General features: G+C 41.5%; 57 protein-coding genes and 1 pseudogene (1 of these 58 only partly in view). 27 read left to right on the top strand and 31 right to left on the bottom strand.

Going from position 1 to position 57,671, the window contains the following annotated elements; genetic code table 11:
• The 6 genes from cytR to rraA form a co-directional block, all read left to right on the top strand.
• On the top strand, positions 1 to 703 hold the 3' portion of the coding sequence (cytR, locus tag R7M72_RS07370; RefSeq protein WP_254901949.1) for a DNA-binding transcriptional regulator CytR. 326 nt of this gene lie to the left of the window's left edge; 703 of the gene's 1,029 nt are visible here — the last part of the coding sequence; its start codon lies off the left edge, out of view; the stop codon is at positions 701 to 703.
• A gap of 224 nt (positions 704 to 927) precedes the next feature.
• On the top strand, positions 928 to 1,476 hold the full coding sequence (gene ftsN / locus R7M72_RS07375) for a cell division protein FtsN (protein WP_172563399.1): 549 nt from the start codon (positions 928 to 930) through the stop codon (positions 1,474 to 1,476).
• Positions 1,477 to 1,591: 115 nt separating this feature from the next.
• Positions 1,592 to 2,143 (top strand): ATP-dependent protease subunit HslV, encoded by a 552-nt coding sequence (gene hslV, locus R7M72_RS07380; protein WP_005383176.1) that lies wholly within the window; start codon positions 1,592 to 1,594, stop codon positions 2,141 to 2,143.
• Between the two features lie 23 nt (positions 2,144 to 2,166).
• Complete coding sequence (hslU, locus tag R7M72_RS07385; protein WP_053303349.1) at positions 2,167 to 3,498, top strand: HslU--HslV peptidase ATPase subunit; 1,332 nt, start codon at positions 2,167 to 2,169, stop codon at positions 3,496 to 3,498.
• 959 nt (positions 3,499 to 4,457) lie between these two features.
• Positions 4,458 to 5,375 carry a 1,4-dihydroxy-2-naphthoate polyprenyltransferase gene (locus R7M72_RS07390; RefSeq protein WP_005383178.1) on the top strand — a complete coding sequence of 306 codons (918 nt, stop codon included), beginning with the start codon at positions 4,458 to 4,460 and terminating at the stop codon, positions 5,373 to 5,375.
• 76 nt (positions 5,376 to 5,451) lie between these two features.
• Complete coding sequence (gene rraA / locus R7M72_RS07395; protein ID WP_005379537.1) at positions 5,452 to 5,958, top strand: ribonuclease E activity regulator RraA; 507 nt, start codon at positions 5,452 to 5,454, stop codon at positions 5,956 to 5,958.
• A gap of 135 nt (positions 5,959 to 6,093) precedes the next feature.
• On the opposite strand, the gene zapB is transcribed toward rraA, so the two are convergent.
• Positions 6,094 to 6,336: a cell division protein ZapB gene (zapB, locus tag R7M72_RS07400; RefSeq protein ID WP_005379536.1), complete on the bottom strand. Its 243-nt coding sequence runs from the start codon at positions 6,334 to 6,336 to the stop codon at positions 6,094 to 6,096.
• A gap of 348 nt (positions 6,337 to 6,684) precedes the next feature.
• Between zapB and glpX the strand changes: the two genes are divergently transcribed.
• The 3 genes from glpX to R7M72_RS07415 all read left to right on the top strand — a co-directional run bounded on the left by glpX (position 6,685) and on the right by R7M72_RS07415 (position 9,373).
• The gene (gene glpX, locus R7M72_RS07405; RefSeq protein WP_053303350.1) at positions 6,685 to 7,692 is read left to right on the top strand and encodes a class II fructose-bisphosphatase; all 1,008 of its coding nucleotides are present in this window, start codon (positions 6,685 to 6,687) and stop codon (positions 7,690 to 7,692) included.
• A 549-nt stretch (positions 7,693 to 8,241) separates the two neighbouring features.
• Positions 8,242 to 8,862, top strand: coding sequence for a helix-turn-helix transcriptional regulator (locus R7M72_RS07410; RefSeq protein ID WP_005379532.1), 621 nt, complete (start codon positions 8,242 to 8,244; stop codon positions 8,860 to 8,862).
• Between the two features lie 160 nt (positions 8,863 to 9,022).
• The gene (locus R7M72_RS07415) at positions 9,023 to 9,373 is read left to right on the top strand and encodes a DUF3135 domain-containing protein (protein WP_053303351.1); all 351 of its coding nucleotides are present in this window, start codon (positions 9,023 to 9,025) and stop codon (positions 9,371 to 9,373) included.
• Here the strand turns inward: R7M72_RS07415 and R7M72_RS07420 are convergent.
• The 3 genes from R7M72_RS07420 to R7M72_RS07430 all read right to left on the bottom strand — a co-directional run bounded on the left by R7M72_RS07420 (position 9,367) and on the right by R7M72_RS07430 (position 11,319).
• The gene (locus R7M72_RS07420; protein WP_053303352.1) at positions 9,367 to 9,660 is read right to left on the bottom strand and encodes a GIY-YIG nuclease family protein; all 294 of its coding nucleotides are present in this window, start codon (positions 9,658 to 9,660) and stop codon (positions 9,367 to 9,369) included. The two genes, R7M72_RS07415 and R7M72_RS07420, sit on opposite strands and share 7 nt — an antisense overlap.
• A gap of 726 nt (positions 9,661 to 10,386) precedes the next feature.
• Complete coding sequence (locus R7M72_RS07425; protein WP_053303353.1) at positions 10,387 to 10,809, bottom strand: DUF805 domain-containing protein; 423 nt, start codon at positions 10,807 to 10,809, stop codon at positions 10,387 to 10,389.
• Between the two features lie 162 nt (positions 10,810 to 10,971).
• Complete coding sequence (locus R7M72_RS07430) at positions 10,972 to 11,319, bottom strand: 5-carboxymethyl-2-hydroxymuconate Delta-isomerase (RefSeq protein ID WP_053303354.1); 348 nt, start codon at positions 11,317 to 11,319, stop codon at positions 10,972 to 10,974.
• A 269-nt stretch (positions 11,320 to 11,588) separates the two neighbouring features.
• On the opposite strand from R7M72_RS07430, the gene tpiA reads away from it, so the two are divergent.
• Together tpiA and R7M72_RS07440 are read left to right on the top strand one after the other, a co-directional pair.
• Complete coding sequence (gene tpiA / locus R7M72_RS07435; protein WP_005428123.1) at positions 11,589 to 12,359, top strand: triose-phosphate isomerase; 771 nt, start codon at positions 11,589 to 11,591, stop codon at positions 12,357 to 12,359.
• Positions 12,360 to 12,650: 291 nt separating this feature from the next.
• Positions 12,651 to 13,989 (top strand): annotated as a pseudogene (locus tag R7M72_RS07440) (MBL fold metallo-hydrolase RNA specificity domain-containing protein).
• 153 nt (positions 13,990 to 14,142) lie between these two features.
• Here R7M72_RS07440 and galU read toward each other — a convergent pair.
• Entirely contained in the window at positions 14,143 to 15,021 is an 879-nt protein-coding gene (gene galU, locus R7M72_RS07445; protein ID WP_020839999.1) for a UTP--glucose-1-phosphate uridylyltransferase GalU, read from the bottom strand.
• Positions 15,022 to 15,089: 68 nt separating this feature from the next.
• Positions 15,090 to 16,256 carry a nucleotide sugar dehydrogenase gene (locus R7M72_RS07450; protein WP_053303355.1) on the bottom strand — a complete coding sequence of 389 codons (1,167 nt, stop codon included), beginning with the start codon at positions 16,254 to 16,256 and terminating at the stop codon, positions 15,090 to 15,092.
• A gap of 185 nt (positions 16,257 to 16,441) precedes the next feature.
• Here R7M72_RS07450 and wecA point away from each other — a divergent pair, with 185 nt between their 5' ends.
• On the top strand, positions 16,442 to 17,512 hold the full coding sequence (gene wecA / locus R7M72_RS07455) for a UDP-N-acetylglucosamine--undecaprenyl-phosphate N-acetylglucosaminephosphotransferase (protein ID WP_053303356.1): 1,071 nt from the start codon (positions 16,442 to 16,444) through the stop codon (positions 17,510 to 17,512).
• Between the two features lie 34 nt (positions 17,513 to 17,546).
• Here wecA and R7M72_RS07460 read toward each other — a convergent pair whose 3' ends face one another.
• The 14 genes from R7M72_RS07460 to R7M72_RS07525 all read right to left on the bottom strand — a co-directional run bounded on the left by R7M72_RS07460 (position 17,547) and on the right by R7M72_RS07525 (position 33,504).
• Positions 17,547 to 18,470, bottom strand: coding sequence for a KpsF/GutQ family sugar-phosphate isomerase (locus tag R7M72_RS07460; RefSeq protein ID WP_318056117.1), 924 nt, complete (start codon positions 18,468 to 18,470; stop codon positions 17,547 to 17,549).
• On the bottom strand, positions 18,470 to 19,219 hold the full coding sequence (gene kdsB / locus R7M72_RS07465) for a 3-deoxy-manno-octulosonate cytidylyltransferase (RefSeq protein ID WP_053303358.1): 750 nt from the start codon (positions 19,217 to 19,219) through the stop codon (positions 18,470 to 18,472). The genes R7M72_RS07460 and kdsB overlap by 1 nt, the downstream gene beginning before the upstream one ends.
• A gap of 51 nt (positions 19,220 to 19,270) precedes the next feature.
• Complete coding sequence (gene kdsA / locus R7M72_RS07470) at positions 19,271 to 20,065, bottom strand: 3-deoxy-8-phosphooctulonate synthase (RefSeq protein ID WP_053303359.1); 795 nt, start codon at positions 20,063 to 20,065, stop codon at positions 19,271 to 19,273.
• Positions 20,065 to 21,219, bottom strand: coding sequence for a glycosyltransferase family 4 protein (locus tag R7M72_RS07475; protein ID WP_053303360.1), 1,155 nt, complete (start codon positions 21,217 to 21,219; stop codon positions 20,065 to 20,067). Before R7M72_RS07475 ends, kdsA begins: the two co-directional genes overlap by 1 nt.
• 252 nt (positions 21,220 to 21,471) lie before the next feature.
• Positions 21,472 to 22,383 carry a glycosyltransferase gene (locus tag R7M72_RS07480; protein WP_053303361.1) on the bottom strand — a complete coding sequence of 304 codons (912 nt, stop codon included), beginning with the start codon at positions 22,381 to 22,383 and terminating at the stop codon, positions 21,472 to 21,474.
• Positions 22,334 to 23,197, bottom strand: coding sequence for a hypothetical protein (locus R7M72_RS07485; protein ID WP_196334446.1), 864 nt, complete (start codon positions 23,195 to 23,197; stop codon positions 22,334 to 22,336). Before R7M72_RS07485 ends, R7M72_RS07480 begins: the two co-directional genes overlap by 50 nt.
• A 236-nt stretch (positions 23,198 to 23,433) precedes the next feature.
• Positions 23,434 to 24,606, bottom strand: coding sequence for a hypothetical protein (locus tag R7M72_RS07490; protein ID WP_053303363.1), 1,173 nt, complete (start codon positions 24,604 to 24,606; stop codon positions 23,434 to 23,436).
• Entirely contained in the window at positions 24,607 to 25,743 is a 1,137-nt protein-coding gene (locus R7M72_RS07495) for a CDP-glycerol glycerophosphotransferase family protein (RefSeq protein ID WP_318056118.1), read from the bottom strand.
• Complete coding sequence (locus R7M72_RS07500; RefSeq protein WP_080996651.1) at positions 25,736 to 26,947, bottom strand: oligosaccharide flippase family protein; 1,212 nt, start codon at positions 26,945 to 26,947, stop codon at positions 25,736 to 25,738. Before R7M72_RS07500 ends, R7M72_RS07495 begins: the two co-directional genes overlap by 8 nt.
• A 317-nt stretch (positions 26,948 to 27,264) precedes the next feature.
• Positions 27,265 to 28,047, bottom strand: a complete 783-nt coding sequence (locus R7M72_RS07505) for an HAD-IIA family hydrolase (RefSeq protein ID WP_080996652.1) — start codon at positions 28,045 to 28,047, stop codon at positions 27,265 to 27,267.
• Complete coding sequence (locus R7M72_RS07510; protein WP_258509253.1) at positions 28,023 to 28,757, bottom strand: phosphocholine cytidylyltransferase family protein; 735 nt, start codon at positions 28,755 to 28,757, stop codon at positions 28,023 to 28,025. Before R7M72_RS07510 ends, R7M72_RS07505 begins: the two co-directional genes overlap by 25 nt.
• Before the next feature lie 206 nt (positions 28,758 to 28,963).
• Positions 28,964 to 29,935, bottom strand: a complete 972-nt coding sequence (locus R7M72_RS07515; protein WP_053303368.1) for a Wzz/FepE/Etk N-terminal domain-containing protein — start codon at positions 29,933 to 29,935, stop codon at positions 28,964 to 28,966.
• A gap of 293 nt (positions 29,936 to 30,228) precedes the next feature.
• Positions 30,229 to 32,922, bottom strand: coding sequence for an SLBB domain-containing protein (locus R7M72_RS07520; RefSeq protein WP_053303369.1), 2,694 nt, complete (start codon positions 32,920 to 32,922; stop codon positions 30,229 to 30,231).
• Between the two features lie 66 nt (positions 32,923 to 32,988).
• A complete protein-coding gene (locus R7M72_RS07525; protein WP_053303370.1) occupies positions 32,989 to 33,504 on the bottom strand; it encodes a porin family protein in 516 nt (171 codons plus the stop codon).
• 650 nt (positions 33,505 to 34,154) lie between these two features.
• On the opposite strand from R7M72_RS07525, the gene R7M72_RS07530 reads away from it, so the two are divergent.
• From R7M72_RS07530 to R7M72_RS07585, 12 genes are all read left to right on the top strand, one after another.
• Positions 34,155 to 34,385 carry a hypothetical protein gene (locus R7M72_RS07530; RefSeq protein WP_318056119.1) on the top strand — a complete coding sequence of 77 codons (231 nt, stop codon included), beginning with the start codon at positions 34,155 to 34,157 and terminating at the stop codon, positions 34,383 to 34,385.
• A gap of 73 nt (positions 34,386 to 34,458) precedes the next feature.
• Positions 34,459 to 35,133: a YjbF family lipoprotein gene (locus R7M72_RS07535; protein WP_053303372.1), complete on the top strand. Its 675-nt coding sequence runs from the start codon at positions 34,459 to 34,461 to the stop codon at positions 35,131 to 35,133.
• Complete coding sequence (locus tag R7M72_RS07540) at positions 35,130 to 35,891, top strand: capsule biosynthesis GfcC family protein (RefSeq protein WP_053303373.1); 762 nt, start codon at positions 35,130 to 35,132, stop codon at positions 35,889 to 35,891. The genes R7M72_RS07535 and R7M72_RS07540 overlap by 4 nt, the downstream gene beginning before the upstream one ends.
• A gap of 2 nt (positions 35,892 to 35,893) precedes the next feature.
• Positions 35,894 to 38,092: a YjbH domain-containing protein gene (locus R7M72_RS07545; protein ID WP_258509251.1), complete on the top strand. Its 2,199-nt coding sequence runs from the start codon at positions 35,894 to 35,896 to the stop codon at positions 38,090 to 38,092.
• A gap of 148 nt (positions 38,093 to 38,240) precedes the next feature.
• A complete protein-coding gene (gene rfaD, locus R7M72_RS07550) occupies positions 38,241 to 39,182 on the top strand; it encodes an ADP-glyceromanno-heptose 6-epimerase (protein WP_053303375.1) in 942 nt (313 codons plus the stop codon).
• Positions 39,183 to 39,309: 127 nt separating this feature from the next.
• Positions 39,310 to 40,296: a lauroyl-Kdo(2)-lipid IV(A) myristoyltransferase gene (gene lpxM / locus R7M72_RS07555; RefSeq protein ID WP_086459295.1), complete on the top strand. Its 987-nt coding sequence runs from the start codon at positions 39,310 to 39,312 to the stop codon at positions 40,294 to 40,296.
• Positions 40,293 to 41,015, top strand: coding sequence for a glycosyltransferase family 25 protein (locus R7M72_RS07560; RefSeq protein ID WP_053303376.1), 723 nt, complete (start codon positions 40,293 to 40,295; stop codon positions 41,013 to 41,015). Before lpxM ends, R7M72_RS07560 begins: the two co-directional genes overlap by 4 nt.
• A complete protein-coding gene (waaF, locus tag R7M72_RS07565; protein WP_053303377.1) occupies positions 41,012 to 42,067 on the top strand; it encodes a lipopolysaccharide heptosyltransferase II in 1,056 nt (351 codons plus the stop codon). Before R7M72_RS07560 ends, waaF begins: the two co-directional genes overlap by 4 nt.
• Positions 42,061 to 43,335: a lipid IV(A) 3-deoxy-D-manno-octulosonic acid transferase gene (gene waaA / locus R7M72_RS07570; protein ID WP_258509250.1), complete on the top strand. Its 1,275-nt coding sequence runs from the start codon at positions 42,061 to 42,063 to the stop codon at positions 43,333 to 43,335. The genes waaF and waaA overlap by 7 nt, the downstream gene beginning before the upstream one ends.
• Positions 43,336 to 43,438: 103 nt before the next feature.
• Positions 43,439 to 45,049, top strand: coding sequence for an aldolase catalytic domain-containing protein (locus tag R7M72_RS07575; protein ID WP_053303379.1), 1,611 nt, complete (start codon positions 43,439 to 43,441; stop codon positions 45,047 to 45,049).
• Positions 45,033 to 45,668 (top strand): HAD family hydrolase, encoded by a 636-nt coding sequence (locus R7M72_RS07580; RefSeq protein WP_047009435.1) that lies wholly within the window; start codon positions 45,033 to 45,035, stop codon positions 45,666 to 45,668. The genes R7M72_RS07575 and R7M72_RS07580 overlap by 17 nt, the downstream gene beginning before the upstream one ends.
• A gap of 2 nt (positions 45,669 to 45,670) precedes the next feature.
• Positions 45,671 to 46,351 carry a cytidylyltransferase domain-containing protein gene (locus tag R7M72_RS07585; RefSeq protein ID WP_053303380.1) on the top strand — a complete coding sequence of 227 codons (681 nt, stop codon included), beginning with the start codon at positions 45,671 to 45,673 and terminating at the stop codon, positions 46,349 to 46,351.
• A 48-nt stretch (positions 46,352 to 46,399) separates the two neighbouring features.
• On the opposite strand, the gene R7M72_RS07590 is transcribed toward R7M72_RS07585, so the two are convergent.
• From R7M72_RS07590 to R7M72_RS07630, 9 genes are all read right to left on the bottom strand, one after another.
• A complete protein-coding gene (locus tag R7M72_RS07590) occupies positions 46,400 to 47,263 on the bottom strand; it encodes a hypothetical protein (protein WP_053303381.1) in 864 nt (287 codons plus the stop codon).
• Entirely contained in the window at positions 47,260 to 48,192 is a 933-nt protein-coding gene (locus tag R7M72_RS07595) for a glycosyltransferase family 2 protein (RefSeq protein WP_053303382.1), read from the bottom strand. The genes R7M72_RS07590 and R7M72_RS07595 overlap by 4 nt, the downstream gene beginning before the upstream one ends.
• The gene (locus R7M72_RS07600) at positions 48,192 to 49,301 is read right to left on the bottom strand and encodes a DegT/DnrJ/EryC1/StrS family aminotransferase (protein ID WP_053303383.1); all 1,110 of its coding nucleotides are present in this window, start codon (positions 49,299 to 49,301) and stop codon (positions 48,192 to 48,194) included. The genes R7M72_RS07595 and R7M72_RS07600 overlap by 1 nt, the downstream gene beginning before the upstream one ends.
• Positions 49,301 to 49,822, bottom strand: coding sequence for a GNAT family N-acetyltransferase (locus R7M72_RS07605; RefSeq protein ID WP_053303384.1), 522 nt, complete (start codon positions 49,820 to 49,822; stop codon positions 49,301 to 49,303). The genes R7M72_RS07600 and R7M72_RS07605 overlap by 1 nt, the downstream gene beginning before the upstream one ends.
• A complete protein-coding gene (locus R7M72_RS07610) occupies positions 49,816 to 50,223 on the bottom strand; it encodes a sugar 3,4-ketoisomerase (RefSeq protein ID WP_053303385.1) in 408 nt (135 codons plus the stop codon). Before R7M72_RS07610 ends, R7M72_RS07605 begins: the two co-directional genes overlap by 7 nt.
• Positions 50,224 to 51,090 (bottom strand): glucose-1-phosphate thymidylyltransferase RfbA, encoded by an 867-nt coding sequence (rfbA, locus tag R7M72_RS07615; protein ID WP_053303386.1) that lies wholly within the window; start codon positions 51,088 to 51,090, stop codon positions 50,224 to 50,226.
• Entirely contained in the window at positions 51,090 to 52,154 is a 1,065-nt protein-coding gene (gene rfbB / locus R7M72_RS07620) for a dTDP-glucose 4,6-dehydratase (RefSeq protein ID WP_053303387.1), read from the bottom strand. The genes rfbA and rfbB overlap by 1 nt, the downstream gene beginning before the upstream one ends.
• A gap of 144 nt (positions 52,155 to 52,298) precedes the next feature.
• Positions 52,299 to 53,009 carry a 3-deoxy-D-manno-octulosonic acid kinase gene (locus tag R7M72_RS07625; protein WP_053303388.1) on the bottom strand — a complete coding sequence of 237 codons (711 nt, stop codon included), beginning with the start codon at positions 53,007 to 53,009 and terminating at the stop codon, positions 52,299 to 52,301.
• Positions 53,010 to 53,020: 11 nt separating this feature from the next.
• The gene (locus tag R7M72_RS07630) at positions 53,021 to 53,428 is read right to left on the bottom strand and encodes a diacylglycerol kinase (RefSeq protein WP_005395798.1); all 408 of its coding nucleotides are present in this window, start codon (positions 53,426 to 53,428) and stop codon (positions 53,021 to 53,023) included.
• A 107-nt stretch (positions 53,429 to 53,535) separates the two neighbouring features.
• On the opposite strand from R7M72_RS07630, the gene R7M72_RS07635 reads away from it, so the two are divergent.
• From R7M72_RS07635 to R7M72_RS07645, 3 genes are read left to right on the top strand one after another with little or no spacing between them, the layout of a single operon-like run.
• Positions 53,536 to 54,591, top strand: coding sequence for a glycosyltransferase family 9 protein (locus tag R7M72_RS07635; RefSeq protein ID WP_053303389.1), 1,056 nt, complete (start codon positions 53,536 to 53,538; stop codon positions 54,589 to 54,591).
• Between the two features lie 35 nt (positions 54,592 to 54,626).
• Positions 54,627 to 55,394 carry a glycosyltransferase family 2 protein gene (locus R7M72_RS07640; RefSeq protein WP_053303441.1) on the top strand — a complete coding sequence of 256 codons (768 nt, stop codon included), beginning with the start codon at positions 54,627 to 54,629 and terminating at the stop codon, positions 55,392 to 55,394.
• Entirely contained in the window at positions 55,391 to 56,179 is a 789-nt protein-coding gene (locus tag R7M72_RS07645; protein ID WP_053303390.1) for a glycosyltransferase family 2 protein, read from the top strand. The genes R7M72_RS07640 and R7M72_RS07645 overlap by 4 nt, the downstream gene beginning before the upstream one ends.
• 31 nt (positions 56,180 to 56,210) lie before the next feature.
• Here R7M72_RS07645 and R7M72_RS07650 read toward each other — a convergent pair whose 3' ends face one another.
• Positions 56,211 to 57,146, bottom strand: a complete 936-nt coding sequence (locus R7M72_RS07650; protein ID WP_053303391.1) for a glycosyl transferase family 90 — start codon at positions 57,144 to 57,146, stop codon at positions 56,211 to 56,213.
• Positions 57,133 to 57,615, bottom strand: a complete 483-nt coding sequence (coaD, locus tag R7M72_RS07655; protein ID WP_053303392.1) for a pantetheine-phosphate adenylyltransferase — start codon at positions 57,613 to 57,615, stop codon at positions 57,133 to 57,135. The genes R7M72_RS07650 and coaD overlap by 14 nt, the downstream gene beginning before the upstream one ends.
• Between the last annotated feature and the right edge of the window lie 56 nt (positions 57,616 to 57,671).

A 57,671-nucleotide genomic window follows, 5' to 3' on the forward strand; every position in this document is an offset into this window, starting at 1 on the left:
ACGCGAAAGCTCTTTCGTAAACCTCGTATTTACTAAGCAGGCAGATGGAATGCTACTGCTTGGTACAGATCTACCATTCGATGTCAGTAAGCCAGAGCAAAAGAACTTACCTCCGATGGTAATGGCGTGTGAATTTGCGCCTGAACTCGAGCTCCCGACAGTACATATTGATAACCTGACCTCTGCATTTGAAGCAGTGAATTACCTGACTCAATTAGGTCATAAACGCATTGCTCAAATCTCTGGACCAGATACAGCAATATTGTGTCAATTCCGCCAGCAAGGCTACCAACAAGCCCTGCGCCGTGCCGGCATCAATAAAGATCCGCAATATAGTGTCATTACTGAGTTCTCTTTTGATGGCGGAGCAAAAGCCGTTCGTAAACTGCTCGAATTGCCAGAACCACCAACGGCTATTTTCTGTCACTGTGACACAATGGCCATCGGCGCAATTCAAGAAGCGAAAAAGCTTGGCTTACGAGTACCGCAAGATCTCTCTGTTGTGGGCTTTGATGACATTAACTTCGCTCAGTACTGCGATCCACCGTTGACCACCATCTCTCAACCTCGCTATGAGATTGGTCGACAAGCGATGCTAATGATGCTCGAGATGTTAAAAGGCCACGACGTGCATTCAGGCTCGCGTCTGCTTGAAACTAATCTCGTCATTCGTGGAAGTGCAGCGCCACCACAGCGCCCTTAACCTAAATATTAGGTATTCATCCCCAAAGCGGTGCTAAGGCGCCGCTTTTTATTTACCCCTCCTGCTTTTTGTATATCCCCAAATAAATATAAGCGAGAACAGAAACACACTCCTACACTCGGGCGTTGTCGCGCTTTAGCTATCAAGATTCTATCAATAGGGTGTTTTCTCAACTCGTTCTGGATTAACATATTTGCAAGAATCCTTGATGACCAGAAATAACCGTGGCAAATAGAGATTATGTAAGACGGGGGCGAGGCGCCCCAAAAAAGTCGACAAAAAAACAGCCGCCGAGAAGAAAAAAACCTTGGCGCAGTGGCCTGCTCGCTATCTTGCTCGTGGGCGGTTTTGGCTATGGTCTTTACCTTTTGAGTAGTGACCCAGAACCTAAACAACCAGCCGTGAAGCAGCCAACAACCACTGTAAGCAAACCAAAGCCGAAAAAAGACTTGCCGCCACCACCAGAAGAAAAATGGGAATATGTTGAGTCACTACCGAAACGTGAAGTTGAAGTTGTGGCCAAAGAAATTGAAGTTTCTAAAATTCCTTACATCATGCAGTGTGGCGCGTACAAAACCCAGGCACAAGCCGAAGAGCGTAAGCTTGCAATCGCGTTCCAAGGGATGTCGAGCAAGATTCGTAAGAAAGAAGGCAGTTCATGGTATCGCGTGGTGCTAGGTCCGTATAAGTTCAAACGTGATGCAGAACGTGACCGTCATAAACTGCAACGCGCGAAAATCGAGCCGTGTGCGATTTGGAAAGAAAATCTTTAAACTCAGGCCCTAGGAGCTAAGATCCTAGGGCCTTTCTTTTTGCCCCCTTGAATCCCCATTTCTCCTCCCCCATATACTGAATTAAATCCAAAGAGAAATAATCAAGAGGTCGACTGTGACTACCATTGTATCTGTACGTCGAAATAATAAAGTCGTCATCGCGGGTGATGGCCAAGTATCTCTAGGCAATACCGTAATGAAAGGTAATGCGCGCAAAGTTCGCCGCCTATACAACAACCAAGTACTAGCGGGCTTTGCCGGCGGTACTGCGGATGCCTTCACCCTTTTTGAGCGCTTCGAAAGCAAACTGCAAATGCACCAAGGTCACCTAACCAAAGCGGCAGTTGAGCTAGCCAAAGACTGGCGTAGCGATCGTGCTTTGCGCAAGCTCGAAGCCTTACTTGCCGTTGCCGACGAAACCGCATCGTTAATCATTACCGGTAATGGTGATGTCGTACAGCCAGAACACGACCTGATTGCGATTGGCTCTGGTGGTGCTTACGCACAAGCTGCCGCAACCGCCCTACTAGAAAACACAGATCTAGATGCTCGTGAGATCGCGGAAAAAGCTCTCAATATCGCGGGTGATATTTGTGTCTTCACTAACCATCACCACACGGTAGAAGAGCTAGACTCAACAGTAGAGCCTGAAAAACCAACCGCGTAATCGTAACGAAGTAAGGAAAGAATATGTCTGAAATGACGCCTCGCGAAATCGTTCATGAATTGAACCGCCACATTATCGGTCAAGAAAAAGCCAAGCGTTCGGTTGCGATTGCACTTCGTAACCGCTGGCGCCGCATGCAGCTTGAAGAAAGCTTGCGTGCCGAAGTGACGCCAAAAAACATCTTGATGATTGGTCCTACTGGTGTTGGTAAGACTGAAATCGCACGACGCCTCGCAAAACTGGCAAATGCCCCTTTCATCAAAGTTGAAGCGACAAAATTCACCGAAGTGGGTTACGTTGGTAAAGAAGTTGAAACCATCATCCGTGACCTAACAGATGTCGCTGTGAAAATGACGCATCAACAAGCGATGGAAAAAGTGAAATTCCGCGCAGAAGAACAAGCGGAAGAACGCATTCTTGATGCGCTACTGCCACCAGCACGTGATAGTTGGGGTCAATCAGAGCAAACGGAAGAGTCTTCTCACACTCGCCAGATCTTCCGTAAGAAACTGCGTGAAGGCCAACTAGACGATAAAGAAATTGAAATCGACGTAGCCGCACCGCAGATGGGCGTAGAGATCATGGCGCCTCCTGGTATGGAAGAGATGACTAACCAGCTGCAAGGCATGTTCCAAAACCTGGCAGGCGACACTAAGAAAAAACGTAAGCTGAAAATCAAAGACGCAATGAAAGCGTTAGCGGAAGAAGAAGCGGCGAAACTGGTAAACCAAGAAGAGCTAAAAGAAGCAGCGATTTTCAACGTTGAAAACAACGGCATCGTATTTATCGATGAGATCGACAAGATCTGTAAACGCGGCGAGAGCTCAGGCCCAGACGTTTCACGCGAAGGTGTTCAGCGCGACCTACTTCCATTGATTGAAGGCAGCACGGTATCAACCAAGCACGGCATGGTAAAAACAGACCACATTCTGTTTGTTGCATCTGGTGCATTCCAAGTGGCAAAACCATCTGACTTGATCCCAGAATTGCAAGGTCGTCTACCAATTCGTGTTGAGCTAGAAGCACTAAGCAGCAACGACTTCAAACGCATTCTGACAGAACCAAAAGCCTCTCTAACAGAGCAGTACGTTGCGTTGATGAAAACGGAAGATGTAGACATCGAATTCACAGAAGACGGCATCACGCAAATCGCGGAAGCGGCATGGACGGTCAACGAAAGCACAGAAAACATCGGTGCTCGTCGCTTACACACCGTAATGGAACGCTTAATGGATGAAATCTCTTACGACGCAGCGGAGCAATCTGGCGCTAAATTCGTTATTGATTCCGCTTATGTGAAAGCACGCTTAGGCGACACGATTGAAGATGAAGATCTAAGCCGCTTTATTCTTTAATCGCAATCTATTTTACCAAAGCCCAGAACCTTGTTTCTGGGCTTTTTGTATAGAATGACGGCCACTGTGACAACACCTAAATCAAAAGTTCTCGTCATTCTAGCGAGCTCAAACGAGACTAAGAATCTGGTAACAACAGACGCCTATTCTTCCTCGCTCACCTTAATCACCGCACAATCGGATGATCGATTCTGAATCACATTCGTTCCTCGCTGTTCAGAATGACGGTGACTTAGACAACACCCAAATCAAGGATCTCGTCATTCTAAGAGCTCAAGCGAGACTAAGAATCTGCTAACAGCAAACGCCTTTCTTTCCCCACTCGCCTTCACCACCGCACAATCGGATGATCGATTCTGAATCACCTCGTTCCTGGCTGTTCAGAATGACGGTTACTGTGACAACACCTAAATTAAAAAGATCTCGTCATTCTAGCGAACTCAAGCGAGACTAAGAATCTGCTAACAGCACACGCCTATTCTTTCCCACTCGCCTTCACCACCGCACAATCGGACGATAGATTCTGAATCACACTCGTTCCTCGCTGTTCAGAATGACGGTGACTTAGACAACATCTAAATCAAAAAGATCTCGTCATTCTAGCGAGCTCAAGCGAGACTAAGAATCTGCTAACAGCAGACGCCTATTCTTTCCAACTCACCTTAACCACTTCACAACCGGGCGATAGATTCTGAATCACACTCGTTCCTCGCTGTTCAGAATGACGGTCACTTAGACGACATCTAAATCAAAAGGTCTCGTCATTCTAGCGAGCTCAAGCGAGACTAAGACTCAGCTAACAGCAAGCTCCTATTCTTTCCCACTCACCTTCACCACTGCACAACCTGACGATAGATTCTGAATCGCCCTTTGACTTCTAGTTGAGTTGTTTTAGGTCAATAGCGTATCTGCCTCTTTGTGCTTATACTGGGCACATTGGTTACTAGCACGAAATTTCCATGAAACAATCTCTACAGATCTGGCTTGAAGCCGCTCGTCCAAAAACATTACCTCTGGCATTGGTCTCTATCTTAACAGGTAGCGTGCTCGCCTACTCGGCGGGTCATTTCTCACTGACGATTGCCATCATGGCTTTCGTAACCGCGACATTGCTGCAAATTCTGTCCAACCTGGCAAACGACTATGGCGATGCCGTTCAAGGTACAGATAACGACAAACGCCTCGGCCCATTACGAGCGATGCAGTCTGGCGCGGTAAGTGCCAAACAGATGAAACAGGCGATTATCTTTAACATCGTTCTGACCGCCATTTCAGGCTTGGTGTTAGTTTTCTATTCACTAAGTTCACTGGAAAGCATTGTCACTTTTATCGGGCTGGGAATTTTGGCCATTCTCGCCGCCATTGCTTATACCATGGGTAGCAAACCATACGGTTACGTGGGGCTTGGCGATATATCAGTGTTCTTGTTTTTTGGTTTACTCGGCGTATCCGGTACCTACTTCTTGCATACCGGTCACGTAGACACCACGCTATTCTTACCTGCTTTAGGCTGCGGTTTACTCGCCGTTGCAGTCCTCAACATCAACAATATGCGTGATATAGAGAACGACCGAGAGTGTGGTAAACGTACGGTGGCGGTACGCTTAGGTCAACGTAAAGCCAAACAGTACCACTTTATTTTACTTGGCGGAGCTATCCTTGCCTTTGCGGCTTACTTGTTAATTCAAGACAAACCCGTTTGGATTAGCTTGCCATTCTTACTTAGTATTTATTTCGTGGCCGATCATGGTAAAGCGGTTTGGCATACACAAAAGCCCGCTCAGATAGCACCAATGATGCCAGTCATTGTGAAATGTTCTCTAGTCACCAACGTTTTGTTTGCAACAATTGTGGTAGCTCAAACTCTAGTAAGTTAAAAAAGGATTGTCATTGCATTGACTTAATGCCTAGATATACTCAAAGACAACCAATTTCTGTTTAGAAAGGCACGCTATGGAATACAATACCTCAGCACTCTGTGATATCTACCTCGATCAGGTAGATGTGGTTGAACCAATGTTCAGTAACTTTGGAGGTCGCGCTTCATTTGCCGGGCAAATCACCACCATCAAGTGTTTTGAAGATAATTCGTTGATCCGCGAGACATTAGAGCAAGATGGACTTGGTCGCGTTTTGTTAATTGACGGTGGCGGTTCCCTACGTAAAGCCCTTATCGATGCAGAAATCGCAACCATTGCGGAAGAAAACGAGTGGGAAGGCATTGTCGTTTACGGTTGTGTCCGTGAAGTAGATGAACTTGAAGACATGAACCTCGGCATTCAAGCTTTGGCATCGATTCCTGTTGGCGCGACCAGCCAGGGTATTGGCGAATTGGATGTACCAGTCAACTTTGGCGGCGTCAGCTTCTTACCTGAAGATTATATTTATGCCGATAGCACCGGAATTATCCTGTCGCCTGAACCATTGAATATTGATTTAGAGTTGGATGAAGAAGCATAGCGAGTCTTAAACGCCTAAGTTATAGGGCCTTCTCCTAGCTCTTAGCGCCTAGCCTTGTCTCAACATTATCTACTTCCCTAAAACACAAACACCCGCTTAACGCGGGTGTTTTTAATTTGGAATGAAGAAGCCGAATTATTCCACTTCGTCCATTTTGCCAAGTAGTGCACGAATGCGCTCTTGCCATTGTGCGTGCTCTTGCTGTGCTTGTTGTGCTTTTTGCTCTAGCTCTTCACGTTGAGAGCGAAGCTCGTTAGCTTCTTCCGCAAGTTTAGCTTTATCTTCTTTCAGCTCTTCGACTTCCATCTGAAGAAGAGTGATTGTGTCAACTGCAGTTTGAATTTTAGATTCTAGTTGTTCTAGTACTTCAAAAGACATCTTGGCCTACCTATGTTATTCCGTTGGGACGATGTGCGAGATTGATGCACACCTAACCTATATAAGGTTCATTCTACTCAGCGTCGCGATGAGAAACACTCACTATATTCGATATTTTGCATCATTCGGTCAAAAAATCAGCGCAATCTCACTAAACGCTGACTTTTCTTGTCGCCGAAGCATTTTTGAGCAAGGATTTTGCGTCCCGCTACTCTGAAAATCGCCCTAAGTATTGATCAAATTCAAGTTAGATAAAGTAAAAGCCTCGCAAAAAGGCAAACGTTTACTCGACCTTGTGATAGAATCGCCGCGCAAATTCTTCTTCCCTCTTGCTTACTTGGAGACATCATGAAACGCGATTTAGCAATGGCATTTTCCCGTGTGACTGAAGGTGCAGCTCTGGCTGGTTACAAATGGCTTGGCCGTGGCGATAAAAACGCAGCCGATGGCGCAGCTGTTGAAGTTATGCGCACGCTACTGAACAAAACAGATATCAGTGGTGAAATTGTCATTGGTGAAGGTGAAATCGATGATGCGCCAATGCTGTACATTGGTGAGCAAGTGGGTATTGGTGGTGATGAAGTAGATATTGCAGTCGACCCGATTGAAGGAACGCGTATGACGGCAATGGGACAATCGAACGCACTAGCCGTACTTGCCGCAGGTGAGAAAGGCAGCTTTCTTAAAGCGCCAGATATGTACATGGAAAAACTGGTTGTTGGCCCTGGTGCAAAAGGCGTAATTGACTTAGAAAAGCCGTTAAAAGAAAACCTAGAGAACGTAGCAAAAGCCCTGAACAAGCCACTTGATACCCTAGTCGTTATTACCCTTGCGAAACCTCGCCACGATGACGTTATTGCAGAAATGCAAGCAATGGGCGTACGTGTCTTTGCGGTGCCTGATGGTGACGTCGCTGCCTCTATTCTGACTTGCATGCCAGACAGTGAAGTGGACATGATGTACTGTATTGGCGGCGCGCCAGAAGGGGTTGTATCAGCAGCGGTAATTCGAGCGCTAGACGGTGACATGCACGGTCGCCTGCTTCCTCGTCATGAGGTAAAAGGCGATACTGAAGAAAACCGCATTTACGGTGCAGATGAACTAAAACGCTGCGATGAAATGGGCGTAAAAGCAAATATTGTCCTCAAAATGGAAGACATGGCTCGTAGCGACAATGTGGTATTTTCAGCTACAGGCATCACTAAAGGTGACTTGCTGGAAGGTATCTCTCGTCAAGCCAATATTGCAACCACAGAAACGCTGCTCGTGCGCGGTCGATGCCGAACTATTCGCCGCATTAAGTCGACTCACTACCTAGATCGTAAAGATCCAGAAGTGCGCGATATTATTCTTTAAGCATTTCTCGAGGCTCTAGCTCAATCTGAGTTTGAGCCTTTCTTTCCGCACAACGGGCAATAGATTCTGAATCACACTCGTTCCTCGTTGTTCAGAATGAAGGTGACTTTAATAAGCTCTAAATCAAAAGAACTCGTCATTCTAGCGAGCTCCAGCGAGACTAAGAATCTGGTAACAACAAACTCCTATTCTGTCCTGCTCGCCTTAACCGCTGCTCAACCAAAGATAGATTCTGAATCACCTCGTTCCTCGTTGTTCAGAATGACGGAGACTTTAATTAGCCCTAAATCAAAAAAATTCGTCATTCTAGCGAGCCCCAGCGAGACTAAGAATCTAGTAGTAACTAGCTCCTATTCTTGCCTGGTCACCTTAACCACTACTCAACCAAAAGATAGATTCTGAATCACCTCGTTCCTCGTTGTTCAGAATGACGACATATATTGGCTCATATGAACATAGCCCCTACAAATCCACACTCAAATTAAGTCAACACTTTTCTTTACTAACCCTATCGCGCATAATATGTACTGACGTATAAATGGTGGGTATATGAAGACCGTAGATAGGATATTGCAAATCGTTAAGCGTGATGGCTCCGTCACTGCAAAACAACTCTCTTCTGAGCTAGGTATGACAACCATGGGGGCGCGTCAGCACCTGCAAAGTTTAGAAGATGATGGCATTCTTTCTATCCATGACGTAAAAGTAAAAGTTGGTCGCCCTGCTCGTCATTGGTCTCTCACTCAAAAAGGTCATGAGCAATTTGCTGACCGTCACGGTGAGTTGACCATTCAGTTTATAGAAGCTGTCGAACATATCTTTGGCAAAGATGGACTGGAAAAAGTCACATCAGAAAGGGAAAAACTCACGTTACAAAGTTATCGTCAGCATCTTGAGCAATGCGACTCTCTGCAAAGCAAACTAGAAACACTTGTCACATTAAGAGAGCAAGAAGGCTATATGGCCGAGCTCGAGAAAGATGAGAACGGATTCATCTTGATCGAAAATCACTGTCCGATTTGTAAAGCCGCAACTCGCTGCCCAAGCTTGTGCCAATCAGAATTAAGTGTCTTTCAGTCTTTACTTGGACGTGACACCAAAGTAGAGCGTACCGAACACATCATTAGTGGCCAAAGACGCTGCGTTTACCGCATCCAACAACTGCAGTAACCACCACAACCAAACATCGACATGCCGCACTTATTCAATCTCAAGCTTGAAAGCTTCTCTTATAAGTGAGACGGCTGAAGAATTCATCCTCTCTCCTCTTTCTAGTGGTATAGGCTGTTAGTAACTAAAGGCAATTTCCATAAGGATTTGGAGAGCATCGATGTCTAATCTACGTCATATCCCATCCCAAACGCTTCCTCCATTCGATGAAATGGTTCGAATGGCAGAGCGAGACCCAGAAGCTTTTGAGCAATTCCGTCATGAGATGGCGAAAGAGATGATCGAGAGCGCATCAGAAGATATGAAAGAAAGATTGTGGGCTCAACAAAGCCACATTGATAGAGTCATCAGCACGTGTAAAAACCCTCATCACACCAATGTGGTATTGATGAACGAGTTGCAAAAACAGGTCGTAAAGTTCAAAGCAGCGCTAGAAGGGGAAGCGGCACCGACACAAAAAGCGGATGTGGTTAGCTTAAATGCGTTTAAAGATAGGGATGATTTTTACTGATACTCAGTAGATAGATCGAGAAAGTTAGGGTTCGTTTCTCTTACCAAGGCTAACTTCCACTCACGCTTCCACTGCTTGAGCTGCTTTTCTCGGTTTATAGCATTAGCCATATTGTCGAATAACTCAAAGTAAACGAGCTTATGAACGTTGTATTTCTTAGTAAATCCTTCCACTACTCCATTTTTATGTTGCCATATTCTTTGGGGCAGCTGACTGGTAACACCTATGTAGAGAACGGCGTTGTTATTTGACGTTAGGATATAAACGCAAGGTGTCTTATCGATGATTCATTCTCCTTCATTATTCGCTGTTACTTTTCCATTGTAATTCGCAAGCTCAGTCAGTTTATTTCAAACTCGGAGCGCTCTGTGCGTAGATTCTGAATCACACTCGTCCCTCGCTGTTCAGAATGATGATGACTTTAACAGCCTCCAAACCAAAAAGGATCGTCATTCTAGCGAACCTTAGCAAGGCTAAGAATCTGGTAACAACAAGCACCTATTCTTTCGCACTCACCTTAGCCACTGCTCAACCGGACGATAGATTCTGATTCACACTCGTGCCTCGTTGTTTAGAATGATGGTGGCTTTAACAGCCTCTAAATCAAAAGAGTTCGTCATTCTAGCGAGCCTTAGCGAGACTAAAAATCTCGTAACAGCAAACTCCTACTCTTTCACACTCAGCTTAACCACTGCTCAACCGGACGATAGATTCTGGATCACGCTCATTCCTCGCAGCTCAGAATGATGATGGCTTTAACAGTCTCTAAATCAAAAGAGTTCGTCATTCTAGCGAGCCTTAGCGAGACTAAGGATCTGGTAACAGCAAACTCCTACTCTTTCACACACAGCTTAACCAGGGCTCAAGCGGACGATAGATTCTGAATCACGCTCGTCCCTCGCTGTTCAGAATGATGATGACTTTAACAGCCTCCAAACCAAAAAGGATCGTCATTCTAGCGAGCCTTAGCGAGACTAAGAATCTACTTTCAGCACGCACGATACTTGAGGCAATTACTCCGGCTCAGGGCCATATTGGTTTGGTCCTGATGTCCCCTTTAAGAGACCACATTCAATTAGAATCCATAAACCACAAATCAGAGAAATGGAAGCGACGAACATCTGTGGGGTCGACGGCTCTTGCGCGGCTGGGCTGGTCATTGGCGTGGCAATTCGTCCGATAATCAACGGAATATTCAGTGCTAGCCAATAGATCGATTTGTTGCGGTCGTGCCAACGCTTGGTAGTTATCGCCAAATCAGGGAGCAACAGAACCACCAAGAAAATAGGAAGAAGCACATAGGAGAGAGTAGGAAGCAGTTGGCTGATACCGGCACCAAAGCCTAGAATGGACACATAGTAAATGACGTTCCAAATCCAGTAGGTTTTACGGTTTATACGTCCTTGAAAAGAAAACAGTAACTCTTTAGTCGACATCAAATTTTACCCCAAAGTAGAAAGGTTATAGATTAGCCCAGTCGATATAGTTTGGAAAGGACACCGATAGCTTGGGTGCCCACAACGACCTTACAACAAGCAGAGCCAGGCTGAGAATTCGTAACAATAACCCCTCGCTATTCTCGGGCAATCCAGCGCAACCTAGTTCACTACCTTTTGGAAGCTATCTATATCCATGTCTCTGATATTGACCGTTAAACTGTGCACGTGACTGGCTTGCTCTTGAAGTGTCGCCATCAAGGATCGTGACAGTTCTCGCTTTTGTTCTTGGGAGCGACCAGATAACAAATCAAAGTTGATATGGATAAAGTCGAGGCTATCACCCTCCTCTCCTATTAACCAATTGTGGCACCGGAGCGTTCTAGATTTCACTGACGCGAGTTCAAAAAGGCCACTTTCTAACGCCGTTTTATGTAAATCCTCCAACAACCCCTGAACATTGACGCGTTCCTCCACCGAGTTTGAATACTCTAAAACGAGATTTGGCATTTTGATTCCTTTCTACAACAATTAATTCCAGCGCGTAGTAATACCAATCTAAGCGGCAATTTCCGAGGAATGGACTATCATTCTGTCTACGCGATCACCAATCGGTTGCTTTTGACAAAAATAACAGGATCGATGCTTGGTCGAATCAACAAAGAAAGCCGAATAAGACATGACGCCAATCATGATCTGTTCACATTATTCTGTTATATTCCTACGTAGATTTTTTACATTAATAGACTATTTACATTAAAAATAAGGGAGATATTCCTATGCGTCGTCCTGTAGTGATGGGTAACTGGAAACTAAACGGTAGCAAAGCAATGGTAACTGAGCTACTAACAGGTATTAACGCTGAGCTTGAAGGCGTTGAAGGTGTAGACGTAGCAGTAGCTCCACCAGCTCTTTACATCGATCTAGCAGAGCGCGTAATCGCTGAAGGCGGTAACAAAGTTATCCTAGGTGCACAAAACACTGATCTAAACAACAGCGGTGCTTTCACTGGCGACATGTCTCCAGAAATGCTGAAAGACTTCGGTGCTTCTCACATCATCATCGGTCACTCAGAGCGTCGTGAATACCACAACGAATCTGACGAGTTTATCGCGAAGAAATTCAACTTCCTAAAAGAAAACGGCCTAACGCCTGTTTTCTGTATCGGTGAATCTGAAGCTCAAAACGAAGCTGGCGAAACTGAAGCAGTATGTGCACGTCAAATCAACGCAGTTATCGACACTTACGGTGTTGAAGCTCTAAACGGCGCAATCATCGCTTACGAACCAATCTGGGCTATCGGTACTGGTAAAGCAGCAACAGCTGAAGATGCACAACGCATCCACGCTTCTATCCGCGCACTAATCGCAGCGAAAGACGAAGCAGTTGCAGCACAAGTAATCATCCAATACGGCGGTTCTGTTAAACCAGAAAACGCAGAAGCTTACTTCTCACAACCTGACATCGACGGTGCTCTAGTTGGCGGCGCTTCTCTAGACGCTAAGAGCTTCGTAGCTATCGCTAAAGCAGCGGCAGCAGCTAAAGCTTAATTTCGCTTTTTACTAAGCAGAAACAAAAAGGGATGCATCACGCATCCCTTTTTGTTTGCTTACGATCTAGTCAGTCTATCATTCCGAGGAGCCCAATCGACATCAGGAATCTAATTACCACATGTGTAAAACCGAAAGTTAAGTAACGAAAAACGCCTTACATCAAAACAAAGAACCCAATCGCACTTCCGATTATTCCTACTTAATTCCATCCAACCAACGAACTCTATTCACTTACCCTGCCCTCTGGATTTATAGTTACCTATGCTTGTTCAAGGAGGAGCAATCGACATGACAACACCCATATCAGACATCGCAAGTGTGATTCACCATGGCGGGAAACATACCGTCACTGGCTCTTGTCATGAATTGCAACTGCCACACGGCAGCATCTTGATCGATTGCGGACTCTTCCAAGGCAAAGACATCCATTTTGGCAACCGTAGGGCATCATTGGATATTGAGTTTCCGGTTAAACACATCAAAGCATTAGTCCTCACCCATGCTCATATCGACCATATCGGACGCCTACCTTGGTTACTGGCTGCTGGATTTAAAGGCTCCATCTACTGCACCAAAGCAACAGCCGAACTGGTACCGCTCATGTTAGAAGACGGACTAAAGCTGCAACTGGGTTTGAACTACCATCAGCGTCAGCAAGTCCTCAATGTCATTAAAAAACAGCTAAGACCCCATGACTACCAACAATGGCTGCCACTTGGCAAACAATGCTACCTACGCTTTCAACCAGCAGGGCACATTCTTGGTTCCGCTTACCTGGAATTCAAACTCCCCAATCATGAAATCATCGTGTTTTCCGGCGATCTAGGCCCGTCCAATACCCCTCTCTTACCCGATCCAAAACCGCCAAAGCGTGCCGACTATTTGTTCATCGAGTCCACATACGGCAACAAAGAGCATGAAGACATTGCCACTCGAACTGAGCGCTTGAACGCCATTATCGATCACGCACTGCAAGATGGTGGTGTAATTCTGATCCCAGCTTTCAGCGTAGGACGTACGCAGGAACTGTTATTCGATATTGAACAGCTGATTCATGTCGTCTTCTTTGCCAATTATCCTAGACTCACCACTTGCGAAAAGAGTCACGAAGACCTACCGCCGTTTCAAAAAACTGTGGGGAAAAGAGGCAAAGCAAAAGCTCAGCAATCATCGTCATCCCCTCGCCTTTGAACAATGCATTACTGTGGAAAGCCATAGAGAACATCAAGCATTAGTGAATCGACTAGCCTCCACCGATGAGCCTGCGATTGTCGTCGCGGCATCCGGTATGTGCGAAGGAGGAAGAATCGTCAATTACTTAAAAGCACTTTTGCCAGACGAAAGAAATGATTTGCTGTTTGCGGGCTATCAAGCGCAAGGGACATTAGGTCGAGAAATCCAATCAGGCAGCCACACGGTGAATATTGATAGCCAACCAATCGAAGCCAACGCGCAGATTCATACCATCTCTGGTTATTCTGCACATGCAGACCAAAGCGATTTATTGAAGTTTGTTACTGGTATTCCAGCACAACCAAAAGCCGTGCATTTGATACATGGAGAGAAAGAAGCAAAAAAAGAGTTAGGAGAGAAGTTGGAAGCAGAAGGAATTGAAGTGGTTTGTTAAACTAATATCAGCCGACATTAGAACGATACAGCCTAGTTCTCACTTGTTGTTAATGAGTTAAAACAGCATAAGAATTTGGATGTCAACGTGCTTTAACTAAGTTCTGTATGTCAGAAAGCTATGATAAAGCACGTTAATAACGAGAATGAACAGCTATGCAGGTTCAGCAACCTTTACGGTTGGTGTTTTAGCAAGCTCAGCACTAGACGCTTTTTTGTATAGGTTCTCGTAGCAATAGTTTGTCGCCTCGATGTAACCTTCTACACTGCCGCAGTCAAAACGCTGGCCTTTAAATTTGTAAGCAATAACACAACCAGATTGCGCTTGTTGCATCAATGCGTCAGTGATTTGGATTTCTCCACCTTTGCCTGGTTCTGTATTTTCGATAAGATCAAAAATATCTGGCGTTAAGATATAGCGACCAATAATTGCTAAATTACTTGGTGCTGTGCCTGGTTCTGGCTTTTCTACCATATTGTCGATTCGGAAGATGTCATCTTTGATCATCTCACCTGCGATCACACCGTATTTATGGGTTTCAGTTTCTGGAACTTCTTGAACCGCAACAATAGAACAACGGAACTGCTTGTACAGCTCAACCATTTGCGCTAACACGCCCTGCTCTTCATTCACACAAAGGTCATCTGCTAGTACAACAGCAAATGGCTCATCACCCACCAACTCACGACCAGTCAAGATAGCATGACCAAGACCTTTCATCTCACGTTGACGGATATATGTGTAACTCGCTGAATCAATCAAAGAACGGATATCGTCCAACAGTGCTTCTTTGCTTGTTCCTGAAATTTGATGTTCCAACTCATAGTTTTTATCGAAGTGGTCCATCAAAGAGTGTTTGCCACGACCTGTGACAATGCACATGCCATTCATGCCAGCTTCAATAGCTTCTTCAACACCATATTCAATCAATGGTTTGTTGACTACCGGCATCATTTCTTTCGGCATGGATTTTGTTGCAGGTAGAAAACGAGTACCGTAGCCTGCTGCAGGGAAAAGACATTTTTTAATCATTTTTAAATTCACCAACTGTAAAAAAGCCCTCATGCATGAGGGCCATATATTATCGTTATACTAAAAATTTAATCACTACCAAACAAGTCACGCGTGTAAACTTTATCCGCAACGTCAGCTAACTCTTCCACCATGCGGTTAGAAACAATCACATCCGCACTTTGTTTGAATTCGTTCAGATCTTTAATCACTCGAGAGTTAAAGAAATCTTCTTCTTTCAGTACTGGCTCATACACTACGACCTCAACGCCTTTCGCTTTGATGCGTTTCATGATGCCTTGGATAGAGGAAGCGCGGAAGTTATCAGAACCCACTTTCATGATTAGACGGTAAATACCCACAACTTTTGGTTCACGCTTGAGGATTGACTCCGCCACAAAGTCTTTACGAGTACGGTTTGCATCCACAATCGCACCGATGATGTTGTTTGGCACTTCTTGGTAGTTAGCAAGCAGCTGCTTGGTGTCTTTTGGAAGGCAGTAACCACCGTAACCAAATGATGGGTTGTTGTAATGATTACCGATACGTGGATCTAAGCCAACGCCTTCAATGATCTGACGAGCGTCCAAGCCATGAGCTTCTGCGTAAGAATCTAGCTCATTAAAGTATGCCACACGCATTGCAAGGTAGGTATTTGAAAACAGTTTAACTGCCTCAGCTTCTGTCGAGTCTGTAAATAAGACTTGGATGTCTTCTTTTACTGCACCTTCCACCAGCAAGCTAGCAAATACTTCAGCACGCTTGCTACGCTCACCAACAATGATACGTGATGGGTGAAGGTTATCATAAAGCGCTTTGCCCTCTCGCAAGAACTCAGGTGAGAAAATGACATTCTCACACCCCAACTCTTCCTTAATTCGGGCAGTATAACCAACAGGAACAGTAGACTTAATAACCATTACTGCATGAGGGTTGATAGACATAACATCTTTAATCACAGCTTCAACTGAAGAAGTATTAAAGTAATGTGTGACTGAGTCATAATCCGTTGGCGTTGCGATCACAACGTATTCTGCACTTTGATAAGCTTTCTGCTTATCGGTTGTTGCGATGAAGTTAAGTTCCCTGTTTTCAAGGAAGTGTTCAATCTCAGCATCAACAATTGGAGATTGTTTTTTGTTTAGCAATTCAACTTTTTCAGGAACAATATCTAGTGCAACCACTTCATGGTTTTGAGCTAACAACATAGCGTTAGAAAGCCCAACATAGCCGGTACCAGCGACAGCAATTTTCATGAACAAACCCTAAAACCTCATTTTCTTTAGGATATCAAGAATAATACGTCATCGCACGTGGCATTGATTCAAACTACCTTATTTGACACAACAACTTATATTTTTTTATTGAACAGTAACTTTTTCATGCCATCAACTTGAGTTAAAATTAGTCGATTATATGTAAAATCACAGTTGGCTATTTTATGTTCCTTGAACTCAGTTTTATCTTTTTCTCTTCTTTCGCAACGCTCTTCTTAATGCGAAAAGTTGCAAAACGAATCGGTTTGGTCGACAAACCCAACGCTCGTAAATTACATAACGGAGCAGTCCCTTTAGTTGGAGGTCTTTCGATTTGTTTAGTACTAGCGCAATATCTAACCTTCAACCCAGATACTATTGAACACAGCTGGCTCTACTTACTGTGCATCTGCATACTTACAATAGTCGGAGCAATCGATGATAAAACCGACCTAAGCTTTAAAGTTCGCTTGGGCATTCAAGCAATTTTATCGATTGTAATGATGAAAGTTGCAGGTCTAGAGCTTAATAATCTCGGAGATATGTTCGGGGTTGGAGAAGTGTCTTTAGGTTGGTCTGGTAGTTTAATCACTATTATCGCAGTAATTGGTGCTATCAATGCCTTTAACATGGTAGATGGTATCGACGGCTTACTAGGCGGTCTTTCTATTGTAACATTCGGTGCACTAGCATTTTTATTGCAAGTTGATAGCCAACATGGTCTAGCTTATTTGTGTGTGGTCATCATTGTAGCTATGCTTCCTTATATCTTTATGAACCTTGGGATACTAGGGAGAGAGCGAAAAGTATTTATGGGTGATGCTGGGAGTATGATGATTGGTTTTACTGTAATCTGGTTGTTGCTAGGAGTTAGCCAAACTGGAAATTCTGAACCACTAATGCGACCAGTAACCGCTCTTTGGCTGATTGCCGTGCCCTTAATGGATATGGCTGCAATTATGATTCGTCGTATTCGCAGAGGCGACTCTCCATTCAAGCCAGATCGTGAACACTTGCATCATATCTTCCAACGTCTAGGGCTTGGACCAAAACAAACTCTTGTAGCAATATGCTTTATTGCAAGCCTTTATGCTGGTTTCGGGATTTATGGTGAGGCTACAAATATTTCAGAAGTAACGATGTTCGTCTTATTCATTTCGTGCTTTGTAGTTTACTCAATCATTTTGGCGTACATTTGGAAGATTACTAGCTATATTAGAAGTTGGATAAATGCGAGAAAAACAGTAAAAGCTTAAAAAAAGTCCAGAAGGATACCCTTCTGGACTTTTTTTATTTTTTCAAAACCCCTATAACTCTCTCATCTTCGACAACGATGAGTGACGTTATCTTTTTATTTTCCATCACTTCATAGGCACTTTGAGTACTCGCAGAGCCAGAAATTTTAGCGGGATTTAAGGTTAGAATGTCTCGAGCCTTTAAATCAAAAACTTGCTTACCGTTAGCATTCATTGCTTTTCGAACGTCGCCGTCCGTAATGATAGCTAAACCCTGCTCAACTTCAACTAACACCAATCCTAACTTTCCGTCTGAAATTGCGTGCACAACAGAAGTAAAGTCAGCACTTTCTTTGACTAATGGAAACTCGGAGACCATTTCATCGCTAACTTTGGATAAAAGGCGCCTTCCTAAACTCCCCCCAGGATGAAATCGGGCAAAGTTTTCTGGAAGAAATTCTCTAGATTCCATTAACGCGACAGTCAATGCATCTCCCATAACCAACGTAGCAGTAGTCGAGGACGTTGGAGCTAATTGATGCGGGCAAGCTTCTTTAGGAACGGCTATATCCAAATGACAATGTGCGTTTTTTGCTAATGTTGATCCACTTTTGCCGGTAAGCGCTATAACATAGTTCCCATTATCTCTCAGAAATGGAAGTAGCTTTAGCACCTCATCCGTTTCACCTGAGTTAGATATTGCAATAAAGACATCTTCAGGTTTGACCATCCCTAAATCACCGTGAAAAGCTTCACCTGGATGCATAAAGAAACTAGGCGTACCTGTACTTGCGAAAGATGCAGCAATTTTTTTTCCTACAATACCAGATTTGCCCATACCACAAATAATAGTACGACCACGAGTAGTGAGAATAGCATTTACCGCCTGAGTAAAACTATTATCGATTTGAGCCCCCATATGAATAAGCCCATCTATTTCTGTCTGAATTACGTCCTTAGCAATTTTTATGATGTCCATTAAGCCTTTTCCATTCTATTTTTGATAGTTAAATAGTCATCCCAAGTGTCTACTCCATGAGCAAGCTCTCCCTCAAAATAACAAGCACCAATTGCCATGCCATTTGAAAGAGCTCTTAACTGCTCGAGCTTCTCATAAGCCTCTAGAGGCGCTTCTTCGAATGAACAAAATGCGTCTAGAGCACCCACCGTATAAGCATAAATTCCTACATGGCGAAAAGCTAACGAAAGATCCGAAGGAAGTTCTCTGTTGTATGGGGAGTTTGATCGAGTAAAATAAAGAGCTCGATGATTTAATCCCATAATGACCTTAACAACATTAGGGTTATTAAAGTCATCACTATGTACAATAGGCACAACAGCTGTTGTTATTTCGAATTCTGTATGTTTACGTGTGAATAGCGATAGTTGACGAATCAAGTCAGGGTCAACTAGTGGTTCATCGCCTTGAATATTGATTACAATATCTTGCTTGTTCCAACCTTGTGAAGTCGCTACCTCAAAAATTCGATCAGTTCCACTGTCATGCTCACACGACGTCATTACGACTGGAATGTTCAAATCTGAGGCTTTCTCAAATATTCGAGTATCGTCAGTCGCTAGCATGATATTTCGGGAGTCAAAACCAGCTTCAAGACAGCGCTGAAAGACGTGCCAAAATATTGGCTTATCATTTATTTCGAGTAATGGCTTACCAATAAGTCTAGAGGAGCCATACCGAGCAGGAATAACTATTTTAACTGTATTCAAAATATGCTCTTTTATCAGATACGAATTATGGATTTACTAGAAATGAGATTATTAGAACCTTGTTTCAATTTTAGGGCGTTTGTTCACAACCTCATCAATTTCTAAAAGTGTTTCTAGCAACTCTTCCATGTGCTTTAATGCGAGCATATTCGGACCATCGCATAAGGCACGATCCGGGTCTGGATGAGTTTCCATAAACAAGCCGTCAATACCAACAGCTACAGCTGCCCGAGCAATAGCTGGAACGTGAAAACGGTTCCCCCCAGTTGAGCCGTTAAGAGTACCAGGCATCTGAACACTATGAGTAGCATCCATAACAACCTTGCAGCCCGTCTCTTTCATTATAGTTAGACCAGGCATGTAGTTAATCAGCTGTCCAAAGCCAAAGCTCGTACCACGATCACATAGCCAGATGTCATCGTTACCGACAGCACGGCATTTTTCCACTACGGGAGCCATATCCGATGGATGCATCCACTGTCCTTTTTTTACGTTCACGGGCTTACCAAAAGAGGCAACCCTTTGAATAAAGCTCGTTTGACGAACGAGGAAAGCCGGAGTTTGTAAAACATCGACGACGGATGCAACTTCGTCTAGAGGAGTATCCTCATGAACATCAGTCAGGACCTTCACTCCTAATTGATCTTTTGCTTTCTGAAGAATTTTTAGACCTTCATCCATGCCTGGACCAGTAAAAGCCTTTACTGATGAACGGTTCGCTTTAGTAAATGAAGACTTAGCAATATACTCAATACCTAATTTATCCGTAACTTCTTTTAATTTACCGAAAGTATCTAAGACTAAGTTTTCAGATTCTATTACGCATGGACCTGCAATTAAGAACATTAAATTTCACCCCTAATTTTTAATTCGTTAATATACAATGTATTAATTTTATTAACTCTCGAATCTATATCATAAAAATTATTGACAAGCTCAAGACTATAATTTCCCATTGATTTTCGCAAAACTTCATCATCAATTAATTTCAATAAAGAATTCACAAGATCTTGACTATGTGTGAGTTCAAAGAGAAATCCATTTTTTCCATTTTCGATTAGATGATTATTACCAGGGATATTAGATACTACACAAGGCAACCCCGTCGCCATTGCTTCTATAATAGCTAAAGGCATCCCTTCCCATAGAGAAGGTAAAGAAAAGATGTCAAAGCTTCGAAGCAAGTCCGCTGTATCGGATCTCCAACCTAAAAACTTGATATTATCAGAGTGGCTATCAGACATAGCTTCCAACGACGCTCTAAGCTCTCCCTCCCCCACCAAAACAAAAACAACATCATTACGATTAGAAAGGATGGATAACGCAGCATCTACCAGTGCCTTCGGGTTTTTCTGCTCCCACAAACGTCCGATCATTCCTATAATAATCTTATCTTTAGATAACTTTAATTCTGACCTAATCAAATTAAGACTAGACGAATCTGATGGATGAAATATATTTTTATTAACACCATTTGGTAAAACGACCAGCTTATTTTCACTAAGCTTTAGTTTATTAATACAAATTTTCTTATCAATTTCATGAAGACAGATAACTTTATGAGACAACCTTCCACCTAAAAACTCCATAAAAACATAAAACATATAAATAATTTTATTTTTAGCAGAAGAGAAAGGAAAACCGTGAACTGTATGAATAACTAATGGTACCCCGGCCATTCTAGCAGCTAACCTTCCCAGCAGGCCTGTCTTTGAAGAATGAGTATGAACAATATCAAACTCTTCTTTTTTAAAAAATTTATAAAGCGATATTAGAGCTCTAAAATCCTTGACTGGTGATATCTCTCTGACAAGATCTGGGATCAACTTTGTACTTATATTTAATTTACTTGCTTTTAATGTCAATTCACCTGCACTTTGGCAGATAATCGTTTTACTATAATGCTTTTCACTTAACCTATCTAGCTCTGAAATAGTTACATTCTGTACACCAGTCAACAAAGGAAGAAGTTGAACATGAGCAATCTTTATTTTCTTCATAAAAGTCACAAATTAATTTTACTATAAACCAAAAAAACACAAGCATCAGCAACAACAAATTGAGTGCTTTAACAATCAAAAAGAGTACCATCAATGTAATAAATTAAAATAAAGGTGAGCATTATATGAAATCTATTAAACACAAGTCCAAATGAAGTTAATCATGTTAAAAGCCATCTAGAACAATTGTGTTTAATCCATCTCATTACTTCAGTAATAACTTAAATTAAAAATACGACTAACCTTATCCAATTACTCTTTCAACAAATTTAAAATATAATCTCTCAATTTTAACTCTTGAAATATTTTTGACCAAGATGCAACACTTGGGACGTTTCTATCTTTAGAAAAAAATGACCTAGAAAGTCCATGTTCGTCCGAGAAAAAAAATAAAGGATAAGAACTTCTTTCTGAAAATTCATCTACCCAATTATAGCGAGTTGTAATGACCTTTTTCCCCATTGCTGCATACTCTAATAACTTGGTAGACGTTTGAATATTGTAAGGGTAAACATTCGGAATCCAATTAACACAAACTTCACTATCAAGAATATATGAAAAAACCTCTTCCTGAGGAACAAAACCTAAAAAGACAATATTTGAATGAGCCTTGTACCTTTCGAGTAAATCGTCTTGTGCCTTTCCTAGTAGAAATAGTTTTAGTCTATTAGGATTATAAGAAGGGTCAATAAATAATTTTATGAGACCATCAATATCTCTACTTGGATCCATTGCGCCAACATAGAGAAAGTCATACTTTGAATCAGTATTTATCATAAAACCTTGTTTAGGAAGCTCAACCCCCATATCACGAATCAAATACTTTGACTCACATAAGAAGGTAAGGTCATCTTTAACCTTATGATTCAAAAATACTCTTAAATCAGGAGTATGGGAGAAAATACCTTTAATAGTATTTTTAAACTTTGAAAACGGAGGAGTAGATAATGAAGCGTACTCATGAATTACTAGTCTTGAATTTGTGAGTTTTTTTCTAGAAAAGCCCATAAAATGCCATTCAAGATCGAAATGAGCATACTTATATTTTTCTATATCCTCGCGATTAACTACAAAAACTTCATCACCATGTAAAGAAAAATATTTACTATAAGCTTTAATTTCTGGTAGATTTGCTTTTCCCGGAGTTACAAATATAATTTTCATCATCTCTCACCATCATTCCAATAAGAAAAAACCACAATATAGGAGCAAATAAAGGCATTTTACTTAGAAACATAACAAATAACATTATTTTAGTCTTAAATCCCTTCACACTAAATATTAAGATAACAAAAAGAACAATACCCAAGATTCCAAAAGTAAAAAAGAAATTAAACAATAGTGATGTATCTCTAACCAAACATTGGCAGTCATTGAAAGAGTAAAATGATCCTGTTAATACTCGTATAATATCCTGTTCTAAAAGGAAGTTAAACGCATATAGCTTAACACCTAAGCTTATATCTTGCCTCCCGGAAAAAAAACGCCACGATATATATTGGTAAACAATGTAAACTATCGCCATCAAAATTGGCACAGTAATAAATTTTATTATTTTACTATTTTTCAATACTTGCCAATAAGCAATTATAATAAATGAAAAAGCAAAAATAATGGCAAAAACAGACAAAGTAAATAAAAGAGAAATTACGGTAATTAAATGTAGTTTATTAACTTTAAAGTCAGATAGCTTATAACTTAAGAAAAGCAAAGGCGTAATATATGTAGCATAAGTTCCTGGTTCAAATGTTAAACCAGAAGGTCGCCAAAGGCGAAATGAGAATAATGGTGGACCAATAACTCTTGATTCATGCCCGGTAAGAAGTCCAGTAAAGTCAAGGTGATAACCTGAACCATAAAGTAAAAAGCCTTGAAGAAATAGAAAAGAGACATTTACAAATAATGCAAAATTAATAGCTTGAGAGAAAATTTCTTTATTTTTATAGTTATATGAAGACCAAAAAAGACCAACTGCCATTATACCCACCAAAGTGGATCTAAAATAAGCCATATCAAAATCAAAACTATATAAAACCACACCTGGCAATGTATAATAGATAATGAAAATCAAAAACGTCAAGGACAATAGTATTGTTTTTATCTTCCTTTTGCAGGACAACATAAAGATTACAATAGCAACGGGTAAAATAAATTTGTAAGTACTGAAACTCTGTAAAGAAATGAGTAGGACGAAAAAAGCAAGTAAATACTTCACTAACTAGCTCTCTCAATAAAGTGTTTTAAAAGTTTATCGTCTAAAGGTTCAGGATTAAAATAGTCAATTGAAAGCAAATATCTTAATATATATTTTTTGAGCATTTCCTGGTCAAAATTATCATAAACAGCTCTACCTAAAACAATCACTTCTTTTTCTAAAATCATGCTTTCAAGACCTACAGTTGAGTTAATAACAATGACACTCTTGGCCTTATTAATTAATTCATTTGTATCGCTATTAACCACTTTTATAAATTCATTTTCAATTGACTTTACATAACAAATGAAATTGATATCGGTTTCTGCTGGATGAACTTTGATTACTAATAAAAGTTTACGTTTAAATGCGTACTCTTTAGCAAACTTAATTGCCTCTATATTATCGACGTCACTATTCAGTTTAATTTGCGTGTCCGAGGTTACTTGTAGTGGCAAGAAAACATAATCACTTGGTATTAAATTTGAATAGCTGATAACTATTCTTTGTTTTCTTTTTTGGATAATTTTTTCAAGAAAACTCCTTTGATCAAGAATCGGAGAGGAAAAAAATAAAGAAAATATCCGATCAACAACAGATAAGTAGTTAACTTTACTTTTCATTACAGCTTGTGGGGGAACGTAGTTGCGTTTTTGTTGTAAGTATTCATTTCTCCATGTAATGTACTCAGAATGAGGGACTTTGGGCATATCATTAAGAATACTATTATTATAATAAATACTAGACTTAGCATTTACACCAACAGGATCTACAACTAACTTCCCAGGTATATTAGGGATTTCTAAGAATAATGTTTTAACCTCTTTATGCTTTTCTTTAAACGCTCGAATAGCATTGCCAGCAATGGTACTCCCATTCCAAATAACAATGTGAGAAAAACCCTCTAGACTTAATATATATTCCAGAGAAGAGAGAACTGAAGAATAAAACAGCTTTGCATCTGGTATAGAAATTATGTCATTCATAACTTCTATAGATCTAGCAATCTCCTCTTCTGGTGCGTGATGGGATTTACTACTCTTTAACCAATATGATTTATACCCTTGACGCTTTATCTTGATATATACACTATACTTATCAGACAAGAACACAAAAATATTTTTATGATTAGAAAATATCGTGCTATAAAAACTCATTCTTTCTATACAATCACAATATACTAGTATTTTCATTTACATAAACCTATCGTATATACAATTAAAAACTCTTTGAGATGAGTTTCCATCATAGTAAAAATGAAAGCAATCACGTACTTTTTGACGCTCTGCGTGGTAAGTATCCCCGCGTGTCTTTATGATTTCTATTGCTGAAATTACATCATTCCAAGTCGAACATTTGATTCCCGGCGTAACAGAGTTATAATCGTAATATAATTCTCTATCCTCAGTTAAATAACTGTCTATATCACCATTTACAAATATTATCGGTTTATCTGTGAGTAAGTAATCAATATAAACACTTGAATAATCGGTGATAAGTACATCGTAATTATTTAAATACTCATAAACATCCCCTTTCTTATTATACAAACACATGTTAGATAACTTATCAAAATTAAATATTTCTGTATTATTAGGATGAGGTTTAACTTCTAGATATATATCCAGTGTTTTTAATTTTTCATTTATTTCCTTTGCATTTAAGTTCATTTCATCGAATATTTTGATATTTTCCTTTTCACGCCATGTTGGCATGTATATCACTTTAAACTTTCTATTTTTTTTCATTTTCTCGAATAGAAGGTCATTTCTTGGCAGACCTGTTATAGCTATTTTTGATAATGGAAGGTCAAACGCTGTAGATAAATTCTCTGCTTCTTTGACAGAACAAGCAGCTTGGAGATCTATAAATTTTTCGCATCGTATATAGGGAAAAATCCTGTGTAGCTTTTCTATTTTTTCCTTATTGATAACAGAGCTGACCTTATTGTCATATCCAATTTTCTTAATAGGAACCCCATGCCACAAATTTACTAAGTTTTTTCCAGGAAAAAAATCTGTTATATCATTAATACTTACATTGAAGACATTAACATTAGCAACTATGGAATAATAAACACCCGGTACTGAATAAGTAGTGTAAGCTCGATATTTTTTTTCCCGAATTTTTTTTACTATGTTTTTATCTCGTGAAATCCAAACTGCTTTTATATTTTTCTTATTATCACTAACATATTCAAAGAGAACCTTGCTCGAATCTCCGTACTTATAACCATGCCATGAACCAAATAACCACACATTTTTTCTAGTAGGAATTATCCTTGATAAATAATAAGGAAAACAACCCAACAAAATTTTCATTTTATTCATAATTTCTTCTTGTTAGCTTTTTAAAAAAGTAGATTCTATATAAAAGAACAAAAGTTTCTGTAATTAAGAGCGCTATCACTAAATGGTATGCATCAATAAGATCATTAAAAATAAGAAAAGCAATAGATATCAACTGAATAAAAGCACCGTATAGGACGCTTTTATTCGCATATTCTATTTTACCTAACCTCGAAAAAACGGGATAGCCAAAGTTCATTGAAATAAACGTAATAACAGAAATAAAAATGAAAATCTCGAAAACATTGACAGAACTAATAAATTCCGGACCAAAAACGAATGCCACAATCTCTTTTGAATAAAAAAACATCATACTAGCAACCAAAAGCCCTACTGCTAATATTGCTGAGATTATTTTATAGAAAACTAAGAAAGAGCCTTTATTTGCCATGAAAGGAAATAGCGCTCTAGAAACTGGACTACTTATACTTTGCGATGCTGTATAGATTTTTTCATTTGATGTAAAGAATGCTACTTGAGTAGTATTTGAGAATGTACCAAGCATAATTGTATTTAATCTAGTATATAGACTAACAGCTAGTCTTGAGTAAAAAAAACTAAGACTATCTTTAAAAACTAGCAAACAATATCTAGAATTAAAACTCAACATTCGGTAACCTAACAAAAAGATTTTTACATATAAGAAGACGGTTAGTAGTGAATTCATTATTAATGTATATATAATGACATCATCGTATGAAATATTTCCATCCGAGAAGACTAGAGATAAATATATCAGTCGAGATAAAAGTGTGATTATTAATATATCTTTCATTTTCTCTACCCCTTGGAGAAACCAAACTGGAGAAAGTGATTGAGATAGTACCAATAATGATATATAACATGAGTCTTTAAAACTTATCAAACTGAGAAAATAGGATAGAAATATTAAAGATACAATGACGATTATTAAAAAAAACTTGATTAGAAAAATTGCAGATAATAATCTTCCAAGCTTATTCTTGAATGATCTTTTAACTGAAACTTTATAAGTACCACTAATATTGAAGCCAAAATCAGTGACAATCAAAAGGAATGCTGAGATACTTAGCATCAACATCGTTTTTCCAAATTCATCTAATGACAAATTTCTAGTCAAGTATGGAATTACACTAAGCGGTATGAGCATTATCACAAATTGAACTATGACTAAGTATGATGTGTTTTTATACAGTGTTTTAGACAATTAAATTCCCTAACTTAAAAACTAATGCTTTATAAAATAACAAAGATTGATATTTAATAAAATGATTTTAACCTTCCCAGAAGGAAAGGATAATATTATATTTTTTGATAGCGCTTTACAATTCTGATTCTATAAGTAGTCAATAATTACTATATATTCCTAATTCACATACTTACCGTTATAAATGTCTTTGGGTTTTGATTTTGAAGTGATATCTTACATAACCGTATTAATTAAGAGGTAGCATGAGTTTTCCCAAGCATAAATACATGGGAAAACTCATGCAATGAAACTCTCTTAGCTATTAGTCTAATATATTAAATAATTCTAGATATATCCTTTAAAACATAAGACGCAGAGTTGGGTTCATTCTCAACCTCATCCCTAGTTGTGTCGCCAGAAAGAACCAGAATTGAGTCTATGCCTGCATTGTTTGCCATTGCGATATCGGTATATAGTCTATCTCCAACCATTATAATATCTGATCTATTAATATTATATTCGTCAATAATTGTATCTATTACGTCTGGACCTGGTTTTCCAAAAACTTCATACACTTTTTTTCGCGTTGTTTTTTCTATCATTTCAGTCAGAAGTCCAATGTCCGGAATTGAACCATTTTCGGAAGGACAAACAGGATCACAATGAGTTGCTACAAAATCAACCCCTGAATTGATAAGGCGGCATGCATCTATTAACTTCGGATATGTGAGTTCAGTATCATAACCAATAACAACAAACTCGGGGTTGTACGAACAAATATCTATACCTGCATCTAAAACCATTTTTTTTAGGCTTTTCGTACCGAGAACATAAACTTTTTCAACATTCATTTTTTTTAAAAAACGTATAGTTGAATCAGTAGAAAGAATAACTTGGCTCTCTAAGACATTTAAGCCCAAACTCTCTAATCGTGTTACATAGTCAATTTTACTTTTAGAAGAGTTATTTGAGACATAAAAAATTTTCTTTCCGCTATTTTCTAGTTCTTTTATTGCCTCTACTGCACCATTTATCTTATTGTTTCCCACATAAACAGTGCCGTCCAGATCAAAACAATAGTACTCGTAATCAGTTACTTTTTTTTTTTCTGTGAAAATATTTCGTCCGAAAGAGCCAAATCATCGTAGTTATCAATTTCCACCCAAGATAAACCTTGAATATCAAATACACTGAATTGAAGTTCCTGTGATTGGAAAAGTCGTTGCATTGCAACTTCAGTCCAATCTTTCAGATTCTTATCAACATCTATAATTGTTTCCATCTCTTCAAAAAATCTTGTGCTAGATTTTTCTGAGAACTTGTAAAAGTCAATAGAGCATCCAGTAGCATTTTCTTTTTTAACTTGTTTTGAAATATCAGATATATTGCCAACTTCGTCTATTGTAACTTTCATTGACTCATCATTAAATAGCCCGACATCTACAGCAACTAAGTCCTTCCTTTCATCTGCAAGCATGTTAGCTATTAAACTCGATTCAACACTTAAGTCTGCGTTGTTTAAAATAAATGCTTTTCCTTTTACGTACTCTTTCGTTAAATAAAATGAATACATGTTGTTAGTATCTTCATATATATCATTCTCTATAATTTTTATTTTGAAATCTTTATTATGCTTTAAATACTCTTTTACTGCTTGCCCTTCGTAGCCAACTACAACAACTAGCTCCTTAATTCCCCCTTCTTTATAAGCATCAAGTTGATACTGGAGTATAGGTTTCCCGGCAGTAGTTACGAGACATTTAGGTTTATCATTCGTCATAGGACGTAATCTTGAACCTACGCCAGCTGCTAAAATCACACCAATCATTATCTAATCCTCAATTATTTTTTCGTTCATTTAAAGTGAAATTCATCATTTCAATTATAATATAGGCATTGTCTATATAAGAGCAAGGCAAAGCAGATTAACATTGTTAAATATAATTTTTAAAATTTCGTATTGACAACTAAAATCAATAAAAACTCTCGTCTCAGCTTATATTAGTTCGGTATAGAAATTAGCAGAAACAAGTCTCAACTATTATTTTTTCTAAATGCATACATGGCTAAAACAAATGCAATCCCACAGAGTCCTCCAAGTATTGTACCTAGCACACAAATTAATGCTCGTTTAGGTGCATCTTTAATTTCAGGTATCACTGCAGGATCGATAACTTTGAATACAAACTCTTCCTGTACTTCAGCTAACATCAAACTTTTAGTCTGTTCTTCAATCAGTTTGTAAAACGTACTTTGCATATCAGCTACTGCGGTTTTTTTCAACTGAGCATTTAAGTAAGCCAAGTTCTGTGAAGTTTCAGCAATTGTACGCTCACGCATTACTTGGTTGATATCTTCAATTAGCCAGTTGACCCACTGCTGAGCGATGTAAGGTGAGTAGTTTTTAACCGACACTGTATATAGGCCGCTCTCTTGATCCTGACTTACACTCAAAACCTCTTTACTGAACACTTCAAACGCTTCTTGTGCGGTTGGTGTTGAACCGCGTAAGCCTTTAGGTTCACGCAACCACTCTCCTGTGTCCGGGTTATAAAGCTCTTCATCTAAAATGAGCTTATTATTCTCTAAATCCCAATCTTTTGTCGCCATCAAGGGCACTAACAAATCGTGCTTGTTAATAAACGCTTCGACAAACTGACGAGACTTCATTACTTGTACAGCAAGATCCGTTTGAGAAGACTCTCCCGCGCCTAAGTTCACACCCGCTAGTGCCGCTAGTCCACCAAGTTGACCAGCCATTTTTGACAAGCCTCCACCATTCGAACTTTCAGCTGGTGCTAATAGAGCATCGGCTTTGTAGATGTTTGGTAGGCTTAGGGCGTAAAGTACTGCACCCACTGCAAAGACAAATGTTGTCGCAATGATGATCCACTTTCCTTTCCACAGAGCTTTGAATAGTTCACGCAAGTCGATTTCATCGTCACCATGGTGTGGGTTGGGCGGATATGGTAGGTAATTGGGGTTGGATTCTTTTTGTGGTTCCATTGGTCTTTAATCCTAAGCTCTGAGGTTCGTTATATTGAACTCAGAGATTGGTGAAATTTGATAGATTAATTTCACTTTCAACATTCAGCAACTAGATTCCTAGTCTCGCTTCGGCTCGCTGGAATGACAGGTTATTAAGGTGACTAATACCGTTAAGGTACTTTCAGCAATATTTATTGCATTAGATTAGTCGTACTAACTAGCGGAACTTATGTGACTTAAACATTCACATAAGCTCTCACTATTAATGAGTTTAAACCTTGGTCAACGGCTGAAAGTTACTTATTAATACCTTACTTCAGCGCGTTGATCGCTACACCTGTTTGGTAAAGGATCTGCGTGGCAGCAGTCCAAGTACTTAATGCATCGCGGTAGTCGGTATCAATTGGTACAACAATAGTATCGCCAGCTTTTAGCTCTTCATGATTGTTACCGAACCAGTAGCCTGATGTTGGTTTGTAAACCGACCCGTCTGCGCGTACAACGAAGATACGGTCTTCGTCTGCTTGTTTTTTAGCGCCGCCGGCTTTGTTTAGGTAATCATCTACGTCTAGCTTATTATCCAACAAGTACGTAATTGGAACTTGAACTTCGCCCATGATCGAAACCGTATTGCGGAAGGTTGGCACAAATAGGAAGTCACCATCTTCTAACATAAAGTCCGCAGAACGCTCCTCTTTTAGGATGCGATTAAGCTGTACGACCATACGTCCCAGAGCTTTGCTGCGACTTGCTTCTTCAACAAACTTTAATGTTTTGTCTGGGTCTGAGATCACCGAACCCATATTGCTGTCTGCACGGAAGGTTTTCTTCGCGGTTTCTGCTCGCATATCTGCGGCATATTGGTTTAATAGCTTTTGCTCTTTAAGACGTAAAGCCTCACGAGTAAAGATAGCCCCTTGCGGGTGTGCAAATTCGGTTAGACCACCAGCACGTTCAAGCAACTCGCCTAAGGTCTCGCCTTGACGGACAGTATAAGTACCAGGGAAGCGAACTTCGCCTTGCAACGTTACTGTGCTTTGCAGTTTGACATTTGGCTTCTCAAGAATGTTTAGGCGATCACGACCAGCAATAACGACATCGTCAGCAGAGCTACCCTTGATAGCTTGGCGTAAATCAATACGCTCAACATCAATAGAAGCGCGCTCATCTCTACTGTTTATTACTGTACGAGCTAACTCGGCGTTAATGGTGAATGCGTTATAAGTTAGACCACCAGCAGCTTCAATCAAGGTAGAAATCGTCATACGTGGGGTAATTGGGTAACGCCCTGGGTGTTTTACCTCACCGAAGACTTCAGCAATCTGCGGAGCCAAACCCAAACGCGATTGCTGTTGAAGCTGTAGCAAAACAGGAGCAAGTAACGTGCGGCGCGTATTTTGTTTTAATGCTTCAAAATCTTCTTTGGTAATTTCTTTGCCACGGAATATGATTTTCGGCTGTTCTGATTCTTCAGTTGAAGATTGCCCCTTCGACATATTGTCTGTCGCTGAAGATATTGCAACAAAAGAGCTCATAACTTCTTGCTCTTTTTGTTGGTCCAGCTCGGCTTTAAATTGTGCTTGCTCAAGCGTTTTCGCTTTCGTAACCGTATCTTGATCTGCAAGGGTATCTAAATCTTCATTGTTGAAACGGTTAAATACCAGCACTCGGTCACGTGAGTTTAGCTTTAGGTTATCTTTGCTGCTCGGCGAAAGAATCGCGTTAGCAAGATTTACTTGATAAACCTCGATGTCACGTTGTGGGTTAACCTCACGAACAACGACAGCATAGTTTACATCTGCAGTAGAATTAAATGAGGTATCAACGGATTGGAATAAGTCTGCGATTCGCAGACCGTTCTTCCACTCAATAAAGCCCGGATGACGAACATCACCTTCAATTTGTACGTAACGGGTCAGTTCTTCATTTTTCTTAAGCACATTAACCGCATCGCCATCTTTGACTTTAGTTTGCTGGTCATTTAATTGGCTAAAGTTCAGTGTTAATGCATCGCGAGCACCTTTAGCGGCGTAACGCTTCACTTCGATTTGATCGCTATAAGCGTTAGCCGTAAAACCGCCAGCCATTTGAATCGCTTGCTTATAGGTTTCACCTGGTTTGATTTCATAGATTGCCGGACGGTTTACTTCGCCATCAATCGAAATCGTGTTACCCAGTGCACCGATGAAGACCACATCACCTGGTAGCAAGCGGATATCGTTACGCGCATCACCTTTAAGTAACAGGTCATACATATCCAGTTTACGAATCACCTGACCATTACGCTTAAGTTGCACGTCACGCAGGGCACCACTCTCACTAAAGCCACCACTATAGTAAATCGCTTGAGAGATTGTGGTTAGTGCACTAACCGTGTAAGCACCTGGCTTGAAGGCATCACCCATAACAAAAACTTGCATGGTACGCATTTCACCTAACGAAATATCACTGCGAACCCCGATCATTTGCTCTTTTACACGCTGATTTAGAGAATCGCGCACGTCAGGGAATGTCATGCCGGCTACTTGAACAGGACCAAGAGAAGGAAAATTAATGATACCAGCGCGATTAACGCGAAGGCGATGCGTCGTGTTCTCTTTACCAAACAGTTGGATAACGATTTCATCACCAGCTCCTACCGTGTAGTCAGCCGGAACAGGCACGTCACTAATTGGTGCAAATGTCGTCGGTGAACCCGCAAATAAATCTAAACCAAAACGCTTTAGACCTTGTTCGTCTTTTTCTGAATCGTTTACTTTTGCTTCAGTCGCGCTGCTAACAGGCGGACGTTGCTCAATCACTTGAGGGTTTTGGTAATTACTTGGCTGAGAAGATGCGCCGGATGGAATAGAGATGCCATACTTACTCGCCAGTGCTTGTTGCTGATCAGCTGGTAAGTTCTGAAACATCTGAATTTGTTCTGGGGTTGGAGTCTGCGCAATAGTAAGCGGCGCAAATAGGCTTGCCAGAATGCAAGCACCTATCGAGAAATATCCTTTGAGCATGATAATTCGCTATTTAAAGTCAGGAGTTAAAAATCCTAGCCACAAAACTAGGCACTAGGTCTTTAATTAAAATCGGTGTTGAAAGCCAAGAGTAATTGCGTTCAAGCGAACCTGATCTTCAGATGTGCTATCTACGAACTCAAAGACAACCGCATTCTGCTTGTCCAAAGCATAATGCATACCCAAGCCAAAGCTAAAACCTTGATCTTTATTAGAGCCTACATTTTGTTGGTCGATCTGGACACTAGAATAACCGGCAAGTCCGTAAAGTGCTACACGCTCGGAGACAGGCATATTCAACTTAATAAAACCACTCGCAAGACTATCTAGTGCAAGTCCGCTATCTCGTTGTACAGAAGTTCCGTAACGTGCTTCAAAAGCGAGGTAATCATTGAAGAAGTAACCAGCTTGCGCTTGAAGAAGGAAAGGGTTTCCCTCGGTTACTGGAGAAGAGGAATGATGAAATTCAGCGTTAGAGTAACTTACTAACGCACCAGCATAAAAATCTGCTGAGGCAGAAAATGAGCACAAGCCTAAGCTGATTGCACTCAACGCCCCTAGCCATGGTCGTTTATTAATCACGTAAGTGTTCCTTGGGTGTCGACTGACCGCTGCACATTATGAACGACGCGCGCAGTGAATGTCTGTTAACTTTTGTCAATTTCGCTTGTGCGTTTACACGCTACCGCCCGGCGGCATTACGCGTTAGCCACTGTTCGCTGATTCCCGATCCACTCGGTTTATTGATATAAATATTCTTTTTAAGCCTCACTTTTGCGACTAACCGTTCAAAAAAACAATCTTTTATAAACGCAACACAAAAGCCGGCAAATTATGCATGTATTAGCGCAAAACGGCAAGGGGGGCAAAAGCGTCTCAGATTTCCGTTTATGGTTCGTAAATTCTCACGAATGAGAAAAACACCGGCTGTCAGCCGCTTAAAACAGAACACCATTACGGATGCATTGAATAAAAAATGTGAACGTCTGCGTAAACTCAGAGGTGGCTTGAAGTAACACAGTAAAAATAAGCATTTTGATTAAATACAACTATCAAACCTAAGCAATTCACTATTCTCAATTCTCAGTCTTGCAACAATTTTTCTTTAACGTTAGGTAAATTCACATAGGAAACTGTTTACATGCTGATTGTTTTTTAACTAAAATGAATAATGGTATGTTCTAAACAGACCAAACATCGATGTTTTAAAATCTGAAATACAAGGATTAATAATGAAGAACACAGCTCTAGCTATTCTTATGGCTCTAAGCGCATCAACTGCATTTGCAGCTGAAGAAGCAGGTTCTGCTGGTGCAGCATCTGCGTCTGCAACTGGTACAACTGCAGTAGCGGTAGGTGCAGCAGCAGCAGTAACTGTAGTAGCGGTTGCAGCGTCAGACAGCGATTCAACTTCTACTTCTACTTCTACTTCTACTTCTACTTCTACTTCACTAACTAAATAATTTTTTAGTTTCGTAGATATTGAAACAATCGCCCTGATCTATTCAGGGCGATTTCATTTGTAATGAGGGAATGATGAACACTCTTCTATCGCAAAAATGGATGCGCTTACTTATTGCCCTACCATTACTGAGCTCAATCTTTGGCTGTACACAAAAATTCAATGACGTATCCGCTACCGTCCAAGAAGCCTATGGTAACTACATCGATGTTGAACTAACACCAGAAGAAATTGAAGCAGTTCCTTATGCCAGTGCTTACCTGAAAATAGGCAACCAAAAACAGGTTTTTGTAGTGTTAGCCTTCGCCGAGCCAAATCCATTAACCGGTAATACCCAACTAAAGTGGGTCAGTGCAGACAAAGCAATGGTAGTAACAGAGAACGGACATATTGTTAAAACCATTGGTTTACAAACAACCAATCTAGCGGGTATTTATGGCAACGTTCCTGCCTACTCAGCGCCCTCTATGCAATATTTTCTTTCTTACGATTGGGCTGACAAATACCGTTATGGGTTCCCGGCTAAAGTCCAACGTTCTCGTCAAGGTAAAGAAACCGTCATAACCCCTATTTCTTCTACCTCTACTGATGTTTATACCGAGGTTGTAACGTTTACCAGCTTAGAAAAAACTGTAGAAAACCAATACTGGGTAAACGGTAAAGGAGAAGTAGTGAAAACACGTCAACACTTAGGTCCAAACATGGTGCCTATTGAATTGACGATTCTGAAAGGGTACAGCAAATCATGAATAAGCGACTGCTATCTTTATTAAGCCTAAGTTTAACGGCAACGATTCTGGCGACACCGACTACCGTTCAAGCTCAAAATCACACCTCACCACCGCTCAATATAGAACTTGTCGGAACGGGCAAAGCATTGCAATTCCAACACGCGGCACGTTTAGAGAGCGTACTTAAGCATGCACAAAAACAACAAGTCGCCCTGCAATACCCTTTAGCTCTGACTCTATTTGATAACGCCGAAACCGCAGTGCAAGAAAGTACTGCCTTAAAGAATTCGGTGTTAAACCAAATGATTCAACATAATTTAGTTGCGCACCCATTTTACAAGTTTATCCAGCATAGCCAGTTTGCACCTCGCGTGCTGTCGGCCATTGATATTGATCACATCCGTCTGGATAAATTTGATAACCCTCTTTTACAAGGTCAACTTGCGTTAAGTGCACCAAAACGTGAAGAAAAAGTGTTGTATGTGGGTAACTTGGAAAAAGTCTACGCGGTAGAAAACCAAGCGGGTGTCGCTCTGCATGAACAGATCGATAATCTACGTTCAAGTGATATTGATGAGCTTGCCTATCCGCCAATCCTAATTTATCCGGATGGCAAAATCGTTCATCCTCACCATGGCAGTTGGTTAACCACTCAATATTACTTGCCACCACTTACCGTGGTGTACATCCCATTTGATGAGTTCGAAACATCACAAATGGATAAAGACATTGTCGCTCTGCTTGCACAACGTAAACCAACCTCATCGAAGAACTAAACATGAACCTGATCAGAACCAGTTTATCCCTTTCTTTAATGGGTCCAGCGTTGGTGTGGGCTCAAGACATGCCTTTCGAAGCACCGCCATTGCAACCATCACAAATGGACTTTGGTGGTGTCGGCTTAATGCAGATGCCTACAGGTCGTATGGCACCTGAAGGCGAGTTTAACTTTGCTGTTACCGGTAGCGACGAGTACCTATTTTACAATGTGACTTTGCAAGTGATGCCATGGCTAGAAACGACCATTCGTTACACCATGGTGAACGATCTTTTCTACAGTAACGATCCGAGCTTTTCGGGTGATACCAAGTACACCGACAAGGGAATCGACTTTAAAGTTCGACTTTTGCAAGAGTCAGAGTACTTGCCAGAGCTTTCTGTGGGTGTGCGTGACTTTGCAGGTACCGGTCTTTTTGATGGTGAGTTTGTTGCTGCGACAAAGCGTTACTCTAACCCAAACCTTGGTACCTTTGATTTCACTTTAGGCATGGGCTGGGGCTACTTAGGTACGCGCGACAACATCAGCAACCCAGCTTGTAAGCTATCCGATAGTTTTTGCCAAAGACCAAGCGATAGCGTTTCCACTGGTGGGACAACAAATGCAGACCGTTTCTTCAAAGGTCCTGCTGCACTCTTTGGTGGTGTCGAGTATCAAACTTTGCACGCGCCACTGCGATTTAAGCTTGAATACGACAGCAACGATTACAGCGAAGATTTCCCTGTAGTACGTGGTGGTGTAAACATGACACCTCATACGCCTTGGAACTTTGGTGTTCTATATCGTTTAGGACATATGGCAGATTTGCGCTTGAGCTACGAGCGCGGCGATACGTTAGTTGCTGGCGTGAGTCTTTACACTAACTTCAATGATATGCCGTCTTTCTGGCGTGATACACCAACACCAGAAGTTGAAGACAAGCAACCAGAACAACTGTCTGATGTAGATTGGGAACGTGTTACCGAGGAGCTGGATAAGATTGCTGGCTACCAAAATACCCAACTCTATGTTGAAGATAATACCGTTTCGGTTGTTGGCGAGCAGAAAAAGTATCGTGATCGCAATGAAGCTCATGAAAAAGCGGCGGCAGTCCTTTATAACGAAATGCCAGACAACATTGATACCTTTACTATCAATGAACGCAGTCGTGGTCTGCTCGGCGATCAAACGGTTATCTCCAAAGAGAAATACCGTGACTTTGCAGAAGTTAACTACATCAATCCAAATATCGAAGATGCAACATCAACCTCGAGCGATAAACCGCAAGGTAAACCTGCTTACGATGGTTTTGAGCGCTTTGATTGGGGCTTCTCTCCAAAACTGGCTCAGACCTTAGGCAACCCAGAAGAGTTCTATCTGTTCAGTGTCGGTTTAAGTGGCAGCGCGTCTTACTGGCTGACAGATAACCTAGAAATTGGTGGCTCGCTATACTGGGATTGGTACAACAACTACGACAAGTTTAACTACGTTACCCCACCAGACGGCACTTCGATTCCTCGTGTACGTACCATGTTCCGCGCTTATCAAAATGAACATGCTGTAACCATGTCAAACTTACAATTGACTTGGTTCCAAGAGTATTCAGATACCATGGACCAGCAATTCTACGCGGGTTATCTGGAGAGCATGTTTGCTGGAGTCGGTACCGAGTTTCTTTACCGTCCACAAGGAGCTAACTGGGCGATTGGCGCTGACGTCAACGTAATTTCTCAACGTGATCCACAAAGTTACTTCGGTGTTTACGATGAGAAATGGCAAAACGTGCCAGAATATGGACGTCCGTTCCAGGTTATTGATAAAGGCTTCACTGGTTTTGTATCTGGTTACTACTACCCTCAATGGGAATTCCTACAAGATTTGATGATCCAAGTCGATGTTGGTCAGTTCCTAGCTGGTGATGTTGGTACACAAATCAACGTTTCTAAGCAATTCAAGAGTGGCGTAATTGCTGGTGCCTTTGCGTCATTTACAGACTTGTCTGCGGATGAATTTGGTGAAGGTAGCTTTACCAAAGGTTTCTACTTGTCGATTCCATTTGACATCATGACCGTTAAGCCGAGCAACAATCGTGCGAACTTTAGTTGGCAGCCTCTTACTCGTGACGGAGGACAGAAACTCGGACGTAAATACAGCTTGATTGAGTTGACCGATGAGCGAAATCCTTGGTATCAAAGGCCTAACCGTTCGGATGTGGAATAATAAAGTAATCAAGGGAGCTGCGGCTCCCTTTTTCATATCTAGATACAGAGTCATAGAAGACTCAAACCTATCTTCCTGCTTCCAATAGCGCTACTTTTCGTTTCTTGCTAGAATTCCTGAGAAAATTTTAATCTATGGTGGAAGTTCTATGATCATCGTAACTGGTGGCGCTGGCATGATCGGCAGCAACATTGTTAAAGCACTAAACGGAGCTGGTATTAACGATATCCTGATTGTCGACAACCTAAAAAATGGCAAAAAGTTTAAGAACTTAGTTGATCTGGACATCACAGATTACATGGATCGTGACGACTTTCTGACCCAAATTATGGCGGGCGATGATTTTGGTCCGATTGAGGCAATTTTCCACGAAGGTGCTTGTTCTGCAACGACCGAGTGGGATGGTAAGTACATGATGTTAAACAATTACGAGTACTCTAAAGAGCTGCTTCATTACTGTTTAGATCGCGAGATTCCATTCCTATACGCTTCTTCAGCAGCCACTTACGGCGATACAGATACTTTCGTTGAAGAACGCGAATACGAAGGCGCACTGAATGTATACGGTTACTCGAAACAGCAGTTTGATAACTACGTTCGTCGCCTATGGCAAGACGCTGAAGAACATGGTGAGACCCTTTCTCAAATCACCGGCTTCCGCTACTTCAACGTATATGGCCCACGTGAAGACCACAAAGGTAGCATGGCATCAGTTGCGTTCCACCTAAACAACCAACTTAACGCAGGTGAAAATCCTAAATTGTTCGCGGGCAGCGAATCATTCAAACGCGACTTCGTTTACGTTGGTGATGTCTGTAAAGTAAACCTGTGGTTCTTAGAAAACGGCGTATCAGGCATTTTTAACTGTGGTACTGGCCGTGCTGAATCTTTTGAAGAGGTAGCAAAAGCAGTTATCAAGCATCATGGCAAAGGCCAAATTGAAACCATCCCATTCCCTGAGCACCTAAAAGGCGCTTACCAAGAATTCACACAAGCGGATCTGACCAAACTGCGCACCGCAGGCTGTGATGTTGAATTCAAGACAGTTGCAGAAGGCGTTGCCGAATACTTGACTATCCAAAACAGTTAAGCACCACAAGGTGGTAGAACCATAACCTGCCACCTTTACTCAAATGCAATAGCCTGTATCATTCCTAACTATCTTTTTTCTCATTTAAACCACTTCGCCCGTACACGAATAGGTAACTAGACACGCCATGACCATAAAACGTGATGACTTCGACCCTAAAGCATATAACCCTGAGTTTAAGCGCCACTTTCTGTCGCCTAAGTACTGGGGCACGTGGTTAGGTGTTCTCTTATTTTTACCGTTATCATTAATGCCTCTGGGTTTACAAAAGTGGTTGGCGAAAACCATAGCCAAAAAACTGTCGAAATCCCACAAGGGGCCAGCTCACCGAGCGAGGGTTAACTTTGAGCTGTGTTTTCCGGAAAAGTCGTTCCAAGAACGTGAAGCTTTGATAGAAAAAACACTCTACACAGCAGCCATGTTCTTTTTTCGCTTCGGGTTACTAAGTTTACGCTCACCAAAATGGCTTCAGAACCGTTGCCAAATTCGCGGCCTAGACATTTTACGACAGCACATTGATAACAACGAAAATGTGATTTTAATGGTTCCCCACTCTTGGGCAATTGATGTGCCTGCTATCTTGCTCGCGTCAATGGGAATGCCAGTTTCTGCAATGGCGAAGAAACAAAAGAATGATGTTGCTGACTGGCTGATGCACAAGCAAAGAGTCCAATACGGTGGCCGTGTTTATGAACGCTCAGGTGGCATTAAGCCTTTTCTGAAATCCATTCGAGATGGCTATGTAGGGTATTATCTACCTGATCAAGATCACGGCCCAGAGCATAGTGTGTTTGTGGATTTTTTTGCAACACGTAAAGCAACGCTACCTGGTTTAGGCAAAATTGCGAAACTATCACGCTCAAAAGTACTGCCTCTATTTGCGTCGATGAACACTGAAGATGGTACGTTTGATATTGAGATTTTACCAGCGTTTGAGCTGGATAAAGGCGAAGAGCAAGACGCTCGTACCTGTAATGAAGCCATTGAATATTTTGTCGGTGATAAACCCGAACAATATATGTGGGTACTACAGTTGCTGCACTCTCAAGAAGACGGCAATAACTATTACAATTTGTTTAAACCAAGATATAACAGCGACTGGAAAGTGCAGTGAAAGTATTTGTCGTAAGCTTGGCTCGATCGCTAGATCGCCGAGAACGTATTGAAGAAAAGTTAAAACAACAAGGCATTACGTTTGAATTTTTTGATGCCGTAGATGGCTCTGTTGACCGTTTTCTTCATTCAGAAAAAAGTCGTCCTACCATTACTCTACGCCGCAAAGGGTATCAATTAAAAACCAGTGAAGTCGCCTGTTTTGCAAGCCATTACGAGTTGTGGGTTCGCTGTGTTGAGCTTGATGAACCGATCGTCATCTTAGAAGACAACGTCGACCCCGTAGAAGGGCTGAAGCAAGCACTCGAACATACCCTTCCATTGACTTCTAATTATGACTACATCAAGTTGTCTGCCACTCAGAAGCGTGTATTCACCCCAATCGTACCTATTGATGATAATCATATGTTAGGGGGATACTCAGCAGGCACTTGTGGTACCACCGCTTATATCGTCACACCTAAAGCAGCCTCAAAGTTTGTTATGCATGCTCAAGAGTTTATTGAACCAGTCGATGACTACATGGAAAAACCATGGAGACATGGTGTTCAAGTTTACAGCGTGTCTCCAGATCTCTTTACTAGAGCAGAGATTGCTTCGACGATTGGTGGTAAAAGAAAAGATAAATCCAAAATGACTCTTGCGAATAAAATATACGCTGAACTTTTTAGAACTTATGAGTCAATTTTGAAATTCCTATACTGGAAAAACAAAGCATGAAGATTTTAGTCATTGGCCCTGCATGGGTCGGCGATATGGTAATGTCGCAATCGTTATATATTGTATTAAAGCAACGCCATCCAGATAGCCAAATTGACGTTATCGCTCCAGGATGGTGTAAACCGATTCTTGAGCGTATGCCAGAAATCCATCAAGCGATTGAAATGCCTATCGGTCATGGTGAGTTTAACTTATTAGGCCGCAGGGAAATTGGCAAATCATTACGTGAAAAGCAATATGACCACGCCTATATCTTGCCTAAATCAGCGAAATCAGCACTGATCCCATGGTTTGCCAACATTCCTCTTCGTACTGGCTGGAAGGGAGAAATGCGCTATGGTTTATTGAATGACTTACGCCCTAACATGAAGTCTTTTCAGTATATGGTAGAGCGCTATGTAGCGTTAGCTTATCCAAAAGCAGAAATGGTGGATTCTAACTCTCTTGGCGGGCTTGAAACTTTACCTCGCCCACGCCTTGCAATCAACGAAGCAGAGCAACAAGCCACGATCAAAAAGTTCAACTTAGCCCAAGACCAACCAATTATTGGACTGTGCCCAGGAGCAGAGTTTGGTCCTGCCAAAAAATGGCCCGAAACACACTACGCTGAAGTTGCGACGCAAATGGCTCATTCTGGACATCAAATCTGGTTGTTTGGTTCTCAAAAGGACTTAGAGACTTGTAACAATATTCGCGCACTTGTTCCGACGCAATTCCATGAGCACATTCATGTTCTGGCAGGCCAAACCAGCTTAATTGAAGCAGTCGATCTCCTTGCTGCATGTAAGACTGTTGTCGCGAATGACTCAGGCTTAATGCATGTGGCAGCTGCGGTTGGTTGTAATGTTGTTGCCGTTTATGGCTCAACTTCACCGAAGTACACCCCCCCACTCGCAGAAAAAGTGGAGATTGTTCATACCGATATTGATTGTCGCCCTTGTTTCCAACGTGAATGTCAATACAAACACCTTAAGTGCTTGACAGAACTTTCGCCTAAGCAAGTGCTAGATAGCATCCAAAAACTTGACGCCATTACGATAAGCTCATGTTAGTTCGTATTGTTTATACCTTACTACTCGCTCTAGCGTCACCGCTGCTTTTATTTGGTTTGTACAAGAGCAAACCAAATAAGCCTAAGTTCGGCTCTCGCTGGAAAGAGCACTTTGGCATAACTCCCAAGCTAAAAAGCAACGACAAACCTATTTGGATACATGCCGTATCTGTTGGTGAAAGCATAGCAGCAACACCTTTAATTAAAGCCCTTAAGGAACAAAACCCCGAACAATCTATTCTAGTTACTACAACAACAAGTACCGGAGCTGAACAGATTGCTAAGTTGGGTGATTTAATTGAACACCGCTATATGCCAATTGACTTTGGTTTTGCTATCAAAGGTTTTCTTAAATCAGTACAACCAAAACAAATGTTGATCATTGAGACTGAGCTGTGGCCAAACACGCTTCACCATGTTTACAAAGCGGGTATCCCTATAACAGTCGTGAATGCTCGCCTATCTGAAAAATCGTGTCAGAACTACGCCAAAATACAGCGGCTTTTTAACCAGCTTCATCCATGCCTAACTCAAGTACTCTGCCAAACGGATTCAGATGCAGAGCGCTTCGAACGCTTAGGCGTTGAGAAAAAGAAACTATCCGTTACTGGCTCGATTAAGTTCGATATTCAAATATCAGAGCAAGTGAAACAGCAAGGACAGCAGCTTCGAGCCCAACTTGGAAACGATCGTCCGATTTGGATTGCAGCTAGCACCCACAAAGGCGAGGACGAACAGGTATTAGATGCACATAGACAAGTTTTAAAATCTCATCCAAATGCTTTACTCGTTTTGGTTCCTCGCCATCCAGAACGATTTGATGATGTATTCACGCTTTGCCAACAGCAAGGCTTTAACACTGTGCGTCGCACTTCAACTCATGCAGTAGAGACGAATACTCAAGTATATCTCGGCGATACTATGGGTGAGATGCTAACGTTGATGGGTACAGCGGACATCTGCTTTATGGGCGGTAGCCTAATTGGAGATAAGGTTGGTGGGCACAATGTGCTAGAGCCTGCCATGTTAGAAAAAGTCATAATCACTGGCCCTAGCTATTTCAACTTTAAGGAGATTGTTGAAAACTTACTAGCTGTGGATGGTATCTTAATTGTGCCAGACTCAACGACCCTTGCCCTAAGGACTACAGAGATCATTTCTCAACAAGATAAATATTTACTCCGAGCTTTGCATGCTAATAAATGGGCCTCATCCAATCAAGGCGCTCTAAACCGAACAATGAGCTCACTCCCACAAAGTGATAAGTAATAACTTAATAATTAGTTTGATAAATACCTCACTTTTACTATTAAGCTTGTATGTTTTACTGTACTAAGCACATTACCTGTTTAACTTAAAAAGAATATCCATTATGCAAAAAATTTTAGACTGTACTCTTCGCGATGGTGGCTACTATAATCACTGGGACTTTTCACCAGAAGTCGTTGACGCTTACCTCACTGCAGTTGCAAAAGCTAAAATTGATTATGTTGAATTAGGGCTTCGTAATTATCCTAAATCTGTTTACAGTGGTCCATTTGCTTATACGACTGAAGAGTTTCTAAACACGCTACACCTACCGAAAGGTCCGACATATGGCGTAATGGTTGATGCAAAAACTTTGCTAGATGCGGGTAAGCCTGTTGAAGCTGCCATCAATGATCTTTTTGTACCAGCACAAGAAAGTAAAGTTGATCTCGTTCGTATCGCGGCACATTTCAATGAAGCAGAGCAGTGTGAAAGCATGATTAAAGCTTTCAAAGAAATGGGGTATATCGTTGGCCTAAATCTGATGCAAGCGGGCGGAAAACCATCCCAAGTTATTGCGGAAAAGGTACAGGCGGTAGCAAAAGCAACCCCTGATGTTATCTATTTTGCTGACTCTCTCGGAAATATGGATGGTGCAGAAGTCACTCGCATTGCCGAAATTGTAAAGCAAAACTGGGATGGCGACATTGGTATCCACACCCATAACAACATGGGTCAAGCAATGTCCAATACGATGACTGCTCGTTCGAATGGTGTTACATGGTTGGATGTGACCGTTACCGGAATGGGACGAGGCGCTGGGAATGCCCAGACCGAAAACCTGCTCGCCGAACTTGATGGACTAGATAAATACTTGCCAACAGCAATATATGAACTAGTTATTCGCCATTTTGAGCCAATGCAAAGAAGATACGGTTGGGGCTCAAGCCTTCTATATTACTTGGGGGCCAAAAACGATATTCACCCAACTTACATCCAGAATATGCTTTCAAATCCTAATTACGGAACAGAAGAAATTGTTGGTGCTATCGAGCATTTAAAAAAGCTAGAAGGTACAACAAGCTATAATGGTGATGTCTTAGAAGAAGCGCTTACTGTAGGGAAAATAAGCCAACCGACTGAAAGCCAATCAGATCTATCAGGTATCTTTTCAGGAAAAGAAGTCTTACTGGTCACTAATACGCCCAATACGGCAACACATAGAGTCGCGATCGAAACATACATTAAAACTCGAAAGCCTATCGTAATTGGCATCAATACAAAGCATGAGATTGACACTGAGCTTTTCGATTACTTTGCTGTATCTCATAACTCTAAATACTTGTCAGAAAGCAGCCATTACTCAGAGGTAGCCAAACCCGTATTTTTGCCAAAGAACCGCTTTGACGAAGACGAGCTAAGTAAATTTAGTAATATTTCTATGATTGATTACAGTAGCACCATAGAGAAGGATACTCTCACCGCCCATAAAAACTACTGTACACTACCGTATGATAATACCGCTGCATATGCGTTATGTATCGCTTTTATAGGTCAAGCGCAGAAGATATCTCTCGTTGGGTTTGATGGTTATGATGTGACTGACCGACGCCAAATGGAAATGAATGAGATCTTTAGCATGGTTAGTCAACAGTTTGGAAGTACATCAATTCAAGCGTTAACCCCAACCACTTATCCAGTAAAAGCAGGGTCTATTTATGCACCCGCTATTTAATGGCTATGATACTGTTATTTTTGACTGCGATGGCGTGATCCTAGACTCAAATAACCTCAAAATTGATGCCATGCGTAATGCTTTACGCATGGCCCAAGTATCAGAGCTCGAAATAGACAATTGTTGCAATTACTTTAAAGCTAATTTTGGCAAATCGCGTTTTCATCATGTGAGTTACTTTGTTGAACATTTCATCCTAAATACAGATGAAGCATTGTACGAACGTATACTAAGCTTCTACTCAAAGCAGTGTGAAGAGCTATACATGGAAGCTCAACTAACGCCTAATTTTATTGCAGCAATTACAGATTGCCCAGCCAAACTCTATGTAGCGAGTGGATCTGCTCAAGACGAATTACGAGAAGTATTTGTTAAAAGAAAGCTGGCGCAATATTTTACGTTAATTCTAGGATCACCTACCGCGAAAGCAGATAACGTTGCAACCATCCTAAAGGAGTCTTCAGGCACGGCTCTAATGATCGGTGACGCATTATCAGACTTTCACGCAGCCAAAGAGAATAATATTGATTTTCTTGGCTATCTTCCTTTTTCAAATGTAAAAGAAGAGCTTGAAAGCTTATCAAAAAGTGAAGGTTTCAATATTCTAAGGAGTTGGTAAGCATGAGTGTCCATGTCTTTTTACCATGCCGAAAAGGCAGTGAACGTATCCCAAACAAAAACACCAAAGACTTTGCTGGTGTAAAAGGTGGGTTGCTAAAAATCAAACTGGATCAGTTAATCAATATAACTGATCTAGATTCGATAGTCGTATCTTCAAACGACGACGTTGTTCTAGAGTTTGCTTCAACATATAAAGATTCTCGCATACGAATAGATGAACGCCCAGATCACTTAGGCTCAAGTTCAACAAGCACTGATGATCTTATTAGATACGTTCCTTCGATTATTACTACAGGTCACGTACTTTGGACTCATGTAACCTCGCCTTTCCTCGATGAATCCGGTTATCGTGCAATTCTAAAACAATATCTCGCGAGCCTCTCTGAAGGATATGATTCATTAATGACAGTCAAAGAGCTACGAGGTTTTATTTGGAATAAAGACAGACCGATTAGCTACGATCGTAATATAGAAAAATGGCCAAGAACTCAGACGATTGAACCTTTGTATGAAATCGATAGCTCAGTCTTTTTAAATAGCGTCGAAAACTACAAAAAACTAAATGACCGAATTGGACTAAAGCCTTCTATGTACATACAGGATGCAGAGAGCTCAATTGATATAGATTGGCCAGAAGACTTTACTTTCGCTGAATCTATGTGGTTACAGAAAAATAAATGATCATCGGTAAATAGACATTACAATTGTAGCGTCTATTTACCTGTCATTTCATCGTCTAGGATAAGCATCGATCATAGAGAAACTAGACCTATTCACGATTTTTACCCCTTTGAGCTCAGCCCATTTATTTAACAATTGATGTGCATAAAACGTCAAGAAAGTTAATCGCATCAAGTCCGTCATATTAAAAGGTTTGACCTTTTGAGGATTTTCTAGGAGCGGCAACTTCTCTTCTTTTCCATAGAAATGCTTGTAGACCATATAAAGCCGGTTGCTCTCTTGATCAACATGGACATCATTATGGAAGCTCATATCCGCTCCAAATATTTCCACTGAATCATATTCACATAGAATTGCTACATACACAGCAAAGATAAGCACATTGACAGCTGGAGGTGCGACGATACCAGAAGATAGTGCCATTGGGCCATATTTAATATTAGTTACATTACTAGGAATTGCTCGCAGCACTTTTATCGCTATGTTGCTGTTTTTGATATTGCCTTGAATGAACTCTCTGTCAGCAAAGTCAGGAATAATCAATTGCATTTCCCAAGACACAAGTTCATTTAGATCTTTAAACAATTTATCTCTTTTTTCCACCAGAGAGCTATGGGTGGTTTCATCCCAGAAATAGCTATCAATTAAAATATATTTATTAGGTTTCAACGCCGTAAAATGCTCAGACTCTGAGAAATGATTAACAGCAATCACATCACTATCTGTACCAATACTATTAATATCTGACTTTAAGGATGGTCCATTACCTAAAACCGTACATTTCTCATGTGTACGATAAAAGTCTTTAGGTGAATCAGTGCTTTTATCGCTTCGCTTTTTGAATGAACGGAAAGTTGAAGAAAAATGCCTCTTCATACTTATCGATTGCTTTATATTTTTAATTTTATTCATCTTAACCTACGCAAAACTTTTAAAACCGTTCGATAATCCAGCGTTTTAACAAAATAACAAATCGCTTCGCTGTACAAAGCAGACTTTGATTGTGAAAGTGATGCCATAAACTCAGCGGTACACATACGCTTTTTAATCGCACTCACAACTTTAGTGGCGTTTTTACTCTCTGCATCTCGCAAGTTCATTTTGAGATCTTGCAGTTCACGCTGAGCATTAATTACTGTGTTGTCATACCTTTCTTCACGTGTTTCTTTTGCGAACGTTGATATGCCACCCAATCGATATTGGATCCATTTTTTGTTTTCATGATGAATACCATTTAACAAAAAGGCTCGAAGGACATTGATGCGATCTTCATTGATGATGTCTTTGTTGTAAGGAGCAAACTCGTTCAGTACATCAGAGGTAAAAGCGGCGCAACAACCATCTACTGCACACTTTCTATTAATAATATTTTCGAGTGTGTACGGCTTTGTATTTTGCTTAATCGATTCAAATGACTCAATAACATCGCCTTGCTCAGAAATTTTGTCGTAACCACCAATAATTAAGCTTGGTTTGCCATTTTTCAACCAGGCTTCATAAGTTTCCTCAACTCGGCTCGGCATCGCTATATCATCGCCAGCTTGTACAATAATAAGCTTATTTTGGTATTGCCCCCGCAAAGAGTTGATTTGGCTAACTAAACCAACATTTTGCTTATTGTGGCGATATTCAATATTTAATCCTTTAGGCGCAAACTCTAAAAGCGATAGAATTATTTTATGACTATCATCAGGTGAACAGTCATCCAAGATCAATAATTGGCTTGGCCACACGGTCTGGTTCAATGCCGCTGGCAATGTTTTCTCAAGATAACGAGATTGTTTATAACAAAAGAAGACATAAACCACGTCTTCTAATACTTGCACATGCTCTTGTGTCATTACTCAACCTTAAAAGAGTTGATTGCATCGACTACTTTTTGACTCTCATCTTCACTCAAGTAGGACGACATTGGCAATGACAGCACCTCATTTTGTAACTGCTCAGTCAACGCTAATGACAGATGACCAAACTCTTTATAAGCCTGCTGTTTATGCGGCGCTATCGGGTAATGTACTTGTGTTTGAATACCATGCTCTGATAAATGCTTAACCAATGCATCTCGGTGTGAAGTTCGCACCACAAACAAATGCCATACATGTGCCTCAGGCTCTGTCACTTCCGGCAAGATAATATTCGGGTTGTTGATTTCGCGTAAGTAAAATGCCGCCAACTCCTGACGCGCTTTCGTCTGCGCTGGAAGGTAGTTCAGTTTCACTGACAACATCGCCGACTGAATTTCATCCAAACGACTGTTCAATCCTTGATAAAGATTCTGGTATTTAACATGTGAACCGTAGTTTCGAAGGGCACGCAAGGTTTCGGCAAGCTCTTCATCGTTGGTCGTAATCGCGCCACCATCACCCAATGCACCTAGGTTTTTACCCGGATAGAAGCTAAAGCCTGAGGCGTCACCCCATGCTCCAGACTTCTTACCATCAAGTGTCGCACCATGAGACTGGGCGCTGTCTTCCAACACGAGAAGATTGTGTTTTGTTGCCAACGCCATAATCGCTGGCATATCGGCCAACTGGCCGTACAGGTGCACCGGCAAAATGACTTTCGTCTTTTCTGTAATCGCCGCTTCAATCGCTTCAGGACTGATATTGTGCGTCTGCTCATCCGGCTCCACAAACACCGGAACCAAGTCCGCTTCGGTGACGGCCAGTACCGACGCGATATAGGTGTTACCCGGTACGATAACTTCATCACCCTTGTTTATTTTGCCTAGTTCTCGCCAAGCCTTTAGCGTCAGTGTTAAAGCATCTAAGCCATTCGCAACGCCTACACAGTGTTTAACACCACAGTAGTCAGCAAATGCTTGTTCAAACTGTTCCGTTTCCTTGCCAAGGATATACCAGCCAGATTCAATCACGCGTGCACAGGCTTGTTTCAATTCGTCTTCGTACTCGGCATTTAAGCGCTTTAGCTCTAAAAAATTAACGTTCATTATCTACCTAGGATTTTTTCACACTTCAATTTCATTGGCTCAATATCTGACGGGTATATTTCATAAAGATAATCCAAGTCTGTATCGCCAACGAGTCGAGCACCGAACTTTTCATGGAATTTATTTACCGCATGGTTATCTTTGCGAACATCGAAGTGGCATTTTTCAAAACCCAACACATCAAAGCCAAACTGATAAACTAAAAGAGCACTTTCGAGGGCAGCGTAACGTGTTTTTTCATGATTCAGGATCCAACTTCCCCAACAAAAAGAGACACCTTTAAAGTCGTAAAGTCTAACTGTTCCGCATTTGGTTCCATCTAGCCTCTCTATAATGAAGTAAAACTGCTTCTTTTGTTGCTCGTCCTCTTTATACGCTCTTATCCATAATCTTTGTGCTTCAACACTCGTATCGCATTTAGACAAGTGTGTATTGTATTTTTCATCACCTCGAAGCCGAGTTATAAACTCTGCATCATCTTCTTGAACAAGGCGAAGTTGTATTGTCTTACTTTTCAACATGTTTTTTTTACCACATTCAAAAATTCAGCATAATCGCGTATGTAATCGGCTTCATTATACAATTCACTAGCGACAACCATTAGTACACAATCTTCAGAAAAGTCGTGCATCTCACGCCATTTTAAGCCTTTGATATGCAGTCCTACATCAGGAGAGGAAAGCGTCACTGTCTCTTTCGTGGTACCATCATCAATGACGAAAGTCACGCTACCTTTCATGCAGATAGCGACTTGCTCTAAGTCGTAATGTGCATGAAAGCCCCTCGCTAAACCGCTTTGTGTATCAAAGATGTAGTAAATACGTTTGATATCAAACGGAATGTTTTTATGTTGCTCTAACGAGATTAATGAGCCTCGCTCATCACCCATTTTCTGAAAATATATTAGCGGTATATTCGACATTTATTCTTCCAATAACTCTAGAAGATAGCGGCCATAATCGTTTTTAGATAAGGCTTTTCCTGCAGCTTGAATGTGCTCTCGCGTTAACCACCCTCGACGATACGCAATCTCTTCTAAGCAAGCCACTTTGTAACCTTGTCGTTTCTCGATCGTTTCAACAAAATGCGCAGCTTCAAGCAAGCTGCCGTGTGTTCCCGTGTCTAACCACGCAAAGCCGCGCCCTAGTACGTCAACCGTCAACCTCCCTTGCTCTAAGTAAGCTTGGTTAATACTTGTAATTTCTAACTCGCCACGATGAGACGGTTGAATAGTTTTGGCAATGTCCACGACGTGGTTATCGTAGAAATACAGCCCGGTCACAGCGTAATTGGATTTTGGCTTGACTGGCTTCTCTTCAATCGATAACGCTCTCATATCTTCGTCAAATTCCACCACACCAAAGCGCTCAGGATCTTTCACTTTATAGCCAAAGACCGTCGCACCTTCCGTCAAAGCAGCAGCTTGCTGCAACTTCGGAGTGAACCCTTGTCCATAAAAGATGTTGTCACCCAGCACTAAACATACTGAATCATCGCCAATGAATTCTTCGCCAATGATGAACGCTTGAGCTAAGCCGTCTGGGCTTGGTTGAATCGCGTATTGCAACTCAATGCCAAACTCTGAGCCATCACCCAATAGGCGCTGAAATCCTTCCTGGTCTTCTGGCGTGGTGATGATCAAGATTTCACGAATACCAGCTAGCATGAGTACCGACAACGGGTAGTAAATCATTGGTTTGTCATAAACCGGCAGTAACTGCTTAGAGACACCGCGTGTAATAGGGTAAAGGCGAGTGCCCGAGCCACCTGCTAAAATAATGCCTTTCATTATTCGCCCGCTCCTAATCGCTCTAAACTGTATGAACCATCAAGCACGCGTTGCCACCATTGCGGATTATTGAGGTACCATTCCACGGTTTTGCGAATACCGCTTTCAAACGTTTCTTCTGGCGTCCAGCCAAGCTCTTGAGCAATCTTGGTGGCATCAATTGCGTAACGCACATCATGACCTGGGCGATCTTTCACATACGTGATCAAAGATTCATAAGACTCAACACCTGCAGGTTTGTTTGGTTGCAGCTCTTCAAGCAAAGCACAAATGGTTTTCACCACTTCGATGTTGGCTTTTTCGTTATGGCCACCAATGTTGTAGGTTTCACCGACTTCACCTTCGTTGACCACTTTGTACAGCGCGCGAGCATGGTCTTCCACAAACAGCCAATCTCGGATCTGCATACCATCACCATACACAGGCAACGGCTTGCCATCGAGGGCATTTAAAATCATCAGAGGGATCAACTTCTCTGGGAAGTGGTACGGGCCATAGTTGTTGGAGCAATTAGTGATAAGTGTTGGTAAGCCATAAGTACGTTGCCAAGCGCGAACCAGGTGATCGCTCGAAGCTTTAGATGCAGAATATGGGCTGCTCGGCGCGTATGAAGTGGTTTCGGTGAACAAATCATCCGTTCCCTCTAAATCACCATACACTTCATCCGTAGAAATATGATGAAAACGGAATGCCGATTGGCGCGCTTCATCTAAGCCCGACCAATATTGACGAGCCGCTTCAAGCAAATGGTAAGTGCCCATCACGTTGGTCTCAATAAAAGCAGCAGGACCATCAATAGAGCGATCGACATGAGACTCAGCCGCCAAATGCATCACCTTATCGGGTTGATGCTCTGAAAACACGCGATCTAGTTCAGCTCGGTCACAGATATCCACTTGCTCGAAGTAGTAACGTTCACTCTCTGAGACATCAACCAGTGATTCTAGATTCCCTGCGTAGGTCAGTTTATCTAAATTGATGACGGTATCTTGGGTGTCACGAATGATATGTCGGACAACAGCTGACCCAATAAAGCCTGCTCCACCGGTTACTAATATTTTCATTACAAATGTTACCTACGTTAATTTTTGTGCCATCAGATACACATGAATACTTCATGATTATTGTAGTTTATAGACTCACTCGAGCATCGTTAGACTCAAGAAGGCTTACTTAGAGCAATCAACATAAAATGATAAAAAACTCAATTAAGATTGAGAAGCATAACCGTCCTGAAAATGTTCAAAATCGGATTCTTGCCAAATAATCTGTCGCTTTAAACGCTCTTTATTAAATGAACGCAGAAGTCTATTTAGATTTTGATGCTTCCAGTCACCAGAAGTTTCAAAACGACACTTATCAAAATCGATAATCCATACCTTATCTTTGTCGTCGATCAAGATATTGTGGATATTCAAATCAGTATGGTTAACGCCAACCTGATGCATCTTGGCAATTTCTTGCCCTATTTTCTGATACATTTCTACCGATAAAGACTGTTCTTGCAAGATACTAACCAGATCTCTGGCGTTTGGGATTCGCTCACTTAATAAATCAGCTTGATAGAAGAGTCCTGACTTTACGGCTCTTGCTGCAATAGGACGAGGAACGTGCACCCCAGCCTCAATTAGCGCCAACAAAAGCTGAAACTCTTGCGCACAACGGGTGTTATCCCAGCCAGAGAACCAATAATGATCGTTAACTAACTTCCCAAACAAACCGCCACGACGGTAATGACGTAGTGCCGCTTGCATGTTCTCTAGTTGGATAAACCATGTCGTGCCTCGCCCCGTCGCACTGCCAACCACCTTGTCGGAGGACTGCCAGTATTCCTCATCAAATATCGGTTGGCTAGGGTCTGTAATGATCTCGTCATCAAACCAGATCACTTGGTTGTTGTTTTTATACTGTCGAGTCATACGCTCACCCTCTAGCCTAAATACCGGCTGGCTAATATATACAACCAAGTAAATGCGGCAAACGCCAAAGCAACCATAACGGCAGCAGAGCCTATATCTTTAGCTCGACCACTGAGTTCATGCCGTTCAATACCGATACGATCCACTACCGCCTCAATCGCTGAGTTTACAAGCTCTACAATCAAAACTAATACCACGACCCCGATCATTAAGATACGCTCAACCATGCCGACATCCACTAGCCAAGCCAAAATCACAGCAATACTCAACAGAGCCAACTCTTGTCGAATGGCAGCTTCATGCTTAAAAGCCGCTTTTAATCCTTGGATCGAATAACCCGTCGCTTTAACGATGCGCTTTAGCCCGGTGTTACCCGGCTTGCCAGATTCTTGCGATTGATGTGGTGTTGTCTTTGACATTGCAGAACACTTATCAGTACTTAGCTATATTCGAGCCGTGTATTTTACATTTATTGGGGATGTCTGCATAATTTACCTGCCTCTATTCATCGAATCAGACAATAATTATGTTCACTTCTGCCCCATCGTCACTATGCGTCTTGCGTTTGTCCGCTATCGGAGACGTTTGCAATACTATCGCCACAATTCAAGCTATTCAGAAACACTGGCCTTCGACCCAGATTACTTGGATAACGGGTAAACTTGAAGCCCAGTTATTAGCCGCCATCGATGGTGTAGAAGTGATTGTTTTTGATAAAAAAGCGGGACTTGATGGCTACAAATCACTTTGGCGACAGCTGAAAGGCAGAGAGTTTGATGCGCTATTGCATATGCAGTACGCGATTCGAGCGAGTGTCGCAACGTTGGGCATTAAAGCAAAATACAAACTTGGTTTCTCTTCTGATAGAAGCCAGGACTTTCAAACACTATTTACCAATGTCAAAGTGCCTTCCCCGCAATCTCTGCATGTCGCAGATGGCTTAATGGCCTTTGCCCATCAAATTGGGGTACCAAAGGCAGGACTAGACTGGGTACTTTCTTATTCAGACCACGACCAAGCTTGGGCAGAGTCTCATATTTCTCGTAGTAAACCTAACCTGCTGATTGTGCCTGGTGCGAGCAAAGCTTATAAAAACTGGAACGCGGAAGGTTATGTGGATGTGATTCATCACGCCAGAGCAAAAGGCTGGAACGTGATTCTGGCAGGCAGCCCTGCTCAGGTAGAATTGGACCTGGCAGAGGCCATTCAATCTCGCTTGGAAGAACCGTGTCTAAATTTAGTTGGACAAAGCTCAATTCTGCAAATGCTTGCGTTAATAGATAAGGTTGAAATGGTCATCGCCCCCGATACCGGACCAGCACACATGGCAAATGCCATGAAAACGCCAATCATCGGGCTCTATGCACACCATAACCCGCTGCGAGTGGGACCTTACCGCTACCTAAAATACGTTGTCTCGGTTTATGAAGAAACAATCTTTGCGGAAACAGGCAAAAATAGTCACGAGTTAAGCTGGCGAACTCGCGCTAAAGATGAAACGGCAATGAACCGCATTACCAACACTCAAGTAATGAGCATGTTCGATCAAGTCTTAGAAGATTTGTATCCTCAATACCAGTAAACTTACTGTCTTGATTTGTTAAGAAGGAAATGACCTTGTCCAAACCAACCTTAGCCGTTGCCTTAATTGTAAAAAATGAAGAGAAGCACTTACAAGCTTGTCTAGACACAGTAAAAGATTGGGTCGATGAGATTGTCCTTCTAGACTCGGGCAGCACTGATCGCACTGAAGAAATCGCCCGACAATACACAGATAAGTTTTACACCAACCTAGATTGGCCAGGATTCGGTAAACAGCGCCAACTGGCGCAGCAATACGTTACGGCAGACTACGTTTTGTGGCTTGATGCGGACGAACAAGTCACTCCAGAGCTAAAAGAAAGTATCTTACACGCGGTATCAGCCAATAAGCCGAACGTTTTATACAAACTTAATCGACTAAGCTCAGCGTTTGGTAAGTTCATCTACCATTCTGGTTGGTCTCCAGACTGGATTGTGCGCTTATATCGCACCGAATATACACAATATAATGATTCGCTCGTTCATGAAAAAGTTGATGAGAAAAACTATCAAACTGAAAACCTGGATGGTCGACTGCATCACTACACTTACGAGCACCTTCATCATTACATCAATAAAACCACTGGCTACCTCAAGGCCTGGACGGATGAACGTGAAGGTAAAAAGAAAGCGGGTTTAACGACCGCTATCGTTCACGCTCTTGCTAGCTTTTTGAAGATGTATGTTCTCAAACGAGGCTTCCTTGATGGCAAGCATGGCTTCATTCTAGCTTGGCTAAGCATGCACTCTACTTTTGTAAAATATATCGATCTCTACTTACGTGAACAGGCAAAAAAATCATGAAAACGACTTTAATTATCACCACTTACAACTGGAAAGAAGCATTAAAAGCGGTGTTAGAAAGCGTGAAACGTCAAACCGTTTTGCCTGACGAAGTAATTGTTGCAGATGATGGCTCTCGAGACGATACCAAAGCAATGGTTGACCAAATGCGTGAAGGTTTTCCGGTTCCACTGATTCATAGTTGGCACGAGGATAATGGCTTTCAGCTTTCAATGAGCCGCAACCGTGCGATCGCCAAAGCATCAGGTGACTACCTCATCATGATTGATGGCGACATGGTGCTGTCCCAAACGTTTATTGAATCACATAAGCAAGTCGCAAAACCAAATTGGTTTGTGCAGGGTGGACGTGTGTTAACGGATGAAAGCTGCAGCAAGGCCATCATGGAAAACGACTTAGCGCCTTCCATTTTCAGCAAAGGCATTCGCAATCGTAAAAACTGCATCACCAACGCCTTGCTATCGAAATGGTTCTCTTACGAGCGGAATAACGATAAAGCCACTCGCGGTTGCAACATGGCATTTTGGCGACAAGATGTCATCGAGGTGAATGGCTTCAACCAAGATTTTGTTGGATGGGGACGCGAAGACAGCGAGTTTGTTCATCGCATGTTGAATGCGGGTAAGTCACGTCTTTACCTAAAATTCGCAGGTGTAGGCTACCACTTGTACCACGTAGAAAACTCTCGTGCGTCACTCGGACAAAATGATGAGATTTTAGAGAACACCATTAAAAACAAGCTTAAACGCTGTGAGAATGGTGTTGATCAATTTCTAGAAGCTTAAGATTATAAAAAAGGGGCGTTTCGCCCCTTTTTTATTGTTGCTGAGATAAAGCGAAGTACTTATCGGCAACCATCAATGAGATCAAACGCTCTTTACGTTTATCTTTGAACTGCTCAACCCACTGGTGCGCATTTTCAATGATCGCTAATGCTTCTTGCTCATTCGCTAGGTAATAATCCATCTTTTCGGGTAAATCCGAATAGTCATCCTTCACTTCAACATAGTGGACGCCTGCCTCTAACTTACCTTCCATAAACCAAGTCTCATATTTTGGCTTTGACATAATAACCAAGGAGTTAGACGACATAGCCCACTTAAGGTTGGTGGCCACATCATTGCCTTCTATACAGAGCAAAAACTTATACTGCAGTTGCTCTTCAATACTCATAAAGCCCTTTTCCCATGGTTTCCCTTCTACCGGGCGGGTCTGGCCAATATTGCATTGCGGATGGTTGTAAAACGCATGAATCACCTTTTTACGATGCGGCTGAAAACCCACGCCGCGCCACGCTACCATGTCCTTTTTATCTTGATAGCGAACAGGATCATCAATAAATTTAAAATGACGAACTTGATTAAGTTTCAACACCACTGAATTTTGGTTGTTACCAAAAATAGGGCGGCTTTTTATAAAGCTCGGTACATTGGGGATGTGTGTAACATCGCCGTTGATGTAGTTAAACGCAAAACTGGAAGGGAAATAGCGTACAACTTGGCGAAGATCGAAAAAATACGTCCAGCCTTTCGTTTTTTTGAATGTATCGATGGTCGAGTAACTTTGTTCTCGGCTATCAACTGAAAACGGCGTTTCACACTTATTGTAATAGTTCACCCGCTCAATACAGCGTTGCTGCTCTGCTTCGGTCAGATTCGAAAGTAAACGCTTGGCTTGTGCTCGATATACAAAGCGAGGGATAAGTATCGAGAGAGCGTTTGAGAAATAATAAGGGAACTTACTGTCTTTCATCGAGTTTTTCCCCAATCGCGATGGCTACTGGCTTGGGAACGAATTGTTCGATACTTCCGCCATGAATCGCTACTTCTCTCACGATAGTCGACGATAAAAACGCAAACTCTTCTTCAGGAGTTAAAAATACGCTCTCGATTCCTGGTAATAGCTTTCGGTACATGTTGGTCAGTCCAAACTCGTATTCAAAGTCTACCGTTGTTCGTAAACCACGAATAAGAACCTTAGCTTTCTCATTTCTCGCGAAATCCACTAGTAACCCGGAGAACCCCTTTACCGTCACACCAGGTAAATGCGCTACAACGTCCTGCATCAGTGCAACGCGCTCTTCCAATGAAAACATAGTGTTCTTCGATGGGCTTGCGGCTACGCCAATCACAACCTCATCAAACATTTCGTGAGTACGTTCTATTAGATTGAGGTGACCATTAGTCACTGGATCAAAAGTGCCCGGATAAATGACTTTCATATAATTTACTAAGTTATTCGAAACTGATTGAATTATTGAGGCTCGAACGCAAGATT

It is taken from the genome of Vibrio sp. YT-18 (genome assembly GCF_033337345.1).
Lineage (GTDB): Bacteria > Pseudomonadota > Gammaproteobacteria > Enterobacterales > Vibrionaceae > Vibrio > Vibrio alginolyticus.

What these genes read in the sequence shown, in the direction of transcription:
- hslU (WP_053303349.1), top strand. Translation starts at nt 2,167, where the DNA reads ATGTCTGAAATGACGCCTCGCGAAATCGTTCATGAATTGAACCGCCAC.
- R7M72_RS07390 (WP_005383178.1), top strand. Translation starts at nt 4,458, where the DNA reads ATGAAACAATCTCTACAGATCTGGCTTGAAGCCGCTCGTCCAAAAACA.
- rraA (WP_005379537.1), top strand. Translation starts at nt 5,452, where the DNA reads ATGGAATACAATACCTCAGCACTCTGTGATATCTACCTCGATCAGGTA.
- zapB (WP_005379536.1), bottom strand. Translation starts at nt 6,336, where the DNA reads ATGTCTTTTGAAGTACTAGAACAACTAGAATCTAAAATTCAAACTGCA.
- glpX (WP_053303350.1), top strand. Translation starts at nt 6,685, where the DNA reads ATGAAACGCGATTTAGCAATGGCATTTTCCCGTGTGACTGAAGGTGCA.
- R7M72_RS07410 (WP_005379532.1), top strand. Translation starts at nt 8,242, where the DNA reads ATGAAGACCGTAGATAGGATATTGCAAATCGTTAAGCGTGATGGCTCC.
- R7M72_RS07415 (WP_053303351.1), top strand. Translation starts at nt 9,023, where the DNA reads ATGTCTAATCTACGTCATATCCCATCCCAAACGCTTCCTCCATTCGAT.
- R7M72_RS07425 (WP_053303353.1), bottom strand. Translation starts at nt 10,809, where the DNA reads ATGTCGACTAAAGAGTTACTGTTTTCTTTTCAAGGACGTATAAACCGT.
- R7M72_RS07430 (WP_053303354.1), bottom strand. Translation starts at nt 11,319, where the DNA reads ATGCCAAATCTCGTTTTAGAGTATTCAAACTCGGTGGAGGAACGCGTC.
- tpiA (WP_005428123.1), top strand. Translation starts at nt 11,589, where the DNA reads ATGCGTCGTCCTGTAGTGATGGGTAACTGGAAACTAAACGGTAGCAAA.
- galU (WP_020839999.1), bottom strand. Translation starts at nt 15,021, where the DNA reads ATGATTAAAAAATGTCTTTTCCCTGCAGCAGGCTACGGTACTCGTTTT.
- R7M72_RS07450 (WP_053303355.1), bottom strand. Translation starts at nt 16,256, where the DNA reads ATGAAAATTGCTGTCGCTGGTACCGGCTATGTTGGGCTTTCTAACGCT.
- wecA (WP_053303356.1), top strand. Translation starts at nt 16,442, where the DNA reads ATGTTCCTTGAACTCAGTTTTATCTTTTTCTCTTCTTTCGCAACGCTC.
- R7M72_RS07460 (WP_318056117.1), bottom strand. Translation starts at nt 18,470, where the DNA reads ATGGACATCATAAAAATTGCTAAGGACGTAATTCAGACAGAAATAGAT.
- kdsA (WP_053303359.1), bottom strand. Translation starts at nt 20,065, where the DNA reads ATGTTCTTAATTGCAGGTCCATGCGTAATAGAATCTGAAAACTTAGTC.
- R7M72_RS07475 (WP_053303360.1), bottom strand. Translation starts at nt 21,219, where the DNA reads ATGAAGAAAATAAAGATTGCTCATGTTCAACTTCTTCCTTTGTTGACT.
- R7M72_RS07480 (WP_053303361.1), bottom strand. Translation starts at nt 22,383, where the DNA reads ATGAAAATTATATTTGTAACTCCGGGAAAAGCAAATCTACCAGAAATT.
- R7M72_RS07485 (WP_196334446.1), bottom strand. Translation starts at nt 23,197, where the DNA reads ATGGCAGTTGGTCTTTTTTGGTCTTCATATAACTATAAAAATAAAGAA.
- R7M72_RS07490 (WP_053303363.1), bottom strand. Translation starts at nt 24,606, where the DNA reads ATGAAAATACTAGTATATTGTGATTGTATAGAAAGAATGAGTTTTTAT.
- R7M72_RS07495 (WP_318056118.1), bottom strand. Translation starts at nt 25,743, where the DNA reads ATGAATAAAATGAAAATTTTGTTGGGTTGTTTTCCTTATTATTTATCA.
- R7M72_RS07510 (WP_258509253.1), bottom strand. Translation starts at nt 28,757, where the DNA reads ATGATTGGTGTGATTTTAGCAGCTGGCGTAGGTTCAAGATTACGTCCT.
- R7M72_RS07515 (WP_053303368.1), bottom strand. Translation starts at nt 29,935, where the DNA reads ATGGAACCACAAAAAGAATCCAACCCCAATTACCTACCATATCCGCCC.
- R7M72_RS07520 (WP_053303369.1), bottom strand. Translation starts at nt 32,922, where the DNA reads ATGCTCAAAGGATATTTCTCGATAGGTGCTTGCATTCTGGCAAGCCTA.
- R7M72_RS07530 (WP_318056119.1), top strand. Translation starts at nt 34,155, where the DNA reads ATGAAGAACACAGCTCTAGCTATTCTTATGGCTCTAAGCGCATCAACT.
- R7M72_RS07535 (WP_053303372.1), top strand. Translation starts at nt 34,459, where the DNA reads ATGAACACTCTTCTATCGCAAAAATGGATGCGCTTACTTATTGCCCTA.
- R7M72_RS07540 (WP_053303373.1), top strand. Translation starts at nt 35,130, where the DNA reads ATGAATAAGCGACTGCTATCTTTATTAAGCCTAAGTTTAACGGCAACG.
- R7M72_RS07545 (WP_258509251.1), top strand. Translation starts at nt 35,894, where the DNA reads ATGAACCTGATCAGAACCAGTTTATCCCTTTCTTTAATGGGTCCAGCG.
- rfaD (WP_053303375.1), top strand. Translation starts at nt 38,241, where the DNA reads ATGATCATCGTAACTGGTGGCGCTGGCATGATCGGCAGCAACATTGTT.
- lpxM (WP_086459295.1), top strand. Translation starts at nt 39,310, where the DNA reads ATGACCATAAAACGTGATGACTTCGACCCTAAAGCATATAACCCTGAG.
- waaF (WP_053303377.1), top strand. Translation starts at nt 41,012, where the DNA reads ATGAAGATTTTAGTCATTGGCCCTGCATGGGTCGGCGATATGGTAATG.
- waaA (WP_258509250.1), top strand. Translation starts at nt 42,061, where the DNA reads ATGTTAGTTCGTATTGTTTATACCTTACTACTCGCTCTAGCGTCACCG.
- R7M72_RS07575 (WP_053303379.1), top strand. Translation starts at nt 43,439, where the DNA reads ATGCAAAAAATTTTAGACTGTACTCTTCGCGATGGTGGCTACTATAAT.
- R7M72_RS07580 (WP_047009435.1), top strand. Translation starts at nt 45,033, where the DNA reads ATGCACCCGCTATTTAATGGCTATGATACTGTTATTTTTGACTGCGAT.
- R7M72_RS07585 (WP_053303380.1), top strand. Translation starts at nt 45,671, where the DNA reads ATGAGTGTCCATGTCTTTTTACCATGCCGAAAAGGCAGTGAACGTATC.
- R7M72_RS07590 (WP_053303381.1), bottom strand. Translation starts at nt 47,263, where the DNA reads ATGAATAAAATTAAAAATATAAAGCAATCGATAAGTATGAAGAGGCAT.
- R7M72_RS07595 (WP_053303382.1), bottom strand. Translation starts at nt 48,192, where the DNA reads ATGACACAAGAGCATGTGCAAGTATTAGAAGACGTGGTTTATGTCTTC.
- R7M72_RS07600 (WP_053303383.1), bottom strand. Translation starts at nt 49,301, where the DNA reads ATGAACGTTAATTTTTTAGAGCTAAAGCGCTTAAATGCCGAGTACGAA.
- R7M72_RS07605 (WP_053303384.1), bottom strand. Translation starts at nt 49,822, where the DNA reads ATGTTGAAAAGTAAGACAATACAACTTCGCCTTGTTCAAGAAGATGAT.
- R7M72_RS07610 (WP_053303385.1), bottom strand. Translation starts at nt 50,223, where the DNA reads ATGTCGAATATACCGCTAATATATTTTCAGAAAATGGGTGATGAGCGA.
- rfbA (WP_053303386.1), bottom strand. Translation starts at nt 51,090, where the DNA reads ATGAAAGGCATTATTTTAGCAGGTGGCTCGGGCACTCGCCTTTACCCT.
- rfbB (WP_053303387.1), bottom strand. Translation starts at nt 52,154, where the DNA reads ATGAAAATATTAGTAACCGGTGGAGCAGGCTTTATTGGGTCAGCTGTT.
- R7M72_RS07625 (WP_053303388.1), bottom strand. Translation starts at nt 53,009, where the DNA reads ATGACTCGACAGTATAAAAACAACAACCAAGTGATCTGGTTTGATGAC.
- R7M72_RS07630 (WP_005395798.1), bottom strand. Translation starts at nt 53,428, where the DNA reads ATGTCAAAGACAACACCACATCAATCGCAAGAATCTGGCAAGCCGGGT.
- R7M72_RS07635 (WP_053303389.1), top strand. Translation starts at nt 53,536, where the DNA reads ATGTTCACTTCTGCCCCATCGTCACTATGCGTCTTGCGTTTGTCCGCT.
- R7M72_RS07645 (WP_053303390.1), top strand. Translation starts at nt 55,391, where the DNA reads ATGAAAACGACTTTAATTATCACCACTTACAACTGGAAAGAAGCATTA.
- R7M72_RS07650 (WP_053303391.1), bottom strand. Translation starts at nt 57,146, where the DNA reads ATGAAAGACAGTAAGTTCCCTTATTATTTCTCAAACGCTCTCTCGATA.
- coaD (WP_053303392.1), bottom strand. Translation starts at nt 57,615, where the DNA reads ATGAAAGTCATTTATCCGGGCACTTTTGATCCAGTGACTAATGGTCAC.